The sequence below is a fragment of the Arthrobacter sp. FW305-BF8 genome, from assembly GCF_021789315.1.
Taxonomy (GTDB): domain Bacteria; phylum Actinomycetota; class Actinomycetes; order Actinomycetales; family Micrococcaceae; genus Arthrobacter.
The window spans coordinates 57,672-115,342 of the sequence record NZ_CP084561.1; the positions used below are offsets into that span (position 1 = coordinate 57,672).

Here is a 57,671-nt window from a genome sequence, read left to right on the forward strand (position 1 = left end):
CGGCTCGGACTTCCTGCAACGGGCGGATTGCCGCCGTTCGTGGGCTGGCCGGCACGGATTACCGAAGCGCTGCACGCCTTGCCCTATATGTGCCACGGCGGTCATGAGTTCGACGGACGGGAAATATCGCCGATCAATCACGACGAGATACGCAGGGCAGCCCAGGACGCCGTAACAAAGGGTGCACGCAGTTTCGCAATCTCGTCCGTGTTTTCCCCAGTCAACTCCGAGTTCGAACAAATGGCAGCGGAAATCATCAACGCCGAGTTTCCGGAACTTCCGGTCAGCCTTTCCAACGAAATCGGCAGGGTGGGGCTCCTCGAGAGGGAAAACGCAACAATCATCAACGCCGCCCTTCGTGAGCTTTCGGCAGATGTGTGTTCTTCACTCGATCAATCCCTGTTGGCTCTAAACATCCACGCACCGCTGTTCTTGAGCCAGAACGACGGCACATTAATGGACGTCGATTTCGCCCGAAAATACCCAGTGGCTACCTTTGCCTCAGGACCGACCAACTCAATGCGCGGCGCCGCCTACCTCTCGGGCCTCAAAGACTGCATAGTTGTCGACGTTGGCGGAACAACGACGGACGTCGGAGTTCTCCAGTCCGGCTTTCCCCGCGAAGCGGCAACAGAAATCGAGGTGGCGGGAATCCGAACCAACTTCCGTATGCCTGATGTGTTGTCCGTCGGCCTCGGTGGCGGCAGCCGCATCAGGTTCGACAGCGGTGTGACAGTCGGGCCGGACAGCGTGGGCTACAGAGTCACGGAGGATGCGCTCGTTTTCGGAGGCAAAACTCTGACAGCGACCGACATCATGGTCGCCGCGGGTGATGCGGAGATCGGTGACCCCGGCCGTGTCAGCCATCTGGATCCTTCAATGGTGAAGGCCGCCAAAGACGAAATCCACCGAAGGATCGCGGAGACGGTTGACCGGATGCGCACGAGTTCCGACCTCGTCCCGGTGGTCGCAGTCGGCGGCGGTGCGTTCCTGGTACCAGAACAGATGGCCTGTGCCAGTGACGTTGCCCGTCCGGGGCACTCCGGAGTGGCGAATGCCATCGGCGCCGCAATTGCCCAAGTCGGTGGCGAAGTCGACCGTATCTTTGCTATCCCGGCAGGAAAGCGCGAAGAAGTGCTCGATCAGGCCAGGGGGGAAGCAATCAGCAAAGCAATAGCTGCCGGAGCCAAAGCCAGCACTGTCCAAATCGTGGAGATCGATGAGCTGCCTCTGGCGTATCTGCCCGGAAACGCGTCCCGGGTACGCGTCAAAGCGGTCGGCGACCTGCCGGCGTCGAAGTAGCCACACACGAAACGCTGACTGCAAGAAGTAGAAGGAAGAACAACATGAGTTTCTATCTGTCACTAGACGACGTCCCTGACTTGGCGCGGGGCGCGGCAATACTGGGTACAGGCGGCGGCGGAGATCCGCTCATCGGCCGGCTCCTCGTCGAGGAATGCCTCAAGAACGGAAAGAAGATCGAAATCCTCGATCCGACCGAACTTGATGACGATGACTTTGTCATTTCCACGGCCATGATGGGCGCTCCGACTGTCGTAGTCGAGAAAGTCCCCGCCGGCACTGAGGCAGTCCTGTCGCTCCGTGCCTTGGAGAAACACCTCGGAAAAACAGCCGATGCGACAATCCCCATGGAGTGCGGTGGACTGAATTCCATGATTCCCCTGGTCGTCGCCGCCGAAGCAGGTATCCCGGTGGTGGACGGTGACGGAATGGGGCGAGCCTTCCCGGAGCTTCAAATGGAAACGTTCGGAGTCTATGGAGTGTCCGGATCACCGCTCGCTGTTTCGGACGAAAACGGGCACACGTGCATCGTCGATACCGGCCAGGACAACCAGAGGATGGAGACTTTCGCCCGCGCGGTCACCATCAAGATGGGGGGCGCCGCATACATCGCCGAGTATCCAATGAGCGGAGCAGACGTCAAGCGTACTGCGATCCGCAACACCGTCACGCTGGCCCTCAATATCGGTCGGACTTTGCGTAAGGCCAAGGACAAACATCTTGATCCGCTGGCAGAACTCAGTGCCTTCCTGAAGGACACAATATACGGTCATGGAACCGTGCTCATGCGGGGAAAAGTCGTTGACGTTGAGAGGTTCGTCAGGGACGGGTTCACTCAAGGGTTTGCCGCTGTGGAGTCATTTGATGGTGGCGACGAGATGCGGATCCAGTTCCGGAATGAGAACGTCATTGCACACAAGAATGGTGCGGTGGTCGCCATTGTTCCGGATCTTATTACGATAGTTGATGTTGACCTGGGCACACCCATCACTTCCGAGGCCCTGCGGTTCGGACAGCGGGTGGCCGTCTATGGAATCTCGACCCCTGCGATCATGCGGACCCCGGAAGCGCTGCAAGTCTTTGGCCCCCAGGCTTTCGGACTCCATGAGCCATGGGTTGCCCTAGAGCAATTGAGCGCCGCCCGATGACATCCTTTCGGACTCGTTCCGCGCTGGCCGACACCCTGGTATTTGACGGCCATAACGACTTGCCTTGGGCTTTGCGGCAGAAATTCGATTCCCGCGTCGAGGAGATCGACTTATCGCAGCACCAGCCCCGCCTGCACACAGACATTCCGCGGCTCCGGGAAGGCCGGGTCGGTGCGCAATTCTGGTCGGTCTTCGTCCCGTCCAACATGCCGCCGGCCGACGCCGTCGTGGCGACCCTCGAACAGATCGACTGCGTACACCGGATCATCTCCAAGAATCCCGAGACATTCAGCCTGGTGGACTCTGCCGCCGGCGTAAGAACCGCCGTCGCAGAGGGAAAAATTGCCTCGCTGATGGGCATAGAAGGAGGGCATTCCATCGACGCGTCGCTTGGCGTGCTTCGGATGATGAGACGTCTCGGCGTCCGCTACATGACTCTCACACATAACGACAACACGCCATGGGCGCGCTCGGCGACCGGCGAACAGGTCGACCATGGGCTCACCGACTTCGGCAGACGCGTGGTCGGCGAAATGAACCGTCTTGGTCTCATAGTTGATCTGTCTCACGTGGCCGAGCAGACGATGCATGACGCGCTGAACACGAGCGCTGCTCCTGTAATTTTCTCCCATTCATCTTGCCGCAGCGTCACCGACCACGCCAGAAACGTGCCGGATGGCGTGCTTGAGAGATTGCCTGGAAACAACGGCGTGCTCATGCTGACCTTCGTTCCCGCCTTCATCTCAGAGGCCTGCGCGGACTACGAACGACGTTCTGATGAAGTCCGGCAGAGACTCGGCCTTCGGACAGGGTTCCATGCAGGGCAGGTGGAAGAGGACACTGCGGCGGCCGCAGAATTCACCCGGTGGACGTCGCAGAACCAGGCTCCGCAGGCCGCCATCTCTGACATCGTCCGCCACATGGAACACGCACGGGAAGTAGTAGGACCCCGGCATGTCGGCATTGGAGGGGATTTCGATGGCATCCAACAACTGCCCCGCGGAATTTCCGGGGTGTCCGGCTACCCGACGGTCATTGAAGCGTTAGCCGAACGGGGCTGGTCGCCTGCTGATCTGCGCAGCCTCGCTTTCGGCAACGTCCTCCGGGTGCTGGAAGATACTGAGACGGCCGCGAACCAAGATCTGATCGCCATCCCTCAAGCGCTCCACGGCGCGCCCGTTCTGGCTGGAGGACCCGACTAGAACGACATTCGACAGCAAAAATACCCAATCGAAGAAGGGCAACACATGTTTGGTTATGCCTTGCGGGATCTGGAACTCACGCACGAGGAGACTGCCCGAATGCACGAGTTGTACCGCCATCTGCACGCTAACCCGGAACTGTCCACGCAGGAACATCGGACCGCAAGGCTCATTACCGAGCATCTCACTGCCACCGGAGCGGAGACCTTTAGCTGCGGCGGGACGGGCGTCGTGGGCGTACTCCGCAACGGCGAGGGGCCAGTCGTGGGTTTCCGGGCCGACATCGACGGTCTGCCGATCAAGGAGGAAACAGGACTTGATTACGCCAGCCAGGCCACCGGTGCCCTGGCTGACGGGACTCAGGTTCCGGTGATGCACGGCTGCGGCCATGACACGCACATCACCGCAGCGCTGACTGCGGCGGCCTTGCTCGCGGGTGCCACCGACGCCTGGACAGGGACAGTCGTCTTCCTCTTCCAGCCGGGGGAGGAGACGGCCGCCGGAGCGCAGGCGATGGTCGACGATGGTCTGTGGAACAGGGCTCCGAAACCCGAGATAATCTATGGCCAGCACGTCGTGCCGAGTCTGGCGGGCACAGTAAGCATCAGCCGCGGTACCGCTATGGCCATGGCCGCTTCCTGGAAGGTCACTGTCCACGGGCGTCAGGCGCATGGTTCCCAGCCCCAAGAAGCGATCGACCCGATCGTGCTCGGGGCCCACATGTTGGTCCGGCTGCAGACCATCGTTTCGCGTGAGCTGGACCCCGTGCAGTCCGCGGTCGTGACAATCGGAACCTTCCACGGGGGCCTGAAGGAAAACATCATTCCCGCGATGGCCGAGTTCACCATAAACGTACGGTCCTTCGACCAGAAAGTGCACGATGCCGTGCTGACATCAATCCGCCGCATCATCCGCGCAGAGGCAGAAGCCTCCTCCGCGCCGCCCCCTGAAATTGAGGAGCTGTATTCTTTTCCGCTGTGCTACAACGATCCCACGGCGACAGATCAACTTATCCAGGAGTTTCGGGCCACGATCGGAGAGGAAGAGGTCCGCGAGGTTCCGCCGATGATGGCCAGTGAAGACTTCGGGACCCTTGCAACAGCTATCTCTGCCCCCTCGGTTTACTGGACCTTCGGAGGCTATACCGCCGAGACGCTCAGGGCTGACGGGCACATCGCCGGCAACCACTCGCCACATTTCGCCCCCGCCCTGGAACCCACCCTGAGCACTGGCGTCCGGGCTGCTGTGACGGCGATCCTGTCCAAAGGTGGTCGCTGAAAGCCCCGTGCCTGTTGATAAGCAGGACCAGGGCCGGCGGTGCAGTTCCCGGCCGGTTCGCGGCCGCGACCGCTGCTTGGTCGGTGAAGGCCGTAGCCGCTGCACCAAAGCAAATTCGCGCCACATGCGATTTGTGCCGACCTCCGCAATCCCGACAGCCTGACTGGCTCGGACAAGCTCCCTTTGGTGCGGCTGTCCCGTCCACAGCTGGGGTCAATTCGGGTTATCCACCGCTGAAGTTGGGGGAGCCGTTGGGATAGCTCCCTAGCAACAGTAGCGATGGATAACCACCCAAGGATTGTCCTCAGGTGTGGGCGGTAGGGGCTAGCTTCTCCGCGGCTTGCAGATCCAGACTGGCGCCTTTCAGACCCAGCCATGCACCATCTGTCAGGTTGGGGTGTAGGTAGGTGGACAGGCGTATCCCGCTAGGCAGTCCACTGGTCGTGGTCGGTACACCGCAGTTCGAACTGTGGGCTAGACGCTGTGTTCCGCCATCGGCAGTAGTTCATCCATGAAGACTTCTCGGTTTTCTGCGGCTGAGCGGCCCACACCCAAGGTCGCGGCAAGTGTCATCAGACCATCCCGAGCTCCAATCAAGGGTTCGGCACCGGTTCTGATGATGTCAATGAAGTGCTGAAGCTGAGCGGCGTATGCGTGAGATTCTGCTATTTCATGCTTTTCGACAATCAGGGGGTCGTGCCAGTCTCCGCCGTCAGCGTGCTTATAGAGCTTCATGCTTGGGATGGCCAGCGAGCCTTCGGTGCCTCCGATGTGGTAGGCATCCGCAGGAGTATGGGGGAAATACGCGCCCTGTCCTGAGTTCAGGTCCCAGCACCATGGTGAGGCAACGGAGTCGCTCAGCAACAGAGTTCCGAGCGACCCGTTAGTGAACTTCAGGATCACGGCGGCGCTGTCTTCAACTGCAAATTTTCGGACATTGTTGGACGTCACCGCGTGGACGCTATGGATGTCTCCGATGAGATACCGCAACGTGTCAATGTCGTGAATGAGATTGATAAGTATGGGCCCGCCTCCAGGCTGCTGGCGCCATAGGTTATCGAAATACTGATTTTCCTTTTTGATCTGGCACATGCCGTTGACGGTGACAATCTGTCCGAGTTGTCCCCCTGAAATCAGCTGCTTGGCCCGGACAATGTCCGGGCTGTGGCGTCGCTGGTGACCGATGAGGACGGGAACGTCGGCCGCGCCAGCCGCCTCGATAATAGCCAGGGCCGCCTCTTCAGTGTCAGCGACGGGCTTTTCTATCAGCGTAGGTATGCCCGTGCGTATGCACGCTATGCCCGCCTCCCGGTGCATGCTGTTCGGGAGAGCGACAATGGCTCCGTCTAGGCTGACATGACTCAACAGGTCCTCGTAATCAGAGAAGTAGGGCACATCGAGTTCAGCCGCCAGCTGTTGGGCTGATGGTGCAGGATCTGCTATGCCAGCGAGTTCTGCTTCTTGGTTGGCCTTGAGGAATCGTGCGTGCTCGCGGCCGATGAGCCCGGCTCCCATGAGGGCAATTTTGACGGGTTTCATGTAGGTGCTCCGTTTTGATTGTGGATGTCACTTGGGTTGCGAATGCGACCTCGCCGTGGTCTTTCGTCCTGTTCAGGGACCTAGGGTTTCAGTCCTTTTGCTCATCAAGGTCTGATCGTCTGGGAAGAGTGCGGCGGGGTCGACCAGTCCAGGCCGCCCGGCGGACGAACATGCCGGAGTGGGCGGTAAGTGAGCATTTCGCCCACCTCTGATGGTGCGGCCAGGAGAATCTCATGTACTGCGCTGAGGTGAAGGTGCTAGGGCGTTGCAGGTTGCGAGGGGAAGCGCCTGGCTATGCGGTGTTCCGGCCGCCGCTGAGGTCCAGGGTCTGGCCGGTCATGTAACTGGATTCCTCGGAGAGGAGCCATGCGGCCAGGGACGCGAACTCTTCGGGTTTGCCTATCCGGCCCATGGGGACCCGGGCGAGGAGTTCCTTGTTTCTTTCCGGGCTGAGGGCGTTGATAAGTGGGGTCTCGAACATTGACGGCGCCACAGCGTTTACGGTCACGCCGTAGGGGGCCACTTCCTTGGCCGCTGTCTTGACGAGGGAGATCAGCGCCGCCTTCGACGCAGAGTAAGCTGCCTGATGCGGATTTCCTTCTCGCCCGGCAATGGAGGACAGTACTGCGATCCTTCCATGTCCCTGCTCGCGCAACACCGGAAGGAGGAGAGCCAGTCCATGGAAGCAACCGTTGAGGTTGACGTCGAAGGTCAGGTCCCAGCCCTCGACCGACATGTCGTCGACGGGCGATTCGGGACCTTGGATGCCGTGGCAGAACAGTGCTCCATCGAGCCTGCCGTGTTCCTCCAAGAGGTCAGCGAGCACCTGTTTCCATGCCTGCCGATCCCGTACATCGAGTTGCCTCATAAGGGGATCGTTCGCGGCCGGCGGCTGGGCGTCGGTGGCTACGACGATGGCTCCCTCCGCGGTCAGCCGTGACCGCGCTGCTGACCCCAGGCCGCCTGCAGCGCCGGTCAGGAGTATGACTTTGTGTTTGAAACGGTCGGGCCAGATGGTGTTCGGTGACAAGTCGGGCAAGATTGCTCCTAAATTGGCTGCTGGTAAGTGAGTAGTGGCGTCGGCCAGTTGCACTCCCGCAGCAGTTGACTGGCTGACAGAAAAGCCTCATGGACGACCCAGGGCAGTGGAAGCGCGTCGATGGCGTCCGAGAATGGTTCGACAGTGATGGGCGGGACGCCGGCAGGTCGTCCCTTGCACAGGGTGTGAAGCAGTCCGTGCAGGTCAAGATTTCCGTGCCCCGGGAAGGTCCGAAGGTGACGACTTTCGAAGCGGGTGTCCGTCCGGGCATCCGTAAGGTCTGACAGTTGGAGGACGGAAACCCGTTCCAGAACTTCAAGCGTGAGGTCAGTGAAGGAGGCTCCCGACCTGAAGAAATGTATTGCGTCCAGAACCATCGTGGCCTGTTCGCATCCGGGACCTGCGAGCAGATCCATTGTCGATTCGATGTCCGGGAGTTTGCTGTATGGCATGAACTCGACTGCCACGGTCGTCTCCGGCAGGAGGCGGCAGAGGTCGCGTAGTTCCTGTTGTATGACGGCTGGTTCCCCGTCGAAGGCGGCTACGTGTACCCGGTTTGGTTTGAGAATTGCAACCAGTTCGACGAGGGCGTCGTTCATGCGGCTCTGAAAGCTCGTGCCGCCCAGCCTGATGAGCTCGAGTTCGGACAGCTCCAGGTTTCTGGAGTCGAGCAGTCTGCGGATATCGGTCGGTTCCAGTCCTGCTTCCAGAGCGGCAAGGCATTCGCCGATGCTTATCCCGATGCCTGTGTAGCCGACGTTGTGCGCGTATTCAATTGATTGCCGAAGGTCTCGTTGCCGAAGGGCCATGGCGCCCAGGGTTAGATTTGCTGCCACTTTCCGCCTTCTTGCCTATTCGTTCTCTTTGGCATGGAAGTCCATCTTGAATGTCTCGGGGGTCGCCCTGATCATCAGCAGCGTCACCAGGTAGGCCGCAAGAAGGAGGCCGACGATGCTCCAGGTGCTTCCGGTGCTCTGGAGCAGAAGTGCTGCCACGAAGGGCGTCGGGGCGCCCCCAACCAAGTTGGTCAACGTGTACGAGGCCGCGTGTCCTGAATAGCGCACGTGTGTCGGGAACGGCTCCGCGAAGAGTGCTGCGAGGACGCCGAATGCGAAGTACTGGAAACCCAGCAGCAGGATGCTGCCCAACAGCATGAGCCCAAACACCTTGGTGTTGAGAAGCGGGAAGTACGCCACCGCGCCGATCATGCACATGGTCGCACCGGTGTAAAGGATCGGTTTCCTTCCGAACCGGTCTGACATGTAGCCGCCGAACGGGATCGCGAACACTCCAACAACGTTGGTGATCAGCACTAGGGAGAAGCCCACATCGGAGGTCATGCCCAGGACGCGCTTGATGTAATCCAGCGAGTAGGTTGTCACCACGTAGGAGCACGCCACGTTCGCTGCCCACAAGAATGTCAGTCGGAGAATGTGCTTGGGGTACTGCCTGAATACGGTGAAGAGCGGGGTCTTGACGACCTGGTTGTCTTCCCTGGCCTGCTTGAAGACCGGTGTCTCGTCGATCGTCCGGCGGATGATGTAGCCGAGAATGGCCATGATGAAGCCAATGAAGAACGGGATCCGCCACGCCCAGTCAATGAAGGCCTGCTCGCCGACCAGGCCCTGGAGGCTGATCAGTGTGAGCGCTACGAACACCTGGCCCAGGGGTGAGCCCATGTTGACGAGTCCCCCATAGAGGCCCCGTCTTCCGGAGGGGGCGTATTCCAGGGCCATGATCTGCGCGGCGCTGGATTCACCGCCGAGCGCAAAACCTTGTACTACACGGAAGAAGACAAGCAGGACTGTCGCGAACAGGCCCCAAGTGCTGTAGCCGGGCAGGAGGCCGATGGCGAGGGATGCGACGCCCATTGCAATGATGGCTGCAACCATTGTCCGCTGCCGGCCGATCTTGTCGCCCAGATTGGAGAAGAACGCTGCACCAAGGGGTCGGGCCGCCAGGCCGATGCCGAATGCCGCAAAGCTGGCAAGGATACCGGCGACCGGGTCGAGGGAGGGAAAGAAAAGCTTCGGGAAAACGATGGCAGACACGCTGCCGTAGAGGGCGAAATCAAACCATTCGAGGGCCGTGCCGGCAGAAGCGCCGATGAGAACCTTCCGGATTTGTTTCTGGCTGGTTGTTGCGGCTTCATTGCCGGTGGTGGTGGTCATTTGGATTTGCCTCCCATTGGGCAGGGGTAACGGACGGGGATGGCGCGATGCGGGCCGAGGGCATTCAGGCCGGGAGGCTTCTCAGTTCTCCTTGTCACGGATGAGCTCGACAAGGTGCTCAAGCGCGACCCCATATCCGTTGGACTTGAGCCCGGCGATGTAAATCGAGGCCAGGTCGGCGTACATATCGGGGTGGGCCTGCTTCTCGTACTGGAAGATCGCAGACATGTGCACTATCGCGATGGGAAGCTCGGCATCCTTCAGCGAGTCGTACAGGGACCGACCATATGGAGTGAGGCCGGCCGGGTTAATGAGGATGCCGTCAATCTCGTCCTGGACTTCATGCAGCCAGTCGATGAGACCGCCTTCGTGATTCGACTGGGTCTGAACGACCTCGACGCCGAGTTTGTCGGCCAGCACCTCCAGTTCCGCCGTGATGTCGGCGAGCGTCTTCCGGCCATACTTGTCCGGACGGCGCTTCCCCAACCGATTGAGGTTAGGGCCTTGCAATACTGCTATTTTCACAACTTCTCCATCGAAGATACGATCTAAAGAATCATGGGTACGTACCCAATGGGTACGTACCCATATTGTAGTGAGGGCCGCCACTCGTCAAGGGGAGGCCAGCTTTTCGGAAAACATGACGCGTTGGATGAACACGTCTGCGTCAGGTTGGGGTCGTTCTTTCCGGACCCCTGGACCCGCAGGATTGCCTTGCCCTCGCCTCCAAGACGCCACCGGCAGCGGAGAGCAGGCGGGCTGTCTTATGCGCTGAGGTGCTGCCTAAGTGATGACGGTGCCGGCGGCGCTGATGTGCCTCGGACGATGAGTTCCACCGGAAAGACTCTTCGTCCTGGCCGTTGTTCACGCCGCCCCTCCAGGTGGTCGACTAGCATGGCTACGGCCTCCCGCGCCATGTCATCTAGCGGTTGATGCACGGTGGAAAGATTGATCATCTTCCACGACGCGGGCTCGAGGTCGTCAAAGCCCACCACTGACAGCCTGTCCGGAACTTCGACGTCCAGCTCGGCGGCCGCGTCCAGGGCGCCTATGGCCAGCATGTCACTGCCGCAGAAAATGGCAGTGGGAGGGTTAGGCGCCGCGAGGAGCTTGCGGGTCAGGGCGGAGCCGGTGTCGTGGTCAAGGAACCCACGTTCCACCATGTCCTCGGGCAGGGAGAGCCCGTGTCCTTCCAGCGCCGCCCTGAAGAACTCTTCCCGTTGCCGGCCGCTGGTCGTCGACCAGGAGCCGGTGATGAGTCCGATTCGCGTGTGGCCCAAGCCGACCAGGTGATCAGCCACCTGCTGGCAACCCGATTTATCGTCAGGAAGGAGCACCTCGGCCTCAACACTGGGGTCGTCCCGGTTGAACAGGACGATGGGAAGGCTTCGTTCTTTGAACCTCTTGACTGTCGGGGAACCCTCAGTGGCTGAGGCGAAGATGGCACCGTCGACGGGAAGCTCCTGGAGGGTGGCGCCGGCGAGCGAGTCCGGGGCCTCCAGGCTTTCTCGAATCATCACCATCTGGTAATTGCGGGCCGCGAGCTCCCGGTGCATGAGATGGATGATCTGGGTGTAGAAGAGGTTTGCTGTATCGGCCACCACCAGACCCACCGTCCGCGTTCGACGGGTGACCAGGCTCCGGGCGCTGATGTTCACCACGTAGCCGAGCTCAGCCGCTGCAGCAAGAACCTTTTCACGCGTCGCCGGGCGGACGGCGGGGTCGTCGTTCAGAACGCGGGAGACGGTGGATTGCGAGACTCCCGCAAATTCTGCAACATCGACACTGGTAACCATTGTTTTTTCAATATAGCGTTTCCTGGCACGTCAAGAGCCGGCAGCCTCGTCCATCGAGCCAGCCGATCTTCAACAGACCGGGCTGTCCTGGGGCGGGAACCTCGGAGTGGGAACTGCACGTCTGAGGTCGACCGGCAAAAGTTTGGGCTATGCCACAGAGACTTTAGGTATGACCAGTCCTGCGAGGCCGGGAGCCACCGCTCTCTGTGTCCGTGCCGCTTCGTGGGCGGCTTCGACGGCGGCCAAAGATCGTCCGGCGTCGGCCACGCTGACGATTGGCTCGGCTTCTTCGCGGACGACTGCGCAGAAATGGGCCAGTTGGTTCTGGAGGGCGCCGCCCCCGGGCCTTTCCAGGAACTCAGTGGTCAGGGGCGTATGCCAGTCTCGTTGACTGGGGTAGGACCACAGCTTCAACTGCGGCACGGATAGTGATCCCTTGGTGCCGGCGATCAGGAGACTTGGTTCGTCCGGCTGCTGGGCGAACTGCGGGTCGTCGCCGGAGTTCTGGTCCCAGCCCCACGGTGCGGCTGCGGTGTCCGAGCCGGTCAGGGTGCCGATCGTGCCGCGCTCGAACTGGAAGAGCAACCCCGCGGTATCTTCGACTTCGAAGCCACGGATGCGGTTGCTCATGACTGCCTGGACACTGGATATCTCGCCGATGAGGTACCGCATGATGTCCAGATCGTGCACCAAGTTAATCAGCATCACTCCTGCACCCGGACCACGTCGCCAGGAGTCGAAGTATGACTCTGGTTTAGTGGTGAGCCACAAGCCGTTAACGGCGACGATGTCGCCGATTGCGCCGCTCTGGATTGCCTTCTTTGCCGCCGCGATCAGGGGGTGATGCCGGCGGTGGTGGCCCACCAGCACCGGCACTCCCGTGCTCTCGACTGTGCCGGCGAGACGGGCCACTTCGGTAAGGTTCACGCCGACGGGTTTCTCGAGGAGGCAGGGAATGCCAGCTTCGATGGCGAAGGATGCGGTTTCGACATGTGTGTCGTTCGGTGTCGCAATGATCACCGCGTCGACCTTGGCCCCAGCGATCAGGGCTTCGTAGTTGTCGAACTGTTCAGCGCCATAAGCGCTGGACAGTTCTGAGTTGATCGGATCGGCGACAGCGGTGAGTTCGGTATCGGGGTTAGCCGCGATGAATTGGGCGTGGCTGCGGCCCATGCGGCCTGCCCCGATCAGCCCGATGCGCAGTGGCGTTTTTGTCATGGTTATGTCCTGTTTTGGGTCTCGCATCCGAGTGCGGATGTTTTTAGTTCGCTTCGGCAATCTTGTAATAGATGGCTTCCAGGGCAAGGGAGTAGCCGCGCCACCCGGCTCCGGTGATGTATGTGGTGGCCGTTGAGGCGAAGATATCTGTGCGTTCCTTCCCGTCCATGGCATGCCATTGGGAGATATGCACGATGGCGAACGGCTGGAAGGTGTCCCGGACGGCATCGAGGAGCGAGTAGGAATAGGCGCTAAATCCTGCCGGATTGATGACGATCCCGCTGGTCTGTTCCTGCATCGCGTGGATCCACTCGATGAGTTCGGTTTCGCTGTTTGACTGGAAGTGCAGGACTTCGACACCGAGCCTCGCGGCCGTTTTATCAATGTCGCTCTGAATGTCCTGAAGGGTGGTGGTTCCATACTTCTCTGGTCGACGGACCCCGAGCCTGTTGAGGTTCGGGCCGTGGATTACTGCGATTTTCATGCTGACCTTCCGGTTTTGGTTGAGGCGCCGAGTTTCTCCGGCCGTCCAGTGCCGCCCAGTTCCCGCAACGGGGTACGGTACGTTTCCCGCATCCCCAGGGTTGCCAAGGCGGCGACGACGCAGCAGGTGAGGGTAAGGGCGGCGGCCGGAACCCAGCCATCGGGGGAAGCCGGCGAAATCCCGGCCGCCAGGGAGGGCATGAAGCCGGCGATAGCGAAACCGATCTGAGTGCCGATGGCTGTGCCGGAGAGGCGGACCTGTGTGGAGAACTGTTCGCCGTAGAGTGCTGGAAATACCCCGTTTTGGGCGTGGTAGACGATGCCGGACATCAGGATGCCGAACAGGAAGATCAGGGGTACTTGGCCACTGCTGACGGAGGCGAGATAGGGGAACATCAGAATGCCGCTGCCCAGGACGCCGAAGATGTAGACCTTTTTCCGCCCGATGCGGTCGGCAAGGGCAGCCCACGCCGTGATGGAAACCAAAGCCACCGCCGCGGCGGTCACGGACAGCCAGAGCATGGCGGATTTGTCGACGCCGACGGTGTTCGTGGCGAAAGACAGGGCGAACACGCCAAACACCGTGCTGACCGTCGAGACGAGTGAGCTGAGGGCGACCTTGAGCACATCTGCCCAGTTATGGCGGAAGAGTTCGGCCAGCGGCAGCTTGGCGACCGTGTTCTGCTCTTTTTCTTCGGTGAAGGCCGGGGTCTCATCAAGAGTACGGCGGATGAGGTAGCCGACGATCATGACGACGAGTCCAAGGTAGAAGGGGATACGCCATCCCCAAGAGAGGAGCTGGTCCTGTGGCAGGGAGCTGATGGGGATCCACACGGCACTGGCCAGAATGAGCCCGGCCTGGGTACCGCTGAGCGTGAAGCTGGTGAAAAACGACCGGCGGTGCTCGGGGGCGTGCTCAAGTGTCAGCGAATTCGCGCCGGCTTGTTCACCTGAGGCAGAGAAACCCTGCAGCAGGCGCAGGGCAACGAGAAGGATCGGGGCCCAAACACCGATCTGGCCGTAGGTGGGCAGGCATCCGACGAGGAACGTCGCCGCGCCCATGAGGGTCAGCGTGAAGATCAAGATTGTCTTGCGACCGTACTTGTCACCGATGTGACCCATGAAGAACGCACCGATCGGGCGGGCAACGTAGCCGACGCCGAACGTCGCCAATGCAAGCAGCGTTCCGGTCGCTGGATCCGCGGCTGTAAAGAAGATCTTGTTGAAGACCAGTGCGGCTGCAGTGCCGTAAATAAAGAAGTCGTAGTACTCCAGTGCGCTGCCGACAAAACTTGCCACGGCGGCGCGGCGCGGCCGGGCAGTAACATGGCCTGCCCCAGGCTCTGCGGACGTAGTCGTCACGTCATTCCTCCTTGAATGGTTGGACTTAGAACTGGGTTTTTCCCGTCGCATCGTGCGACACGAGTCACACTAGAGTAAGTGGAAGGCAATTCCAAACTGGAACGCTATTCCAGAAGTTTGCTAGGCTAATAGGTACCCGTACTCGGCGCGGGCATGGCCATGAAGGGACGCCCATGAAAACCGCAATAGATTCGTTCTGCTTTCACCGGTACTTCGGAGAGGTTTATCCGGAATTGGAGAGCTTTCCTGACCGCACGTGGTCCATTGACATGTTCGTTGACTTTGCCCGCGACCTCGGCGTGCAGGGAATTTCCATTGAGCACTTCATGGTGCCGGACCTATCCGCGAAGTCACTCGATACACTCCGCCTGTCGGTTGAGGAAGCAAATCTCGAACTGGTCTGGGCCTGGGGCCATCCCAACGGGCTCTCATCCGGCCAGGATCCCGAGGCGCTGCACGATCTTGAACGGCACATCGACGTCGCGGCAGCCCTTGGCTCCTCGGTCATGCGTATCTGCGCGGGCGGGCGTCGAACCCGGATTGAGGACTGGGCGGAGCATCGCCGACTCCTTGTTCCCCTGTTGGGCGCAGCAGCCGAACGGGCAGCAGCGCGAAACGTGACTCTCGCCCTGGAGAACCACGCGGATCTCTACGGTGAGGAAATCCTCGACCTCCTGCAGGCCGTCGATAACCCGTACCTGGGCATATGCCTGGACACCGGGAACAATCTCCGGATGCTCGAAGACGTCATGCCCGTCATCGAGGCCCTCGCCCCACACGCCAAGGCCGTTCATTTAAAGGACATCGCTGCCTACCGCGGAGATCCCAGGCATTTTGGATTCTGGCCAAGCGTTCCGCTCGGAGAAGGCCTGATCGACGTACCCCGAGCCTTGCGTGCCCTGCAGGGAGTTGGCTACGACGGCCTGCTCGCAGTCGAGATAGACTTCCTCAAACCCGGAAACGGAGACGAGACTGCGGCAGTCACGCAGAGCATCGACAGCCTGAAACTGTTCCTGGACCAACTCTAGGATGGCCACCAGCGACCCATGGAGGAAGACATGGACCCGTTCATGAACCGATCAGACCAAGGATACAAATGAGTTCTGCTCTCCTGCGGGGTTTGAAAATACTGGAACTGCTCGCCACCGAACCGGAAGGTCTGGCTCTGGGCGACATTGCGACCCGACTCCAGCTTCCCAACAGCGCAACCCACAGACTCGTCACAGAGCTCGTCGAGACCGGCTACGTCAGGCGAAGCACCAACGGCAGCGACTACGCCCTCAGCCTGAAGCAAATCTCACAGTCGCTGACATACCTGTCCAAAATTGACCTGGTGGACCAGGCGAAACCATCCATAGACCGTCTCGCCCGGCTTTCCAGAGGACTTGTCCGCCTTGCCATAGTCGACGACGGGCGCCTGATGTGGGTTCTGAAGTCCCAAGGTGCCACATCGAACATCAAATACGACCCGCCAATGCATCATGATGTCCGGCTCGCATGCGCATCCAGCGGATACGCCTGGCTCTCCCAACTCAGCGACGAAAAAGCCCTGGAAATCGTCCTTCGGCAGGGCATCCCAACTGAAGGCTTCGGACCCAACGCGCCCCGTACTGTCGAACAAGTCCTGGCACACATCCACCAGGCGCGCTCGGACGGCTACGCCACCGCCGTCGAGACGTACGAGGAAGGCATCCGCTCGCTGGCAATGCCCATAGTAAACGCTGACATTGGCCAGGTTACCGGCGTCGTCACCATCGCCGGTCTTCTTATGCATATGACGGACGAGCATGTAGAAAAGCTCATCCCGGCGTTGCGCGAAGAAACCGAGATCCTCAGCCACGCACGGCTTGACTACGTCCCATACCTGCTGCCAACCCAGCGGCCAAAACAGCTGGCATAGACACCTCCTCGCCGCGGAGCAGACTGCATGGAACTGCAACGGACCCTTGCAACAGCTATCTCTGCCCCTCGGTTTACTGGACCTTCGGAGGCTATACCGCCGAGACGCTCAGGGCTGACGGGCACATCGCCGGCAACCACTCGCCACATTTCGCCCCGCTTTGGAACCCACCCTGAGTACTGGCGTCCGGGCTGCGATGACGGCGATCCTGTCCAAAGGTGGTCGCTGAAAGCCCCGTGCCTGTTGATAAGCAGGACCAGGGCCGGCGGTGCAGTTCCCGGCCGGTTCGCGGCCGCGACCGCTGCTTGGTCGGTGAAGGCCGTAGCCGCTGCACCAAAGCAAATTCGCGCCACATGCGATTTGTGCCGGCCTCCGCAATCCCGTCAACCTGACTGGCTCGGACAAGCTCCCTTTGGTGCGGCTGTCCCGTCCACAGCTGGGGTCAATTCGGGTTATCCACCGCTGAAGTTGGGGGAGCCGTTGGGATAGCTCCCTAGCAACAGTAGCGATGGATAACCACCCAAGGATTGTCCTCAGGTGTGGGCGGTAGGGGCTAGCTTCTCCGCGGCTTGCAGATCCAGGCCGGCGCCTTTCAGACCCAGCCATGCACCATCTGTCAGGTTGGGGTGTAGGGGACGGAGGTTGAACATGTAAAGGCGTTTCCGTTGATCGCGGGCGGGTACTTTCCGCCTGTGGTCGACCAGGACGACGAGCGTCTCCGAGCCAGGACCGTTGATTGCGTGGAAGTCTGAGGCCAGCGGCCAGCCCTGATGTCGCCTGGCTCTGGCCCCCGGTCAAGGGGTCGATGTCTGTGGAACAACCGTTGTCTCAGAAGATCGGCAGGACTGCGCCGGTACAGGCGCGGTACGGGGACAGACCTGGCAACGACTTATCCATGCTTCTTCCCGCGGTCTTCGGGACCATCATCTGCCTGTTTATGGACTTGAGACCCGTCGCCGTCGTATACGAGGACTCTTCCTCTCCCTTCGTCCAGTTGGACCCAGAAAATATTGGCTTCGTCGTTGATCACGTCGATATATCCGGTTCTGCAACAGTCGCCAGTACGCCGGACTGAAACTCTGTCGCCTGTGTTCAAATAAACCCAGTCGCCGCTGCCGATGTGTGGAGAGGATTGGTTGGGTGGCACTCAGGGCTCCGGATAGGTGGGATGGTCGGGTGATCGGAGTCTTGCGGTCTTTCAGTGACCCCTCGAGGCGCCTGATATAGCTGCTGTCATCAGCGTGCGTGGGCCCGCAGCAGAGTAGTTCAGTGCCGCCGCACTGGCGGCACTGAACTACTGTCGGGAATTATCCATCACGGTTGGAACAACAGAGGCCTGGACCCATGAGGGTAGTTGTCCTCCGTCCTGCCGATGCTTCTTGTGCCACTAAGGTTTCTCCAGCCGGGCTGCCCGAAGCCGGCCTCTCAGCCAAGGCGTCTACTAGCCCTTTACGCCCGACTGGGTAAGGCTTTCTATGATCCACTTCTGCGCTATGACGTAGACGATCAGGGCTGGCAGGATGGCGAGAGCCGTGGCTGCCATGATGATGTTTACCTGGCCGGTGCTAAACGGGCCGCGCATAAGGACGAGGGCCAGGGGCAGGGTGGCCGAACCTTGGCTGCTGAGGAAGATAGAAGGCAGGAAGTACGCGTTCCAACTGGCGAGGAAGGTGATAACGCCTAGGGAGCTCAGTCCGTTCTTGACCAGAGGGAGCGCGACCAGCCGGTAGGTTTGCCAAGGCCCGGCGCCATCGATTTTGGCAGCTTCAATGAGCTCCTTGGGGATGGTGAGGAAGAACTGCCGCATCAGGAAGACGCCGAAGGCTCCTGTCACGTAGGGAAGGATCAGGCTCCAAGGTGAGTTGATAAGCCCTAGGTTTCTCATGATGAGAAACAGCGGAATCACCGTGACCTGGATGGGCACCATCATGGAGGCCAGCAGCATGACGAAGAGGCCGTTCTGACCAGGGAATTTCAGCCTGGCGAAGGCATAGCCTGCCAGCGGTGCTGTGATGAGGAGCCCGAGAGTTGTGACGATTGCGATGAGTGAGCTGTTGAGCATGTTGGTCAGCAGGGGCAAGGGCCCGTTGACCGCTTGGGCGTAGTTGTCCCACCTGAACTCAAGGGGTATCCAGCTTGGGGGTAGGTCATAGGCGTTTTCCGGCGACTTTAATGACGTGACAAACATCCAGAGGAACGGGGCGATCATGCCGATCCCGCCCAAAACCAGTACAGCCATGGCGAGGATGCGGCCCACGGGGATTGCGCGCGCAGTATCCCGTCGGGGCGCGGCTGGGACTTGCGGCTTTGTGGCGGTCACGAGTGTCCTACTCATAGTGAACCCACCTCTTTCGGAGTCGGAATTGAACAGCGTTACCAGGAGGATGATCACGAACAACGTCACGGAGATCGCGGAGGCGTACCCGATTTGGAAGTCACTGAAGGCGCGCTCGGCGATATACATGACGATGCTTCGGGTGGCGTCCCCCGGACCGCCGCCGGTCAGGACGATAATCGACTCGTAGATCTGGAACGCGCCGATGACGGTGATGGTGATATTGAAGAAGATCGCTTGGCTGATCATAGGGACGGTTACCTTGCGGAAGATTGTTATCGGCCCCGCACCGTCGATCTTTGCGGCTTCCTCGAGCTCGCGCGGCACTTCCTGCAGGGCGGCCGTGTAGATGAGCATCGCAAACCCGATGTTCCGCCAGACATCAACGATGATCACGCTCCACCGTGCCTGAGCGTCATCCGTGAGCCAGCTCAGGGGCTGTCCTCCGAGTGCCTGGATGTAGTAGTTAACAATGCCTGTGTCGCGCTGGAAGAGTGCCTGCCAGATGAGTGCGACGTAGACCAGGGAGACGAGGGACGGGAAGAAATACACCGACCGGAAAATGACGGTCATGGACCGTGGCATTCGCTGGTTGACGAGAACAGCGAATATCACTGCGAGTACGTTGATGAAGACCACTGCCGCGATCACGTAAATGATGGTGTTGAAGTACACCGTCCCTAGACGGGCATCGGAGAAGAGTCGTGCATAGTTCTGAAAGCCGACGAATCTCGGAGGGGATATCACGTCGTACTTGGTGAAGCTGAAGTACAAGACGGCAGCGAGTGGCCCGAGCACAAATATTGCAAATCCCAATACGGACGGTGCCACGAACCAATAGCCGGTGATGGCTTCCCTGCGGCTCGATGGGCTTCCCTTCCGGACGGTGGTCGCGGTCCGGAAGGGAAGCCGGGAGCTCTCGGTGGAGAGAAGGTCAGCCATTACCGACCGTTGCCTCTACCTCGGAATTTGCCTTCTCCAGCTCAGCTGCAGCGTCTCCGCCGGCCAGGATGCTGGCAATTGCCCTTTGGAAGGCGGGCTCAAGCGAGGTGAAGAATGTTGGCGCGGCGACAGGCTTGGCATACTTGATCGTGTCGTACAGGTACTTGGCGTTGCGATGACGGCCGAGGAACACTTTGGAAGTTGCCGCTGTGTGCGTGGTGGGATTCGACGTGCCGAGAGTCGCCCACGACTTCTGAACATCCTGGCTTGCAAGTTCCTTGAGGAGTTCCCATGCGAGGTCCCGGTTCTTGGTGTTTTTGTAGATCGAGAATCCTGCTGCTCCGAAAACAGTCGCCTTTTCGGATTTCTTGGGCATGGGGACAATGCCAAACTTCAAATCAGGGGAGCCCTTGATCAGGGTCGAGGAGAGATTTGCCGGCGCTGCCACCATGGCGACTTTTCCGGCGGTGAAAAGGTCGTTGGCCTCCGTCCCGGCCGGTTCCGGTGCTACGCCGTGTTCCTTAACCAGGCTTTGCAGGAACTTCATTGACTCGATGGTTTTCGGCGAGTTCAGTGTCGGCTTGGCCAGATCGTCGGAGGCGAGGGACGCCCCGTTGGAGTAGAGCCACGGGATGTAGGCAAAGGTGTAGTTTTGGAGGCCGAAGCCGTACTTCTTTTCGCCGCCTTGGCCGCTTGTCAGTTTCTTGGACGCGGCAAGGAACTCGTCCCATGTCCAGTCATCACTGGGCCGTTTGATGCCGGCCTTGGCGAACATGTCTTCGTTGTAGTACATGACCATGGCGTTCCAGTTATTGGGCACCAGGTAGGTGTCTTCACCCTTGGTGAAGCCTTTCAGCAGGTTCGGATCGATGTCGGCCATAAGGGCTTTTACGGATTCATCCTGCTTCACGTAATTCGTGAGCGGGAGGAAGAGATCCTTGCTGAGGCCGAACTCGACGCCCTCGGTGGCGATGTTGATGATGTCAGGTGCGTCGCCGGAGGCCACGGATGTCAGGATCTTGTTGATGTAGTCACTCCAGTTCACGACCTGGGTGAAGTTGTTGGTGACCTTGACGTTGGGGTACTTCTTGTTGAAGCGTTTAATGGCCGCGTCGTAGACGGCCTCGTCACCGGGATTTCCCCAGTTCGAGATGGTCAGATTTGCCTGAACGTTCGATTCCGGGGCCTTGTAATCCCCCGTCGGGCCCTCGCTTGTCCCGCCGGCGTCTCCGCCGGCGCAACCGGCCAAGAACAGGGAGGATGCGGCTGCCAGCGCCGCCATTCGAAGTATTGCAGTTTTCTTTATTCCCACATCGTGCTCCTTTGCATCGTGCATTGTCCGCGGTCAACGCGGATCAGTCACGTCATTGTCCGGGGATGGTGCTGGTTGTTCTGGGCATGCCTCGTGTTCCCGGCGAACTGCAGGCGAGGTGGCTCCAGACGTACATTCAGCCCGGCTGAGCCTGCTAAATGCATTTAGCGTCGGGAATGAGTGAAACAGCTCACGTCTCCGGTTGTCAATAGATTTCACTCGGCATCTCCATGTTCCGAATCAGTGCAGCGCGCGCGGAAGCGCTGCGGACCTTCTCCCCAGCCGGAGGCTGCCGTGAGGGGCCAAGGGAAGGCTGGGGCAGACGGGTTGGGGGTGACGATCCGGCCCTGGTGCCAGGGGGTGCCTGTCTGACGTGCAGGGTGGGGAATGGGGTTTGCGGCCGATTATGCGTTTTTCGGCAAGCCTCTTGACCGCGGTTCGGGGAGCTGCTTATAGTCAGCTAAATCCATTTAGCAAGGCGATGGATCGAGCACCGCGAGCGAGAAGGCGCTCCAGGGCGCACGTGATCTGAAGCCATTAATGCCTGTTCTCCAGAGGTCACGGACCTGCGCCTTTTCCGTTTCACCCCCCACTTACCACTTGCCCTGAGGAGGGTTCATTGAGTGTTTTGGAAGTTGCCCAACTGTCGATCAAGGACGGTTCAGAGGCCGCATTTGAGTCCGCGTTTTCGGAGGCGAAGCTCCTTATTGAAGCTGCTCCCGGCCACATTGAGTCCTCGCTGACCAGCTCGGCTTCGGCAGACGAATATGTGTTGCTCGTCTGGTGGCGGACTCTCGAGGATCATGTCGAGAAATTCGTAGGATCCCCGGAGTTTTCGAAGTTCCAGGGCCTCATCGGTGAGTACCTCGCGGGAGAGCCGGCCGTAAAGCATTTTCAAGAACTGTGAAAGGAACAACGACGTGAGCACTATTGCGATCATGGGCACAGGACTCATGGCAAGCGCCCTCGGTAAGGGCTGGACCAAGGCGGGACACCAGGTCCAGATCGGGTCCCGCTCCCCTGAAGCGGTTCAGAGCGCAGACCTGGGCTATGAGCCAGCGGTGGTAGGCGATTACCGCACCGCACTGGCGGGCAGCGACACGGTCGTCCTGGCCATTCCCTTCACAGCTGTCGTCCCCTTTGTTGAGGAACACCAGGAAGCCCTGGCAGGAAAGACCATCATCGACATTTCCAACCCCTTCGACGCACTGCCGGGCAATGAACTGGCCGGCGCGGAGTACACGGCGAAGGCGCTGGGAACCACCGACGGTCTCGTTGCAGCCTTCAAAGACAACTTCGCGGCAACCGTCAATGCACCCGGCGCAGCGGACGGTAACCGCCCGGATGTGAAAATCGCTGGCGACGATGACGAAGCCAAAGCTGTAGTTGCAGCACTCGCGGCGGATTTGAACCATCGAGTGCTCGATTGCGGGCCGCTCCACAATGCACGGCTCATCGACAGCATGGTCTCACTCATGCTGATCCTGGACCGCACGTACACCGGTTTCACGATGAAGACCGGGTGGCGTTTCACCGGTCTGACCGAGAACTGACCTCTAGCAGACACGAGATAAAGCATGAATAGTTCCAACAGCGCAAACACCGTAGAGTCCGTCGTCCTGCCGTGGGGCGTTGCGAAGTGGCTGATCACGGCAGACCAAGGGGCACAGATGTCTCTTGGCGAGGTGATCGTCCTCCCGGGCCAGTCGCACGAGTGGCACAATCACGAGGACAGCGACGAAGTGGTCTATGTCATTTCCGGACACGGCGCTTTCACTGTAGGCGAAGGTAACCGGATTCCCATCGGCCCGGGAGACGCGATCCATATTCCCGTCGGCGTCTTCCATGACTCCCATAACACTGGCTGGGCACCTCTGCATCTGCTGGTGATGTACAGCCCCGGCGGGCCCGAAGGCACGACTCCGGAAAACGCCCACGAGCTGGTACCTGCAGGAGCACCCCTGACCATGCGCACATCAGTGGAAGAAGCATGACGGCGGCCCAGGCCCGCGGCGCTGAATCAGCAGGAATCATGATGCGCCGAAGCATCGATGTCCACGCACACATCGGCAAGACCGTGGCGAACAACATCGGCCAGACGGTGGAACAGATGATCCGAAGCATGGACGCTGCCGGCGTAACAGAATCCTTGTTGTCCCCGGCAGCAGCGGACCGTCAGGCCGAAGGCATCGTTAACACGCGGCGCATGAACGACATTGTCGCCGAGGCGGTCAGGGATCACCCGGAACGTTTCCCTGCCGGGCTCGGCCTGGTTGAACCCAGGCACGAGGAACTGGCCGTCACGGAGCTCCTCCGATTGCTCGATGACCTGGGTTTGGCCGGCATCTCTGTCCATCCAATGCTGGAAGGCTACTACCTGGACGTCCCCCTGCGGGTGGATCCACTATTTGAGGTCCTGGACGACCGGCGGGCCCTGTGCCTCATGCATTGCTCTCCCGATCCCGGCTCGGGGGAGTCACCACGGGCCGTGCGCGTGGCTGCCAGCAAGTTCCCGAACGTAACGATCTTTCTCGGCCATGCGTTCCTCACCCCGCAGCAGCAGGCGGAGGCGGTCGAAATAGTCAAGGATCTGCCCAACGTATTTTTCGACGTGGCCTACCAGTCGGACCCGCGGATGACCGAGTCCCTTGTCTCGGCGGTGGGCAGCGAACGCGTCGTTTTCGGGAGCGACGCACCTTTCTACGACCTTGGCAAGGTACTGCAGTCCGTCCTTAACGCCAACATCACGGACACGGAAAAAGACAACATCCTCTTCCGCAACGTCCAAAAAGTCCTCGACGCGCGTGCACAGCTGCACCGCGGGTCGCTGATCAAGTAAGAGAGACAACCATGTCAGAAAAAAACCCAGTCCGGCTCGGCGTGATCGGAGCCGGCTACATTGCCGGCGTCCACGGCGTCGCAGCAGCAGGCATCCAAGACGAACTGCAGATCGTAGCGGCCGCCGATGAAAACCTTCAGGCCGCCGAAGCGATAGTTGCCAAGTACGGGTGGGGCAAGGCCTACGGCAACGTTGCAGCGATGCTCGCTTCCGAACAGCTGGACGGCGTCATTATCGCCACCTGGCCCAGCACGCACCTGGAACTGATCCGCCAGTGCGTTGCAGCAGGTATCCGGTATGTCCTCTGCGAAAAGCCCTTCGTCCTCACCGGGGCCGAAGCACTCGAAGTATGGACCCTGGCCAAAGAAACCGGTGCCATCATCACCGAAGCCTTCATGTACCGCCACCACCCTGCCATCACACGGATTGACCGGCTACTGGCCGCCGGCGAGCTGGGCAAGCTTGACCACGTGCGCGCCAGCTTCACCTACGTGAACCTGGCATCCGAACTGGGCATCGATCCGAACGACCCGAACCGTCCGTGGCGGTTCCGCGCGGACCAGGGCGGCGGCGCGCTCTACGACATCGGCGCATATGCCATCAATGCCTGCACACACGTAGCAGGTGCCGTGCCGACACGCGTCGCCGCCTTCGGCCGCGCGAAGAACGTTTTCGGCACCAGCGACAAGATCATTGGCCTCATCGATTACGCAAACGACACCGTCGGAATGATCGAGGCCAGCGAAATTTCCGATTCCACCCAGGAACTGCAGATTTCAGGGGACAAGGGGACGCTTTATCTGCCCTTCACCTGGACGATCTATGACGAGACAGAAATCTCAATCCGCCGGGCCATCCCGACCAGCCATAGGGACCCAGAACGGATCTTCAGGACCCTGGAGGACCGGTATGCCATTGCTAAGTCAAACGCCTTCCAGGATCAGTTGCTCAACGTTGCCGACGTCGTCCGAAATGATGCGAAGCCGCGCGTAGGCCTGGCTGAGACCGTCATCAACACGGTCACGATGGAAGCGCTGGCCCGCAGCCTGAACGAGCGGGAAGAAATTGACGTAGTGGTCCCCGACGATGTGACTGAGGCCTTCCTGAAGGCCAAAGCCGGGCAGCCGGGCATCTGACGATGGGGGATAAGGAAGTGTTGCCCTTCTGGCTGGGCACTTCTTGGAAGATGAACAAGACCCTGGGCGAGTCAGCGCGATACGCGGCACATCTCAGGGAGTACGTGAGCAGTTCCGCCAAGAACGGAAGGGAATACTTCCTTATCCCACCGCACACCGCCCTAGCGACAGTGGCCGCCGAGCTGAACGGCAGCAACATCCACGTCGGTGCCCAAAACATTCACCACGAAGACAACGGAGCACACACCGGCGACATATCTGCAGAAATGGTCGCAGACGCCGGTGCTGTGATCATCGAAATCGGCCACCAGGAACGCCGCCGGGATCACCAAGAAACCGACGCCCTCATCAACAAAAAAGTACTGCGCTCCCTCGCCTGGTGTCTGCGGCCCCTGGTGTGCATCGGCGACACAGCGGAGGACCGCCACTACGGAACTCACCTGGAGGCCGTGCGCCGCCAGGTAAAAATCGCACTCAACGGCCTGACCGCAGATGACCTGGAAAGCGTGCTCCTGGCCTACGAGCCCGCGTGGTCGATAGGGATCAATGGAATTCCTGCCACACCGGAGCAGATAGCCGAAATGCACTCCACCGTGCAGGCGACGCTGATCGAACTCTACGGCCCTGCACCCGGGCTGTGTGTTCCCGTGCTGTACGGCGGAAGCGTCACCGCCGACAACGCAGCCAACCTCGCCCTGGTGCCTGGCGTCCACGGTCTTTTCGTTGGCCGGGCAGCACTTCACGTCGAAAACTTCATCAGCATCAGCGACGCACTCAACACCACAACCGCTTCTCAGAGATAGGCAGATAAACAATATGGCCGCCATGACAAGACAGCAGATCCGCGACAGGTTTACCGCCAAGGTCGCCCAGCGCAGCCCTCTCATCCTCGGTGGTGCCGGAATCGGGCTGGTCGCCAAAGCAGCCGACCGGGCAGGGATTGACGCCCTGATGGCCTATAACACCGGACCGTTCAGGATGGACGGGCACGGCTCCCTTTCCGGATACCTCGCATACGGCGACTCAAACGGCATGACGCTGCAGCTCGCCCAGCACATCCTTCCCGTGGTGAAGACAGCCCCCGTCATTGCGGGAATCGGCGCCGCAGACCCCTACCGCAACACGGATCAACTCATCACCGCCCTCATGGACGCCGGATACTCCGGCATCACGAACGTCCCGACCGCCGGCATCTACGACGGGACCTTCCGGCAGCACATTGACGCCACGGGTCTTGGCTACTCCAAGGAAATCGAGCTGATCGCCGAATGTGACCGCCGCGATATCTTCACGGTTGCGTACGCCTTCACGCCGGAGGAGGCCGCCGCCATGGCGACCGCAGGCGCAGATGTCATTGGCGCTCATGTGGGTCTGACCATGGGCGGGTTCATCGGCGCCAGTGACGTACCGGACCTGATGGAGGCCAGCGAACGTGTCGCTGCGATGACCGCAGCAGCCAAGGCGGCCCGCCCGGATGTATGGGTGGTGGCACACGGCGGGCCCTTCGATGAACCCGAGAACGTTCAGGCTGTTTACGACCGAGTCGACGTCGACGGGTTCCTGGGAGCATCGAGCATTGAGCGTTTGCCGGTAGAAAAGGCCATCACGGAGACAGTTGAGGCTTTTCGGTCCCTGAAGCTTCGAGAGCGGTAAACGGTGCCAACGGCCGTACTTATAGGCACGCTCGACACCAAGGGCCGCGAATACGCTTTCGTGCAAGAACGGCTCCATGAGGCGGGAATCGACGTAGTCGTCATTGATGTCAGCGTCTTGGGAACAAGCTCGGGCATTACGCCCGACGTCACCGCCGAGGAGGTCTGCGAAGCCGGGGGCGCCAGACTGGAGGACTTGAGGCTCGGCCGGGAGGGCACGGACGCGCGGGCTGTTGCCATCGAGACTATGACCCGCGGGGCCGCCTGCCTGCTGCGCAAGCTCGCCGACGAAGGACGCTGTGACGGGGTGCTCGGTCTTGGGGGCTCGGGCGGCAGTGCTCTGATCAGCGGTGCCATGCGGGCGCTTCCCTTGGGAGTACCCAAAATTCTCGTTTCGACAATGGCTTCGGGCGATGTCGGCGCTTACGTCGGGTCGAGCGATCTTTGCATCATGCACTCGGTCACCGACATTGCGGGCCTGAACCGTATCTCGAAACCCATACTGGCCAACGCTGCCGGCGCCCTTGCTGGAATGCTCACTTCTCGTAAGCGCCCGGTCCTGGCCGCACCCGAAAAACCGGCCGTTGGTGTGACGATGCTCGGTGTTACCACACCAGGGGTCCTACGCGTCATTGAGCGCCTTGATGCCGCCGGTTTCGAGCCGATCGTTTTCCATGCAGTGGGCTCCGGCGGAAAAGCACTCGAAAATCTCCTGGAACAGGGGGTCATTACTGGAGTCGTTGATTACACGGTGAAGGAACTGACAGACGAGACATACGGAGGGATTTTCCGCGCCGGCCCGGACCGCCTTCGAACAGCAGGACGAAAAGGATTCCCCCAGGTTGTCGTACCCGGCGCCGTGGAGGTGCTGAACTTCGGAGCCCTTGCGACGGTACCTCAGGAGTATAGAGATGGAAGCCGGCCGCTCCTCCAACACAACGCGGAGGTTACGGCCGTGCGAATCAATGCCGGGGAACTGATGGATGTTGCAGGAATACTGGCGGAGCACCTCAACCAGGCCACAGGCCCTGCGTGCGTGGTCATTCCGGCTAAGGGCTTCGACAGCTACGCCGTGGAGGGAGGCCCCTTCGAAGACCCCGCTGCGGACGCGTCCTTCGTCCTCGAACTCGAGAGACGGCTTCGTCCCGGCATCGAAGTCGTTACCGCTGCCACGCACGCGAACGATCCGGTTTTCGCCGATCTGGTAGCAGATGCTTTCATACGCATCGCACGGCCGGTGTCATCGGCTGCAACCGCTCCTGCGGTGAGAAAGGAAGAGCAATGGATAAACAAACTGGCTGGCGAATAATCGTCGGAGCAGATGAGGCCGGGCTTCAGTACAAAGACAGGATCCTCAAGGACCTGCAAAGCGATCCACGAGTGGCTTCCGTCTCTGACCTCAGTATCCACGACGGCCCAGGAACCCCTTACCCCCAGGTAGGGATAAAAGCCGCGACCGCCATCCTGGAAGGACGGGCAGACAGGGCAGTGCTTATTTGCGGAACGGGCATCGGCATGGCCATCAGCGCCAACAAGGTTCGGGGCGTACGTGCGACCACGGTCGCGGACAGCTTCAGCTGCGAAAGATCCGTCCTGTCCAACGACTGCCAGGTAATCGCACTGGGCCAGCGCGTCATAGGACTGGAACTTGCCCGCCGGCTCGTATCGGAATGGCTTGATTACAAGTTTGACAGCTCCAGCCCCTCCCGACAGAAAGTCGCCCTTATCGAGGACTTCGAAGCATGTGGCGGACCAGCAAATCAGTAGCACAACTGCGGGCCATCCGGCAGTTCATCGTCGGTGAGACGGCGGGCCGCACCAGGAGAGCCGCGCCCACCGGCAGAACAACGACGACGGGGCGCGCGGAGTAGAGACCGCCTAGCAATATGGTCCCCGCCGCTGCCCGTGGGTGCGGAGCCGGCGTTGCTAGTTCATTCAGCGGCCGCCAAAGTAAGTGCCGCCGGACCCGGCTCTCCGACGCGACCAGCAGCACGACACGGCGAAACGAAACCCTGCAGTGATGGCGAGAGGATGCGGTTCGCGGCGCCTCGGCCCGGGAAGGAGTGGCCCACGGCCGAGGCGCCGCATCTTAAGCTTCCTTTCCACAGGCATGGGCGCGCTAACTGTGGTAAATGGGTTTAGCTTACACTGGTGTTAGCCGGGCGTTGGGTACGAGGTGTAACGTCACCGCTGCATCTACAGGATAAATTCGACGCCGCACAGGAGATTGTGAAATGAAGGTACGCCGGCGGCCCAGCATCCGGGACATCGCGGACGCGGCGGGCGTTTCACCCGCGACCGTGTCACTCGCGCTGAACAACGTTCGCGGTGCGAGGATCGCTGACGCGACCCGTCTCAAGGTGGAGAAAATCGCTGCGGAGCTAGGTTACGCCCCCAACGGGCTGGCTCAGGCATTGCGTACGAACCGCTCCCACACTCTGGCTCTTATCAGCGAGGAAATCGCTACAGTTCCATATGCCGGCCGTCTCATCCGTGGCGCCCAGGAAGCAGCTTCCAAACACGGTTGGATAATGCTGATCATGAGTACGGGGGGAGCAAAGGACGTAGAAGAGAGAGAAATCGAGGCAGTCTGGCGGCACCAGGTGGACGGCGTAATCTACGCCGATACAGCACACCGCTTTCTCGAGATACCTGAGGCTTTGAATGGAAAGCCCGTATTCCTAGCGAACGCAGAGGCCACACAGGGTGACTTCTGGTCCGTGTTTCCTGACGAGATCCAGGGCGGGTATATAGCAACCCGTGAACTTATCGATGCAGGTCACAGGGGGATCGGATTCGTCAGCACAGCAATGGACATACCGGCGCGCTCCGGCAGGCTCCAAGGGTACCGAACGGCGCTGGAGGAGTCCGGCATTCGTTTTGACCCAAACCTGGTCATCGAAGAGGCGTCCTCGTTCGCGGAGGACGGCTACCGGGGGACTCTCAGCCTCTTCTCGAGAAAGAAAAGGCCAACGGCCATCTTCTGCTTCAATGACCGCATGGCTATGGGAGCTTACCGCGCCGCCGCGGAACTGGGCCTACTGATTCCGAGGGACTTATCCGTAGTGGGCTTCGATAATCAGGAAATTGTAGCTGAGGCCCTGTCGCCGCAGCTGACTACGGTGGCCCTTCCCTACTACGAGATGGGGGCAATGGCAGTGGAAGCAGCGATCGCGGAACTTCAGGACGGCCCCACGGGCAAGAACCCCGGAGCTATCCCAAACACTCTCATCAAACGTGATTCCGTGGCGTTGGTCCGATAAGCATGCATTCCCGTGCCCCCGTCATCGAGGATCCTGACGGTCGGCACGGGTGCCCGTATCCGCCATCCCCGGGTGCAGGTCCTAAATCCCTCAGACCCGGGCAAGAAACCACCATCGACGAACTCGCCCCACTCGCAGAGGACGTCAAGCTCAGCGACGAGGACGCACCCTGGCTGTTGTCCATGGCTAAGCCTGGACGACATCTCACAACGCATTCTTCGGACTGCTGCAGGACCCGTCCGCGCCACCAAGGGGAGCGGAGGGAAGCTTTGCTCACCATGCCAGCTGCACGGGTCGTAGTTCCCGCGGCCAGGTTTGCCGGGTGGTCACCCGCGCAATTCATCCATGTGCCCTTATGTGCGGACTCCCCAGTGCGCTTGCCCTGACTGCCCACGATGGCTAAAAGGCACAGCTGCACTGGCAGGCTTACAAGAGGGGACCGCTCCGGATCCGGTCCCCTCTTGCGGACCGGATACTAAGGAGTCGGGCGGATGGCGGTATCCGGGCTGTAGGACGCGACCGTGGACTCGGCCCCGCTGTCGAGCACCTTGGATCGCGTGGCCGACGCGTCGATGACGACGTGCTGGGAAGCCTCCGCAGCCTTCTTTTGGCGTTGACTTCACCTCCTGAAACAACCCACTAACGGCACGCACACGACTGTCCGCCCCGCCCCCTCTGGATACGGCCGTTCGCCTTCCCAACATTTGAAGCACCGGCAGGCAGGGCCGGAGCGAAGGGTCAAAGCGTTGACAGTGACCCTGAGCACGTCTTACACTCGATGCCAAGTCGTTTTACCAAAACGATTTGTCAAGCTTTCGAAATTGATTCCCACGACTCCTCACAGAAAGTGAGTAGACAGAGATGTCCACTCGTACATTCACCAGCAGGCTCGCCCTCGGCGGCATCTGCACCGCCGTCGCACTGGCCGCTTCCGCGTGCGGTGCAGGGGGCCCCGCCAACACGTCGGGTGGCGCTGGCCCCAGCACCGTCAATGTTCTCGTCGAGGCCGGTGGCCACGCCGAACTGACAGGCGTCGCCGAACAGTGCAAGAAAGAAACAGGCGTCAGCGCCAATTTCGTCGAGCTGCCTTACGACGGCATGTTTAACAGGCTCTCCAGCGAGTTCTCCTCCGGCAACGTCTCCTTCGACGTGGCCGCCCTGGACTCCGTCTGGCTGCCCAGCTTCAAGAATGCCGTTCAGCCGATCGACGAGATCTTCACCGACGAGGCGAAGAAAGACATCTTCCCGGCCCTGGTCAAGGAAGCAAACGTGGACGGGCACTTCATCGGCCTGCCCGCCTGGACCAACGCCGAGATCATCCTGTACCGCAAAGACCTGTTTGAGGATGCCAAGAACAAGGCGGACTTCAAGGCCAAGTACGGCTACGACCTGGCCGCCCCCACCACGTGGAAGCAGTACCAGGACATCTCCGCGTTCTTCACCAGGGACGGCATGTACGGCACCGACGTCAAGGGCGGTGTGGAAACCGAATGGCTGGCCCACGTCCTGCAGGCCGGCTCGCCCATGGTTCTGGACGCCAACAACAACGTGGTAATCGACAATGCCGCGCACAAGGAAGCACTCGACTTCTATGTCGGCCTTGCCAAGGCTGCTCCCTCCGGCGCCGCACAGGTGGACTGGGCCGCCGCACAAAACCTGTTCAACCAGGGCAAGACCGCGATGACCCGCTTCTGGGCCCACGCTTACCGGCAGATCCCCAAGGACTCACCGGTGGCCGGCAAGGTCGGCACGGCTCCCATGATCGCCGGACCCGCCGGGGTCGGGGCCGTTCCCGGACCCTGGTACCTCAGCGTGCCCAAGGCCACCAAGAACACCGAAGCGGCCAAGAAGTTCGTCAAGTGCGCCTACGACTACAACGACAAGGGCATCGAATCCAGCCTGGGCCTGGCGTCCCGTATCTCCGCCTTCGAGAAGTACCAGGACAAGGCAGGCTACGAGAGCTTCAAACCGTTGATCGAAACCCTCACGGGCAAGGCGACCGCCACCCGCCCGGCCACCGAGAAGTGGCAGCAGATCGTGGACACGGTGCTGGTGCCCATGCTGCAGAAGGCCGTCGCCGGCGGTGACACCGCCACCCTCCTCGCCGACGCCAAAAAGCAGATCGAGGATCTCCTCAAGTAAGACCCCCGCGGCCGGCACCTGACTGACCGGTGCCGGCCGCGGCCCCAACCAGCGGAAGAGAAAACCGTGCGCATCTCCGATCGCCGCTTCGCCTTGTTCCTGATGACCCCGGCGGCGCTGTTCCTAGCCGTCTTCGTGGCCTTCCCGCTGTTCCGCCTGGTGGCGGACAGCTTCTTCAAAATCTCGCCCATCGCCGGCGGATCCCGGGACTTCGTGGGCCTGGACAACTACTTTCGGGCCTTCGCCTCCGAAGCGTTCACCGGTGCCGGATGGCGGACCCTGGCCTACACCCTGGTGGTGGTCACCCTCGAATTCGCCCTCGGGCTGGGCATGGCGCTGCTGTTCACCATGCTGGGCCGCAGTTCCCAAATCTGGCGGACTGTCTTTATGTATCCGCTGATGATCGCCCCGATCGTGGCAGGCCTGCTGTGGAAGTTCCTGATGATCGATAACTTCGGCCTCATCGGAACCCTCCTGCACCAGGCCGGCATCCTGTCCAACCCCAACCAGATCGGCTGGCTGTCCGACCCCGGCATCGTGCTCTACTCGGTGGCCATCCCGGACATCTGGCTCACCACCTCCTTCATGTGCCTGATCCTCTTCGCCGGACTGCAGAACATCCCCGGCGACCTGATCGAAGCAGCACGCCTTGACGGCGCCCGGGCACCGGCCCTGCTGTTCAGGATCATCCTGCCCCTGCTCCGCCCGGTCATCGCCGTCGCCCTGGTCGTCCGCGGAATCGACGCAGCCCGGGCCTTCGACACCATCCTCATCCAAACCAACGGCGGCCCCCAGTCCGCCTCCGAAACCATGAGCCTGCTCATCTACCGCACCATGATCCGCTTCGGCGATCCCGGACTGGCAAGCGCCATGGGCACCATCTACCTGCTGGGAATGCTCGCCGTCGCATTCGTCGCGGTGGCCACCATCTGGCGGCCAGGAAAGGACAACTGATGCGCGTCGCCGAAACAAGTAAGCACGACGGCGGGACCCCGGCCACGGCGGCCACTGCACCATCCGTTCCGGCAGCCGTGATCCCTGCCCGGAAGCGCCGCGGTGCGAACCGGGAAGGCCTGGAAGCCGGCCGCCGCAGCACCCGGACCCTGCTGTGGACCCTCCTCGCAGCGGCGATGGTGCTTTACGGTTTCCCGTTCCTCTACCTGCTCTTCACGTCCTTCAAAACCCCGATCGATACCATCGCGGTACCGCCGACGATCCTCCCCAGGGAATGGACGCTGGAGAACTACGCCAACGCGCTGGGCCGCAACGGAGTCCTCGCCTCCTTCATCAACAGCATCCAGACGGCCATCATCAGCACCGTGCTGTCGCTGCTGTTGGCGGTTCCCGCCGCCTACGGGATCACCAGGTACAAGACGCTTAGCGGCAGGATCTTCATCATGGCCGCCCTGGTCACCCGCATGGTGCCTCCGGTGGCAATCGGCATTCCGCTGGCGTCCATGATGGCAGCCGTGGGCCTCGCCGACACCCCCATCGCGCTGTCCATCGCCCACACCACCATCTCGCTGCCGCTCTCGATCTGGCTGATGTCCAGCTTCTTCGAAGCCGTTCCCAATGACCTGGAGGAGGCGGCCACCGTGGACGGCTGCAGCAGGCTCGGCGCGCTGTGGCGGGTAGTGATCCCGGTGGTCTCGGGCGGCATCGCCGTCACCGCGATCTTCGCCTTCCTGGCCTCCTGGAACGAGTTCCTCTTCGCACTCCTGATGACAGCAATCCGCTCCCAGACCACCCCCGTGGTGATCGCAAACTTCCAGACCCAGTTCGGCCTGGACTGGGGATCCATGACGGCGCTGGCCGCCGTCTACTCCATCCCGGTCATCCTCCTCACCCTTCTCTTGCAGCGCAAGATCGTCGCCGGCATGACACTCGGCGCCGTCAAGGGCTAGCGCCGTCAAGGGCTGGCACAGCCAACGAGTAGCCTACTGATAGCCCCCGAGGGGCATCACCAACCATTAGGACGTGGAAGACAGATGAGCAATAAGAACATCGGCATCAAGGACGTGGCCGTCGCCGCCGGCGTGTCCGTGACCACTGTCTCCCACGTCCTCAACGAGGTCTCCTACGCGCGGGTCAGGCCTGAAACCAGGGACAAAGTCAGGACCGCTGCCGAGCAACTGGGCTACGGGCCCAACCGCCTGGCCCAGGCCCTTCGTACCCAAAGGACCGGCATGCTGGGGTTTGTCAGCGAGGAGATCGCCACCACGCCCCACGCCGGCCGGATCATCCTCGGCGCTGACGAGGCCGCCAAAGCCCGAGGGTACAACCTCATGATCATCAACACCTCCGGCTCGGCCAGCCTGGAGTCCCGTCAGGCCGATGTTCAGGCCCTCCTGGACCGGCGGGTCGACGGCATCCTCTACGCCACCATGTACCACCGCGACGTGGAACTGCCGGCCAACCTCGGCAGCGTGCCCTCCGTCCTGGTCGACTCGGTGGCCAGTGGCGGAAGCATCACATCCGTGATCCCGGACGAAGAAGGTGGCGCACGCGCCGCCGTGAGCGCGCTCCTCGAAGCGGGCCACACCCGGTTGGGGTTCATCAACAACACCCATGATGTCCCCGCAACCCGACAGCGGCTCCAGGCCTTCCGGGCCACGCTGACCGAAGCAGGGCTCAACGGCGACGCGGCACCTGTCGAGTCCGAGGTTTCGGAGGTGCAGGGCGGCTACGAAGCGGCCCTACGGATCCTGGGACGCAAGGACCGCCCCACCGGCCTCTTCTGCTACAACGACCGGATGGCGATGGGCGCCTACCGTGCCGCTGCCGAACTGGGACTGGCCATCCCCGCGGACCTTTCCGTGGTGGGCTTCGATGACCAGGAACTGATCGCCGCCAACCTCCACCCGGGCCTCACCACCGTGGCCCTGCCGCATTACGAGATGGGCGCCTGGGCCACCGAGCACCTGATCGACGCCGTCGAGGGGAAAACCGACCTTTCCCTGATGGCACTTCACCCGACCATTCTGGGTTGCCCCCTCGTGCGCCGCGATTCCATTGCCGCTCCGCCGCAATAACACCCAGACCCTTCAACTCCCAAGAGGAATGTCAGATATGTCCAGTCGCCTTGATGCCGCACGCCCGGAAACAGCCCCGGCAGAAACCTCCAGGTTCCGGCCTGCCATCCATTTCACGGCAAAGGACACCTGGCTGAACGACCCCAACGGCCTGGTCTTCCATAACGGCCTGTACCACCTCTTCTTCCAGAACAACCCGTACGGCAACGTCTGGGGCAACATGTCCTGGGGCCACGCCACCTCCCGCGATTTGCTGCACTGGACCGAACACCCCGTTGCCATTGCCTGCGACGAAACAGAGGACATCTTCTCCGGGAGCGTCGTCGTCGACCACGGCAACACGTCCGGCTTCGGCGCACCGGACTCACCCGCACTGGTGGCAATCTACACCAGTGCCTACAAAGCCGCCTCCGAACACCACGGCACGCAAGCCCAATCCCTGGCCTACAGCGCAGACGCAGGAATGACGTGGCAGAAATACGCAGGAAACCCCGTCCTCACCAGAAACTCAGCGCACTTCCGCGATCCCAAAGTCTTCCGCTACCAAGGGGACCAGGGTGCCTACTGGGTCATGGTCGCCGTCGAAGCGCAACACCAAAAAGTTGTTCTCTACCGTTCCGAAGACCTCAAATCCTGGGACTTCCTGAGTGACTTCGGCCCGGCCAACGCCGACGCAGGCGAATGGGAGTGCCCCGATCTGTTTCCCCTGGCCGTAGACGGGGACCCGGACAATGTTAAATGGGTGCTGATCGTCAACATCAACCCTGGTGCAGTGGCAGGAGGCTCCGGCGGCCAGTACTTCGTAGGGCATTTCGACGGCGCCCGGTTCGTTGCGGATGCCTGCTCGGTCGCGGTGCCGGGCGGGGTCAGCGCCTTGGGTGATTCCGCGGCGGCCGCGGAGGCGCTGCAGCAGTGCCTGTGGCTGGACTGGGGACGCGACTGCTACGCCTCGGTGTCTTTCAGCAACGTCCCGGACGGCCGTCGCATCATCATGGGCTGGATGAACAACTGGGACTACGCCAACCAACTGCCCACCACCCCCTGGCGGTCCTCGATGACCCTCGCCCGCGAAGTGCGCCTCACCGCGGTTACCGGCTCCACCCGGCTGATCCAGCAACCAGTCCTGGCCGGCCCCGGGGGAGAAGACCTGGATGCGGTCCGAAGCCCGGTGCATTCAGGTTCCTTTGAACTGCAGGACTCCGCCTTCCGGCTGCCGGAAGCCGTACCCGGCAGGGCCCAGATAATCGCGGCGGAGATCCTGCCCGCGGGTGCTGAACGGGTGACCTTCCATCTGTTCGGAAATGATGACGGAAGCGCCGGAACCGTACTGAGCTACAACGCGGCCACCGCCGAACTCATCCTGGACCGCCAGCGCTCAGGTGACATCAGTTTTCACGGAAAGTTCGCCTCCGTGGAGTCAGCCCCGCTGGTCCTGGAGGACGGGGCGCTGAAGCTGCAGATCATCATCGACCATTGCTCGATCGAGGTATTCGCGCAGGACGGCAAGGTGGTCCTGACGGACCTTGTTTTCCCTGAACAGGGAAGCGTTGCGAACCACCTGGCGGTTACCGGCGGTCCCTCAACCATCCAGACCCTCACTGTCACCGCGCTCAGCTAACACGTCCCCAACGCATACATAGGAAAGGGTCCCAAAAATGCCAACTGTTGAGCACTCCGATGAGCAGCGAACACCGCGCTTTGACGTGGTTGTTGTGGGTGAAGCACTCGTGGACATCGTTGTCTCTCCCCGTGGCACAGTGCAGCACCCCGGTGGATCACCGGCCAATGTCGCCTACGGGCTCGGACGGCTCGGAGTTGCCACCGGCTTACTGACCTCCCTCGGCGAGGACCAGCATGCTGCTTCCATCGAAAAGCACCTCCACAGCGCTGGAGTTCGTCTCCTGCCGGGCTCCCAGGTCCCAGGCGGAACCGCCACAGCGACAGCGATCCTGGCCTCCGATGGTTCAGCACAGTATGACTTCGACATTCGCTGGGATCTCCCGCGCATACCGCCCGCAACGCTGCCCAAAATCCTGCACACCGGCTCCATCGCAACTTTCCTGGCACCCGGAGCGGCAGTGGTCAGGGAACTGATTGAGCAGTCACATCAACGTTGCGTTGTCACCTACGATCCCAACATCCGCCCTGCACTGCTCGGCAGCCACTTTGAGGCACAAACCATCTTCGAGGAACTCGTCCCTTTCACAGAGGTAGTCAAACTCAGCGACGAGGACGCACGATGGCTCTACCCACGGCTTACCTTGGAAGACATTGCAGAACGTATCCTCGGACTCGGGCCTGCACTTGTCGCCGTCACCAGGGGAGCAGAGGGGGCCCTCCTCGCAACCCGGGACGCACGGATAACCGTTCCCTCGGTCACGTCCGCGGTGGTGGACACCATCGGGGCCGGCGACTCGTACATGTCCGCCCTCATCTACGGACTCCTCATGCGCGGAGCAGACGGGCTGGCACCATCGGTGCTGGAGTCACTGGGCCGCATGGCAGCCAAAGCAGCTGCCATTACCGTCCGCCGGGCAGGCGCCCAGCCGCCAACGCTGGAAGAACTGCAAAGGCACCTCCCGGAGCATCAACCGGTGGCCCCGTAGATTCCCAGGCTGGCCCTTCAACATCAAGGAAGAAACAATGACGAACAACAACTGCTACGACGTAACCACGTGGCCGGTCGGCAATCCGGCCAAGGACGTCGGTGAAGTCATCAACAGCATCATCACCGACATCAAGAACCGGCAGTCCGCTACCGACGTGGACAACGGCGGCAGGCCCGGCGCCGTAATCTACATTCCGCCGGGGGACTACCACCTCCGCACCCAGGTGCTGATCGACGTCAGCTTCCTTCGGATCGAAGGCTCGGGACACGGCTTTACGTCATCGAGCATCCGGTTCAACGTTCCCGAAGACGAATGGCCGGACCTGCACGAGCTGTGGCCCGGCGGAAGCCGCATCATCGTCGACCTTCCCTCTGCAGAGGAAGGCGGCGACAAATCCGACGGGGCCGCCTTTTACGTTAAGCGCAGCGGCAGCCCCCGCATCAGCTCAGTGGAGTTCTCCAACTTCTGCATCGACGGGCTGCACTTCACTGCCGACGGCTCCGACATGCACCCGGAGAACACTTACGTCAACGGCAAAACTGGCATCTACGTGGCCAGCGCCAACGACTCGTTCCGCGTCACCGACATGGGGTTTGTCTACCTGGAGAACGCCCTCACCATCCACAACGCGGACGCGCTGTCCATCCACCACAACTTCCTCGCCGAATGCGGCAGCTGCATTGAACTGCGGGGTTGGGGACAGGCATCAAAAGTCACCGATAACTTGGTAGGAGCAGGACCTAAAGGCCACTCCATCTACGCCGAAAATCACGGAGGTCTCCTGGTCACCGCGAACAACGTCTTTCCCCGCGGTGCGAGCAGCGTACGGTTCAACGGCGTCACGCGTTCCAGCGTCACAAACAACCGCCTGCACTCGTTCTACCCCGGGATGGTGATGCTGGAGGAGAACAGTTCGGAAAACCTCGTAGCCACGAACCACTTTCTGCGTGACCATGAGCCGTGGACGCCCTTCCTGGGAGTCGACAACGGACTGGACGACCTCACCGGGCTTCTCAGCATCAGCGGCAGCAGCAATTCTGTCATCGGCAACCACTTCTCCGAGGTCATCGACTCCCAGACCGTCCGGCCGGAGGGCGCCAAGCCCGCCATCATCCGGCTGAAGGCAGGGACCGGGAACTTCGTCTCCAACAACCACATAGTGGCGATGGACGTTGATTCCAAGTCAAGCGACTCCTGCTTCGAGGCCCAGGTGGACGCCTTGCTGGCAACCGACACTGCCAGCGGACTCGCCGTGACGGCCGTAATAGTGGATCCCGAATCAGCCCGGAACACCATCCTTGATTCCGGAACTGACGACCAAGTTATCGCCGACAGGGCTGTCAACGCATTCAGGGCCACCCCCATGATCGGCTCTTAATCTGTCGGAATCTGATCCAACACACCAATTCAGGCTGGTGAGGCTCCGACGAATTACCGTGCAAGTCCAAAGCGCTGTCGACGGCACGGCCTCACCCTAGTGATGACCCTCCCTTTGACCCGTCCATCAGTTGTCAGCGCACCGTTCGCGACTACGCACTGCAGGTCCCGCAAATTCCGGTGGGACCTGCAGTTGTTAATTAGGCCGGCTGCACACGCCTAAGCGTGAGCTGAAGTCAGCAAGAAGGCATTCCCCCAACCCACGTTGAGGGCCGGCCTGCAGCGGACGCTAGTGGTTTCATTGTGCGGCTGTGCCGCGGAACACCACCTTAGAAGATGTGCCCGCCTTGGCGCCGCCGCCAGCCCGGGCCACTTTCACGGCCATGGAGTCACCCAACTGCCGGGGCGCAAATTGTCACAGGCCGTGGGGCGGTCTTCGTGTTGAAGCGGAAGCCCCAGGGCTCGACTGGCAATTGGCGGTACTAGGCAAACCGCTTGGCTGGACAACTCATGGGCATCCCCGCTGCTGACTGCTAACGGAGGTTCTGTCGCCCTCCGCATTTGCACCATTCCGCCTATGGCTGCCGGGCCGGTCGGAGGCGAGGGCTTTACGAACGTTTGGCCTGGAGGGCGGCGGAACTTCCCCTGACCCTCGGAGGATCAGTTCACAGGGGATGGTGTATGTTCGCGGCTCCTGCGAGTCTCCGCTGATACGTGCCAGAATCCGTTCTGCGGCTGACCGGCCGATGTGCTCGGGGTACTGGGCGACCACAGTTATACCTGGGTTCATCATGTCCGAGAGGGTGAAGTCGCCGAATCCGACCAAGGCCACAGTCCGGTTCAGCCCCAGCTCCTGTAACGCTCGCATTACTCCAAAGGTCACCAGGATTTGTGCAGAGAAGATGGCCGTCGGCGGTTCAGCGCCCGTGAATAGTTCTCTCGCCGCCGTCCGCGCCGATTCCTCGGTGCGCAGTCCTTCCAAGAATTGCACGGTGTCGGTCGAAATACCTGCGCGGTCCAACTCATTAATGAAACCGCGGCGCCGCTCCCGGGCGGTCTGAATGTCTGTGCGGCCTCCTAGGTAGGCGAGTTTGGTGTGGCCCTGGGAAATCAGGTGCACGGTGGCTTTGGCCGCGCCAGCGGCATTGTCACTGACCACTGCATCAGCACCGATGCCTACCGGTTCTCTGTCGATGAAGACCATCGGAAGGTCCTTGGAATGTTCCGGCAGGTACCCCTGGCTGTTGGCGACCGGAGTCAGAACCAGTCCATCGACGCGCCTCCGGAGAAATGCTTTGACCAGCTCCTCTTCACGTGTGGCGTTATCGTCCAAGCTTGCGGAGAGGACCGCTATGTCGTGGCTCGCCAGGACATCACTGAGGGCCCGATGGATTTGACCGTGAAATGGGTTGGCGACGCTGGGAAGCAGTAGCCCGACAGACCGTGTTTGTCGGCCGGCCCGGCGTAGGCTTTGTGCCGTCAGGTCCAGCTGGTAGTTCAGCAGTTTTGCCGCCTCTAACACTCTCTGGCGGGTGCCTTCGGAAACACCGGGCTCGTCATTGACGACGCGGGAAACTGTTTTGATGCCTACTCCGGCTAAAGCAGCCACATCACGCATCCTCGGCCTCGCTACTCGCACCACATCCGAAGACGCGCTGAAGCCGTTCTCTACGATGTCATTTGTCTCGGCCATAGTTCTGCCCTCTGGTTCACCTCAATTCATATGCTTGTCGGGGCGCAGAATGCGTCCTTGTCTTGCTCCCGAGTCCATGGGCGAATGGGCCTCTGGCCAGACCAGGAGACGGCCAGAGGTCCGATTGAATAGTCGTGGTTGCCTAGCCGAACAGGTTCGGGAGTTCCTGGAGCAGGTCCGTCAACCCGGGCGTCCGGGGCCGGGAATCACAGCACGAGGCTCCAGAGCGATGGGCGGCGGCATCTGTGGCCGGGGCGCTGAGTTCCAGCGGCCCATCGGCCAGCTTTTAGGCCTGGTGAACTGTGGGTGCGGTCTCCAGTTGGTCGGCTACGTGCTGCCAGCCGTCGCTGAACATGCCGTATGCGGTTTTGATCTGGACGCCGACGGGAAGTTCGGGGCATTCGTTTTCGCCGTTGGTTCCCCAGTTGACCCAGCCGGATTGGCGGCGCTGGACGATCTGGAAGGCGCCGGAGGGTTCGGAGGTCCACCAGACCATGGTTCTGTCGAGTTCTGAATGGAATTCGGCCGTTTTGGAGGCCGGCCCGGGGAAGATGGTTTCGTGCGGCACTGCCGAGAGGTCGACGGGGGCATCGGTTATCGTCCAGTGCCGCTCGGGCAGGTCAGCGAGCACGTGCGAGGTTGCCCTGACCCGGGCGAGGCGTGTGCGGATTTCCTCTTCGTCCAAAGCGCCTTCCCAGCTGCAGAACAGGCGCCAGTACAGATCCCAGTGCGCGGCTTCGATGTCTCCGGTGAGTTGGCGGCGGAATTCCTGGAACTTTGCAGTGCTGGACGTTGAGTTCGCGATGGTTTCTTCGACCATTTGTGCGAGTTCAGCGGCGTAGGGGTCCCCGTCGCGGTACCGTGTGCCGCCATATGCTTCGAAGCGGTCGAAGACCACGTCGCCCTGGCCAGCCTCAAATTCGTCGCCGACGGTGATCTTGTTAGTTATTGAGCGGCCGTTGATGACTGTCTGGAAGTCATCTACCCGGTAGCTGCGGGTGAAATAGGGGGTGCCGTGGGTGAATTGCCAGTCGATGGAAAATGTCTTGCCTTTGAGCTCCTCGAGCAGGCCGTCGGGGATGGTCCCGTTCATCCGGTAGTGGTGCAGGACAGGGCCATGTTCAAGGGTTTCGATCTCGACGATGGTGTGTTCGGGCGGGTTGATAAGGCCGTTTTCGGGGGTGAAGAAGGGACCGTAGAAGCCGCCGATGGCGTTGTTGCCCGAGGGGAGCAGGTCGATGCCTTCTTTGAGTGTTGCGAAGTGACGCAGCCCCCATTTTGAGGAGCCGGTGCCCTGAGCGGTGCCCACGCACATTTCGAGGTCGAAGTACCCTGTGTCCAGGCGGACGAAGGCGTCAGTTTCGAGGGGTTCGCGTTCGCTAATCCCGTCAACGCGCCGGGCGATCGGTGCGCCGAGAGTGAGCTCCAGGTTTCCCTCGAAGGTCACGACGGTGATGAAGGTGGTTTTACCTGGTTCGGGTTGGGCGTTCAGGCGTTGGCAGATAAGCGTCTCTCCGGCGCTGGTGGTTGCGGTCCAGAGGTTTTCCGTGAATTCTCCCTCGACGGTGAAGGTTACGGGTTCGTTGATCCGGCGGCCGGGAAGGCTGTCCGTGATGGCGATGGTGGGCAATGCCACGGGTTTGTCCTCTCAAGTAAATGGGCGTGGGGCTGCAATTCGGCCACTTCTGGGTAGTGGCCGGGTTGCGTTGCGCGGCAGGCAGCACGTGGCTGCCGGTTATGTCGGACGGGCTCTTATGCCGGTGCCTGGGCCGCGATGGCCCTCGACCATGGCAGGCGAAGTGTGCGTTGTTTCAGGCTGTCGATGGCCACTGCGAGGATGATGACGAGTCCCTTGATCAGCAGTTGGGTGAAGAACTGGACATTCATCAGGATCAGTCCGGTGCTGAGGACACCGAGAATGATGGAGCCGATCAGGGTGCCGTAGATCCGTCCGCGTCCGCCGACAAGACTCGTGCCGCCCAGGACAACTGCGGCGATCGCGTCGAGTTCGTAGCCGGTGCCGGCTGTTGGCTGGGCGGAGACGACTCGGGCGGAGAAGATGACACCGGCGAGCCCTGCGCAGACGCCGGCGATGATGTAAACGGAAGTGATGACGCGCTTGACGTTGATGCCTGCCAACCGTGCGGCTTCGGCGTTGCCTCCCACTGCGTAGACGTGCCGGCCATAGCGGGTGCGCTCAAGGATGAACCACGCCGCTACGTAGACGATGATCATGATCACCACGGGCACCGGGATGCCCGCCAAGTACCCGTTGCCGATGTCTCGGAAACTGAGCGTGTTGGAGACAATGGGTTGCCCGTCGGTCATGGTGTAGGCCAGGCCGCGAAGGAAGGTCATGGTGCCAAGGGTGACGATGAAGGCGGCCAGTGCCAGGTAGGCGCTGAGCATACCGTTGATCCAACCCGCGACAGCGCCGGTAGCAACTCCCACCAGGATCGCGACGGGCGCGGGGAGTCCGGCAATGCCTGTCATGACCGATGCGACACCGGAGACGGCCAGAATGGAACCGACCGAAAGGTCGATTCCGGCAGCGAGAATGACGAATGTCATTCCGGCCGCCAGGATCGCGTTGATCGAGATCGACCGCGCAATGTTGAGGAGGTTGTTGACGCTCGCGAAATTCGGGGCGATGACGACCATTAGCGCAACGAGCGCGATCAGGACCACGAGTATGCCGACGCGGTCCCACCAATAGGCAAAGTCAAAGCTGCGGGCGGTGGCAGGTGCGTCCTCTGGCCGGACGTCGGCGCCCTGCGGGTTGTTCAGAGCCTGGTTAGTCATGGAATTCTCCGTTTGTTTGTGCTGCTGTTCCGGTCGCGTGGGACATGACGTCCTCTTCGCTGGCGGTGCGTGAGTTGAGTTCCTGGACGATCCGTCCGGAGCGCATCACGAGGAGCCGGTCGCTGATACCGATCGCTTCGGGCAGGTCCGAGGAGATGACCAGGATGGCCTTACCGGCCTTGGCGAGGTCATTGATGACCTCATAGATTTCGCTTTTCGCGCCGATGTCCACGCCCCTCGTGGGTTCATCCAGGATCAACACGTCGGATTCGCGCATCAGCCACCGGGCCAGCACGGCCTTTTGCTGGTTGCCGCCCGAAAGCGCGCTGACCGGCAGGCGCAGGGCGTTCTGCCGCAGGTGCAGGCGTTCCATCTGCTTTTTCACGGCGCTCCGGATCCTGGCCCGCTGGAGCACGCCGGCGGTCACGTGGCCGCCCAGGGAACTGACAGCGATGTTGTCCTCGACAGTGTGGGAGACGAACAAAGCCTGGTCTTTGCGGTCCTCGGGGACCATGGCGATTCCGTGTGCGATCGCCTGGGCCGGGCTGGAGGCCAGTGCCGCTTTGCCTCGAACGGTGACGGTGCCGGCACGGGGCCGGTCGGCGCCAAAGATCATCCGGGCCGTTTCCGTGCGGCCGGCCCCGATCAGCCCGGACAGGGCGACGACCTCGCCCGACCGTACTTGGAAGCTGACCGGCCCGATGCCGGCTCCGTCGGTGAGTTCCTTGACTTCGAGCAGGACCTCTCCTGGGCTGTGCCGGTCGTGATGGTAGAGGTCCTCGAGGTTGCGGCCCACCATCATCCGTACGACGTCCGGAGGGCTGATCTCGGTCTTTCCCCGGGTCCCTACGTATGTTCCGTCACGGAAGACGGTCACACGGTCCGCAAGCTCCCAGACCTCTTCCATGCGGTGGGAGATGTATACGAGCCCGACGCCTGCGTCGCGCAGTTCGTTGATGATCTGGAAGAGGTGGAGGGTTTCGCTGCGTGAGAGGGCCGCTGTTGGTTCATCCAGGACCAGGATCCTGGCGTTCTCGCTGACGGCCCGGGCAATCTCAACCATCTGTTGCATGCCGACACTGAGCTGGCCCAGTTCCGTGCGGGGATCGATCCGTGCCCCGACCCGGGCGAGTTTCTCACGGGCCTGGGTGATCATGGCGCGGCGGTCCAAGGCCCCGAACTTGGTCGAAGGCTCTCGTCCGAGGGCCAGGTTCTCGGCCACTGTCATCGCCGGCACCGTGTTCAGCTCCTGATGGATGATGGCGATGCCGTGGGCGACGGCCTCATGCGGGGAGCGGATGTCGATTTCGGTGCCGTTCATCAGGATCCGTCCGGAATCGCGGGTCACGTTTCCCGCCAGGATCTTCATCAGCGTGGATTTTCCGGCTCCGTTCTCGCCCATCAAAGCATGTACTTCACCGGCACGCAGTTCGAAGTGGACGTTATTGAGGGCGAGCGTGGCGCCGAAGCGCTTTGTGATGCCTTCCAGCTGCAGCAGCGGCTGGCGGGAAGTTGTTGTAGTCATGGCGGCCTATTCTCAGTCCGGTTGTGTGGGGCCGCTGCGGGAGCCGAGCGGCCCCACACGGCAGCGGGAGCCTTACCAGCCCTTGTACTGGCTGACGTTCTCGCGGGTCACGAGCTCGCTGGGGATCAGGACGGTGCTCTCCGCCGGGGGCTTGTTGTCGATGATGTTCTGCGCGATTTCGACGGCCTTGCGGACCATTTCGGCAGGATTCTGGGTTGCGGTGCCAATGAACGGTGAGCCGGGCTGCTTCAGTTCCGCCACCGCTTCTGGGCTGCCGTCCACACCGGTGACTTTCACGGTCCCCGCCTTGTGTGCCTGCTGGACCGCCAGAACCGCACCGAGGGCGGACGGGTCGTTCATGCCGAAGATCCCCTGAACGTCAGGGGTAGCCGTGAGCATATCCGTGGTCACGGCGAGGCCGGAAGCCCGGTCGTTCTTGGACGCCTGCTGCCCGACAACCTTGATGTTAGGGAACTTCTTCACGACGTTCTTGCAGCCGGTGATGCGGTCACGGATCGTCTGAAGCGGGGTTCCGTCCACCAGGAGGACACTGCCCTTTCCTCCCATCTGCTCAAACAGGTACTGGCAAGATTTTTCACCGGCCTGGACGGCGTTGGTCATCACCACGGCGTCCGCGCTCTTGGCCGGGGTGTCCACGGCGATGACAATGATGCCTGCCTGCTTGGCTCGCTCAATCGCGGGCTGGATGCCGTTTTCGTCCACGGCGCTGATGACAATCAGGTTCACGCCCTGCTGGATGAACGTGTCGATCTGGGTGTTCTGATTCGCCAGGTCAAGCTGGGCGTCCTGGGTGTTGGTGGTGGCTCCGATCTTCGCGGCGGCCTCCTTCGCTCCCTTGTCCATAGCGGAAAAGAACGGGTTGGACATGTCCTGGACCATGAGGCCGATCTTTTCGATCTTTGTCGGCTTGTTGGTGCTTGCCTGGCTGTCACCGGAACTGCAGGAGGTCAGGCTGAGTGCGGCGAGTGTTGCGGCGGCAGTGAAGACTGCAGACTTCTTGACGAGCTGATTCATTTTCGGATCTCCTTTGAACCGGAACCGGCGAGCCCTTGGGGGCCGGCCAGGTCCGTGAAAAACGCGGTCGATGGAATTGGTAGTGGTGCTGCACCGGCCCGCTTCGATGCGGCGGCCGGGCTGTCGGGTCAGTTCCTTAGGCGTGCCGGACCCCTGAGGGTCGTCTCGGCCGGAACCAAACCTTGCCGGTACCCTGTCCGAGTACCAAGGCAAGGGGCTTATGTGGGGGCGGGTACGACCCCGGTGGGTAATCAGACCCAGCACAGTGGAAAACATGGCGGGCCTTCCGCGGAGCCACGTGTCGCCCAGGTCAGTTGCTCTTGGTCATGAGGAGCGGTAGCTCAGCATCCGCATGACTGACGCACGATTAAGTCCGCGTTCACCTCCCGGCGGTCCTCGGGACGGTAGTCAGGCACGGGTGACTCGCCCCGCCGTTCGGCCTCCAGCTGTCCGTCCAGGATTCGGGTCAGCGTCTGTGCGGCCATAACGCCGATCGATTCGCTGTCCTCATCCACCACTGTCAGCGGGGGATCCAGTAAGGGCGCCCAGGCAAACTCGTCAAACGCTATGAGAGCCACCTGGGTGGGGACAGCAACTCCGCGTTGTCGAAGCACGGTGAGGACGCCGTGGAGCAGCGGGTTGTTTCCAGCGATGACCGCCCTCGGCAGAGCCTGGCCGGGTGTATCCAGATAGGCGGACAGCGTCCGGCACGCCGAGTCGGCGTCGTTCTCCGTCTCCAGCACCTGCAGCACAGCCCCATGCTTGTCCGCCGCCTCGCGGAGCCCCCGCTCCCGCTCGGCCCGCGTGGACCAGCGGCCCGGATAGGCCAGGAAGAGCCAATCCGTATACCCGTGCTGGGCCAAATGGGCCCCCGCCTTCATGCTCGCCGCAAAATTGTCTGTGAGGATACTGGGGACTTGTGCCGCGTCCTTCGGCGGCGCCGAGTCCACGAAAACCACGGGGATGTCCCAGCTTTCCAGGAGCCTTACGTTCTCCAGGCTCAGCGTCAGGGTAGTGATAATGCCGGCCGTCCGTGACTGGATCAGATCCTGAACAATGGCATCTTCCACCTCGGGCGTGTACACACCTTCTGCCGCGATGTCGGCCACAACCGCATTTCGGTTGGATCCGCGCAGAACACGCTGAATGCCCTTCATCAAGTCCAGATAGTAGTAGTTCGACGTGCTCGCGGTGATGACCGCGATCGAACTGCGCGATTTCTTGCGGAGCTCCTGCGCAGCACGATTCGGGACGTAACCCAGCTCCCGGGCAGCCTTCAGCACCACCTTCCGGCTCGCATCGGAGACATCCGCGCCGTTACTCAGGGCGCGCGAAACCGTATAGGAAGAAAGGCCTGTGGCTTCGCTCAAGTCCCGCAGCGTTGGCTTCTTCGCCATCTCGCAACTGCTTTCTAATCGTTTAGGGAAAGGCTTCGCGAAGTTCCCATCGCGTTACCTAAAGGATTAGGTAAACCATAGATGTGATAACCCGCACACGTCAAGAGCCAATCGCAGCAAACGTTTTGGCCCGTAAAGAGAGGCCGCTAGGGCTCTCCACGTCGAATCGCCCGTTACGCGCTGCCTCTGGGCAGGGGAGAGGCCCCCGACGTCCTTGGAGCCCGGCGGGCAGCGAGTGAAATAATGGTGCGCGCTGTCAGCTGGCTGCCGGGATCGGGGCCAGGTAGGAGTCAGCCCTCCGATGCAGCTTTTGACTCCACCTTCCTGGACATCCCACCGTGAACCGGGATGTCCGCTGAGCGGTTCGACTTCTGGAGTCTGGGAGAAAACGCCGGGGAATGAAGGCAGGAACAGCTCCTTTTGCAGGCGCAGAACCGGCCATTTAGACGGCCAATAGTTGTGTTCCGTCAGGCTGGCGGTTCAGCTTTCGGCCGGCAGGCTAGTGGTTCCGGCCAGACGGGCCTGACGCAGGTACTGGTACACGGGTTCCCTGCTGATGCCGTAATCGATGGCGAGAACTGATTTAGGAATCCCACTGGCCGCCCGCTGAACCAGCTCTGCCGCACGCTCCGCAGTAAGCGTTTTTTCCGCCCTTGATAAGCGCCGCGCTGCTTGGCCAACGCGATACCTTCCCGTTGCCGCTCCTTGATCAGAGCCCGTTCGAATTCGGCGAAGGCGCCCATGACGGGCAGCATGAGGTTGGCCATGGGGGAGTCCTCCCCGGTGAAAACCAGGCTCTCCTTGACGAACTCCACCCGCACCCCTTTGCGCGTTAGGCGTTGGACCAGGGCGCGAAGGTCATCCAGGTTCCTGGCCAGCCGGTCCATACTGTGCACCACGACTGTATCCCCGTCGCGGCGAAGCCCAGCAGTTCGGCCAGTTGTGGCCTGGCCGTGTCCCTGCCGGACGCCTTGTCCGTGAATACCCGGTCCAGGCTCAAGCCGTCGAGCTGACGTTTCTCGTTCTGGTCCAGTGTGCTGACCCGTACGTACCCGATTCGTTGAGCAGCCACCGTTGCCTCCAAAAACCTCGTACATGTGGGATTGAGTTCTAGGACCTTCCCAGACGAAGGCCAAGAGGTGCGGGTTTTGCATCAGGTTGGGGTGTGCTTCAAGTCGGCAGGCCAAAAATGCTTTGGGGTGGCATTGCTTTTCTTCGCGTGACCGCGGCGGCGCGGCCATCTCAAGGGAAGGCTAATCTGCCGGGTGATGCCGTCGAGGGCTTGTAGCTGGCTTGCATGGACGTGACTCTGGTCGCACAACTTCAAACTGATTCGTGCACAAATTGTTTGCCTAAGAACTGTTTGGTACATTGTTTCAGTTCCGCCCGGAGTGGCGCCCCCAATCCACCCCGGGCGGAGCGTACGTGCGGCGGGCGGCGGCTTACATCGCCACCATCAATTCCGCGTTCCCCCAAGTGACAAGTCGCGAACGACAGTCCTTGTGGAGTGGCTGACACCTCCGGTCTAACCGATCGGTGGGAGGAAGGGCATGCCGTTGGCAGAACGAGAAGAATTCCCTGGGCTTCCTGCGAGTTCTCAGGGTAAGACTGAAGCCGCCCTCGATGCCGGTGAAACCTTTCATGGGTGCGATGCGTGGATTGCAGGACCGGACACTGTTCCAGCCGGAAGTCGCATCCGCCTCCAAAGCTACGGGCGACCCGCGCTTGACGGCGTCCTAGACGAATGGATGCCCGACGGGTCCGCTTTTTGGATCTGGTTGGATGCTGGAGCGGGGCGGCGTCTTATCCATGAGGGCGACGGCGTCCAGGTGGTTACGGAGTCCCTGCCTCACATTTAGGGTCCTTGATAGCCGCGATCCAGCTAGCTGATGCTACCCATCGCGCCCCAAGGTCTCGCGGTCAGCGGTCGGGCCTCACTGCGCGTGATGCAGTAGGCCGGCCTCCCAGCCGGGGTGGCTCAACGTGATTCCGTCCTCCAGCGCAGGGGACCACCGCGGGGCCGCTGATCAAGGACTCCCGGCTGCGGAAGATCCTTCACCGGTTCCACCGAGGTTGGCCGGCGCTTGCTGTCCGACGCCTCCGAGACGGTCCTGCGGACCTCCATGGAACTGGGTGGCAACGCCACATTCGTGGTCTTCGAGGACGCCGACGTCGATGCCGCCGTTTCGCCGGCGCCATGCTCCATGTGCTTCAAGTGAGGCCTGATGGATCCTCATGCAAGCGTGATATAAGAAGGATGGGTGAGCTGTGTATCGTTCCGAAGCGGCAAGATTGCATGCGCTGCTAGCGGTGCTTGGCAAATTGGTCTCGTTGGAAGATTGCGTAGAGCCACCACAGTGAGGGAATCACCAAAATCCCGGCGACCACGACTGCGATTGAGTTGGCTACCAGGACGTTTTCGGTGGCTGCGGCCTCGGCCAGCGCCAGGCCTGGAAGGACATAGGGATACTGTCCGATGCCCCAGCTCCACAGGAGCGCTGTAACGGCAAGGGCAGCGGAGACTCGGACGGTGAGGAAGCGGCGCCGCCACATCAGGGCCAGCGAGGCCGCCCCAGCTGCAATTGACAATGCGGCCGGGGGCGCGGCGGGCATGGACAGAAGCTGACGGAACAGCCCGGGCGCGTCCATCGCGAGCACCAGCAGCTCGACGCCGGCCACCAGGCCTGTGGCCACCCCGGAGCCCAGAGCCTTGCGTCGGAATGCTTCGGCCAAGGCCGGATCACCCTCCCTGCGCGCATCGTGGGTCAGGTACACGGCGGCAAGGTAGGCCGTTGTGGTCACGGCGAGCAGTCCACTGGTCAGCGACGTTGGATTGACCCAGCTTGTGATCGGGTCACCTGCCGCTATCCCTGGCGGGACGCGCCCGGAGGCAAGAGAGCCTCCCACGGTCCCGAGGAAGAAGGGCGTAAGTACGGACGACAGGGCGAATGCCCCTCCGAACAGCCGTTGCTGCCACAGCTGCTGGCTCACCTTTCTGAACGCGAAGGCGGAGCCTCTCGCGATAATGCCCACCGCAACGAGGGTCAGTGGGATGTAGAGGGTCGAGGAAACCGCTGCGAATGCCGGGGGGACCACAGTCCAGGTAAGAATGATGACGAAGATCAGCCAGACGTGGTTGGCTTCCCAGATGGGTCCGATCGAGTGCTCAATCAGGTTCCGCTGCGATCTTCCCTTCTCGGCCCGGCCGGCGATGAGATCCCAGAAGCCCCCGCCAAAGTCAGCGCCTCCGAACAATGCATACGCCGTGAGACAGACCCACATTGCTGCCATCAGCAGCTCGGCAAGCGGCACCGCAGACCTCCTAAATGATTTTGTACCCGGTTACGTCCGACTCCTGAGGGGCCAGGGGGACGGGCTTGTCTTTGGCCAGCCGCCGCAGCACATAGACGGTGGCAACGGTGAGGAAGAGGTAGACGACCGACACGAGAATGAACCCGTAGAACAGGCCTGGTGCGGGGTTGACGGCGTCCGACGTTCTTAGGACTCCGAAGACGATCCAGGGCTGCCGGCCGACTTCAGTGACCACCCAGCCTGCTTCCAGACAGACCACCGCGATCAGTCCCGAGACCGAGGCGGCCCGCAGGAACCATTTGGTTCGCGGCAACTCCCTTCGGCGTTTCCAGGCGACCGCCATCCAGAGCGACAGCGCCAGCAGGGCAAAGCCTCCTCCGACCATCGCCTGGAAGGCGAGATGCACGACGTTTACCGGGGGCCGTGCGTCTTCCGGGACTTCATTCAATCCCATGACCTCCGCGTTGGGGTCGAAGTGCGCCAGGAGGGACAGGCCGCCGGGAATTTCGATGGCGTACTGCATGTCCCCATCAATGGCGACGCCGCCGATGTGCAGCGGGGCTGAGCGTTGGGTTTCGAAGATTCCCTCCATGGCGGCGAGTTTCACTGGCTGGTAGTCCGCGACGAAGTGGGCTGCCCAGTCGCCTACCCCAATCTGGATGGGCGTGATGGCGGCAGCGATGGTGAAGGGCAGCACGAAACCGAGCCGGTGGTATCTGTCGCGCCGCCCGCGCAGCATGGCGAAAGCGTAGACCGAGGCCATTCCAAAACCGGCCACCATGAATGCGGCGAGGATCATGTGGACGGTCTGAGGCGGGGTGGCAGGGCTGAACATAGCCGCCACCGGGTCCACCGAGATGATTCGGCCGTTCTCCTCATCGAATCCCGTCGGCTGCTGCATCCAGGCGTTCGCGGTGACCACAAAGAAGGCGCTGGCAACCCCGGCCAAAATCACGGGAATGCCTGTCAGCATGTGAACCCGCGCAGGCAGCCGGTCCCAGGCATAGAGGTAGATGCCAAGGAAGATGGCTTCGATGAAGAAGGCAATGCCCTCCAACGTGAAAGGCAGGCCGATCACCTCGCCATACACTCCCATCAGGCCCGGCCACAGCAAGCCCATCTCGAACGAGAGAATGGTCCCCGACACAGCCCCGACAGCGAACAAGACGCCCATCACCCGCGCCCAGCGCCGGGCCAGCAACCGGTAATTCAGGTCGCCCGTCTTATGGCCGCGCCACTCCGCCAACAATGTGATGGCCGGCATGCCGACGCCGAAACACGCCACAATAATGTGCCAGCCCAGCGAAAGGGCCATCTGCAGACGGGCAGCCATAAGATCGACCGGCTGGACCTGGAAAACAGCATCGACGAGCACGAGCCACTCCTTACCGCCACGCAGAGGTCAGGAAAAAACGATAACGCCAGTAGCCCCGTACCCCCTACAGAACGGAATCATGCAGGACAATGGCGCCTTCTCAGTTCTCCGCGCGCCGAAGGCTCGGACGAGCCCGGCTCAGAGGAAGCACTGACCGCTCCTTCAAGCCACGATCTGAGAGATCACCAGAAGGTTGTGGCGGAGGTCCGGTTTCCTCATGGCACTGCTGACGGCAACGCCGCAGCATATTACCCCCATTGTGATTCCCCCGGTGCAGGATGTCGCCGCTGCTCGGCGTACCGTCCTGCTTCCATTGTCAATGGCGCCTTTCATGAAGCTTGGCCGTCTGGTGCCACGAACATTGCATGGTCTGTATGGATGTCAGCAGGGACCCGCTACCGCTTAACGTCTTCGGGCAGCCCGGCGACGACCCGCCCAGGCCGTTCATGTTGTATGCGGGGAAGGATAAGCACGGTGAAGGCGCCTCGTTCCGGCGGGCGGAACGACCCAATCCGCCCGCCGGAAAATGTGCGTTCTAGTTCCGGCTGGCGCTGAATCTGCGGCCTTGATCGAAGAGTGATCCGACGAGTACAAGGAGCCCGGCGATCACGAGGACTATTCCGACTCCGGCCGTGGAATGCGTGGGAGAGGCTACCACCATCGACAGTGCACCCAAGGGGGCAAGACCGCCCGCGACCGCGGTGCCGATCTCGCGACTGGTGCCAACTCCTGTGCTGCGGGACTCAGTGGGGAACTGGCGGCTTAGGAACGCCCCTTGGGCAGAAAACATCATGGGCGCAAGGACTCCCGTGCCGATTCCGATGGCAACGTATGCTGCCCAGGCTTGCCCGGTTTGCAGAAGGGTGAGGAAGGGGAACGCGAAGGCAGCGGCTAGAACGCCGCCGCTGAGGATGATCGTCCTGCTGCTGAAACGGTCGCACAGGTGGCCGAAGATGGGCACTGTGATGATTGCTATGATGCCGGCTACGAGGATCGCGGAGGAATTCACGCTCGAGTTGATCTTTTGAAATTCGCCGAGGTAGGCAACGGAGAAAGTCTTGAAAATGTAGCTGAGTGCGTTGTATCCGATCGCGACAATGAAGACCACGAGCAACCCTCGCCATTGGTGGCGGAAGACGGATCGCAGCTTTGCCCTGGGCTTTTCGGCAGCAGCTTTTTCGTACTCTGGGGACTCCGGCATTGCCTTTCGAACCCACAGTCCGATCATGACCAGAACCAGGCTGGCGACGAAGGGAATACGCCACCCGCCGTTGATGAGGAACTGGTCGCCGTTGAGGCTTAGGACGAAGATTGTCAGGGAGGACAGGACGAGGCCGAGGTTGAGGCCCAAGGCCGGCCAGGCGCCCTGGGAACCGCGTTTCCCGTCTCGAGCGTGTTCGTAGGATACGACTGCTGCTCCCGCATATTCGGCCCCTGCGCCCATTCCCTGGAAGATCCGTAGGATTACGAGCATCGCCGGAGCCCAGTATCCGATCTGCTCGTAAGTGGGCAGGAAACCAATGAACGCTGTGGTGATTCCCATGAGGCAGAAGGTGATGACCAGCGTTTTCTTGCGGCCGAGACGGTCCCCCATCTGTCCGAAGACGATACCTCCGATTGGTCGTGCAATGAAGCCGATGGCGAAGGTGGCGAACGCCTGCAGGGTGGCGGTCTGGCTGTCCCCGGCGGGGAAGAATACTTTGCCGAAGACAAGAGAGGCCATGGTTGCGTAGAGGTAGAAGTCGTACCATTCGACGGTAGTTCCGACGATAGTGGCAGTCGCAACCCGTCGGAGGCGGGTTTTCTCCTCGAGGGGGGTTTCGTTTAGTAGTTGTGTGTTCACAGGGCTTTCCTGTTTCTCTGATGCGAGGCGCAGCCGCTTCGCGGGGTTAACGGGATGGGTGCTTAGAGTTGCTTCGGCGCTGAAGGGAGTGAGTTCGCGGTAATGGCGGCTTCGACAATGTGTTCGGCGATGGCCAAGGAAGAGGTGGCTCCGGGGGAGGGCGCATTGCGGATGTGCGTGACCCTGCCAAGTTGCTGAATGACGAAGTCGTCCACCAGTGACCCGTCACTTCTGAGGGCCTGGGCTCGAATGCCCCTGGTGGCGCGCGAGGCGTCCGCGTCCTTCAAGGAGGGCACGTATTGCTGGGCCTGCTGGAGGAAAATTTTCTTCGAGATGACGGATCGGATTTCCCTGGCTGCTGTGGGAAGGTTTTGCGACGCGAATTTCCAGAATCCCGGGTAGGCGAGGACTTCGGCGGTGTCCCGCGGGTGGAGGCCCAACCCGTGGTAGATCTCGCGTGAGAGCGACAGGAAGGCGTTGGGACCGACCATCATCTCTCCGTCAATGCGCTTGGTTAAGTGCACTCCCAAGAAGGGATACTTCGGGTCCGGGACAGGATAGATGAGGCCCTTTACATGGTCTCGATAGTCTGGTTCCAGTACGAAGTACTGGCCGAAGAATGGTACGACTCGCGGGTCATTCTCGCCGCCGGACTTCTTGGAGAGCCTGTCTGACTGCAGCCCAGCGCAAACGACAACGAGGTCGAAGATTTGGGTTGCGCTGTCTGTCCTGACGATCACGCCTGAAGGCCCATCGGTGATCTGCTTGACTTCGGTGTTGAGGGAGAGGGTGCCGCCGGCGGCGAGCACGTCATCGATGAGGGCGCCGGTGACTTTCGCGTAGTCTACGATGGCCGTTCCTGGGGAATGCAGCGCCGCGCGTCCGGTGGCGTTCGGTTCAACTTCTTTAATTTCCGCGGCATCCAGCATTTTCACCCCTGGAACCCCGTTGGCGAGGGCGCGCTCGTAAATTTTCTGCAGCCGATCTTCTTCCACTTGATTCAGAGCGACGACTATTTTTCCGCACTCGTCATACGGAAGGCCCCGCTCGATGCAGAAGTCCTTGAGGAGTGATACACCTCGACGGCACAGTCGCGCCTTCAAGCCCCCCGGCTCGTAGTAGAGGCCGGCGTGGACCACCCCTGAGTTATGCCCGGTCTGGTGGGCGGCGACATGAGGCTCTTTTTCGAAGATGGTCACCGACGAGCCAGGGAAACGCAGGGTGAGCTCACGCGCCACCGCCGCTCCGATGATCCCGGCACCCACGACGGCGAAGGACTGTTCTTTTTGCATTTGTTCCTACCTCAACAATCAAAATGAGATGACATACTCGTCATGTGGAAAACGTTCGCCGCGCCGGCAACTTGGCCGAGCAAGCAACCCAGCTGCTTCGTCAGGCGATCCTGGCTGGAGACCTGCAGCCGGGAGAGCTGTACACCGCCGGTCAACTGGGGGAGCAGATTGGCGGTATCTCCAGAACTCCAGTGCGTGAAGCTTTGCTCGAACTGTCCCGATTGGGACTGGTTGAGATCGAGAAAAACCGCGGCGTCCGAGTCATCACCGCCAGCGTTGAAAGCCTTCTTCAAGGTTTCGAAGTTCGCCTGATGCTCGAAGTTCCGCTAGCCCGGCGGGCGACGGCGCTGCAAGATGAAACGACAACGACGGCTGTGAAGACTGTTTTTGAGCACTTTAGGCATGTCGCCGAAAGCGGCGATTCTGAGGCCACCTTGCGAGCTGACCGGGATTTTCACCGGAGCTTGTTGCAGGGCAGCGGCAACACGAAGGCTGTCATCCTGCTTCAGGACCAGCGCAACCTTGTGCTGATGAGCGGCGTTGGAACAGTTCCTACTTCGCGCAGTGCTATGGAATGTTTCGAGGATCATCTCGACATCTTTGACGCATTCATGACCGGAGACGTTCAGGGCGTCGGTCAGGCATTGAACAGGCACATAGTGAACACAGCCCAGATGCTGATTGCACAAGAGACACGGTCGCGGCCTGAATTCGGCACGGTAGACGCCGCTAAGCGGCTTGCCTGGTTGATGCACTAGCCTTCTCCCTGCTATTGGCAAACACTACGTTGTGTCGTGATGCAATCAAGAGTTTTACATGTGTTGCATGCAACATGCAACCACTGGACGTTTCGCTTTTAGGACCTACCTGTTCCCATCCCAAACATGAGGACGTTTCACAATGGGTAGCCGCGTGATGCTTCGCAGGTTCCCGAGCCTGGTGGCTGCGGCTCCGCCGACCGCGCCAGTGCCCACCGGGGCACCGACTGTGGCAGGGTTGATCCACTGATGTCTCAGTACTCTTGCGCCGCATCAGTACTCCGACGCTAGGGTGGACGACGTACAACACCTCCTCGGTAACCCTGGCACCTGCCCTTGCGCCCCTGCTCGCGTGGTGCACCGCTGGCGTCATCGCTCTGGCATGGGTGTGGCGGATCTGCTGGCGGCAGGACCCCGCAGGGACTGAACGGGTTGCCGTGAGGAGTCCGTCTCCCATGTGACCGACAACGCGATCATCACCGCCTGTATCGCGAGCATCGCCGCCGTGGTCGTTGCATTGGTGCAGTCCAGCAGCCAGGGCGGAGACCCCGGCAGGAGGTGCGGAGGTCCCAAAAACGGGGGTGAGGAAGGCGTGCTCGACGGACCGTTCCCGGGGCCATCTCTCCGGTTGGCGTTCGGGGAAGTCCCAGTGCGCACCCGTCTCGATGCCGGGTTGCTCGCGGGGGTAGGAGGGGCGGTCCGACACGATCACCTACCTTTACTTTGCTTACCGCCGGCCCGGTCTCGACGACTTCGCCTAGGTTCTCATGCCCAAAGGAGCGTCCGGGTTCAAAGCTGGTGCGGCCCTCATACATGTGCAAATCCGAGCCACAAATATTAGGCGAGGTGATCCGCACCAGCACGTCGGCAGGGTGCTCGATTTTGGCGTCCGGTACGTCCTCAACGCTGATGTCGTTCAGTCCTTTGTAAACTACTGCCTTCACTTTTCCGCTCTCTTCCTGTGTCCACCCTGCGGGCCGCGGAAGTATGTCGTCCAGGGCGCACGTCACCCGGGTACGCGTACATGAGCCGCAAGGGAGTGGGATACGTATAGGACCTCTGAGTCCACCCCAAAGGGGCGGGAGGCCCGAGGATTTAAGGCGGCTGGCCTCCCCGGAAACCGGGCAGACCAGCCCCCTTTGCGAAATAGGTACCTAAGGAGACTCGATACTTAGCACCCTTAGTAAGGATGTCGAGGGGTAGTCGACGGTGCGTGCCAATGGCCAGGCCGAGTACGCCCGCATTCGCTGGGCTTCGAATACGCTGACCCCTCTTCCCGACAACCGAAGGACGGATGTCCGCGCCTTCCACGCCGGATTCACCTTCCTGTGCTTTGATCAGGTTCATGGATGAAAGCTTCGACGACTACATCGACGACGCCGAGAACATGGCTGCCCGCCACGCAGCACAGTGGCAGAACCTGTGCGAGGGAGAGCAGGTCCAGGTGCGCGAGGGTGGAAGGCTGCCAGAACAAGGGATAGTCGACGCACTGATGCCCGACGGCGGCATTGTCTGGATCCGGCTCAACGGCCAGGCCGAGCGCAGGATGTACCTGGCCGGTG

47 protein-coding genes and 3 pseudogenes (2 of these 50 cut by a window edge) are annotated in these 57,671 nt (G+C 61.2%); 26 read left to right on the forward strand and 24 right to left on the reverse strand.

From position 1 onward, the window contains the following. The 4 genes from LFT45_RS00255 to LFT45_RS00270 all read left to right on the forward strand — a co-directional run. On the forward strand, positions 1-1,302 hold the 3' portion of the coding sequence (locus LFT45_RS00255; RefSeq protein WP_236805974.1) for a hydantoinase/oxoprolinase family protein. Its footprint begins 246 nt before the window's first position; 1,302 of the gene's 1,548 nt are visible here — the last part of the coding sequence; its start codon lies beyond the left edge, outside the window; the stop codon is at positions 1,300-1,302. Positions 1,303-1,346: 44 nt separating this feature from the next. Next, positions 1,347-2,450: a DUF917 domain-containing protein gene (locus tag LFT45_RS00260; RefSeq protein WP_236805975.1), complete on the forward strand. Its 1,104-nt coding sequence runs from the start codon at positions 1,347-1,349 to the stop codon at positions 2,448-2,450. Beyond that, positions 2,447-3,652 (forward strand): dipeptidase, encoded by a 1,206-nt coding sequence (locus LFT45_RS00265; protein ID WP_236805976.1) that lies wholly within the window; start codon positions 2,447-2,449, stop codon positions 3,650-3,652. Before LFT45_RS00260 ends, LFT45_RS00265 begins: the two co-directional genes overlap by 4 nt. A 99-nt stretch (positions 3,653-3,751) precedes the next feature. Next, positions 3,752-4,930, forward strand: coding sequence for an amidohydrolase (locus LFT45_RS00270; protein WP_236805977.1), 1,179 nt, complete (start codon positions 3,752-3,754; stop codon positions 4,928-4,930). Between the two features lie 474 nt (positions 4,931-5,404). On the opposite strand, the gene LFT45_RS00275 is transcribed toward LFT45_RS00270, so the two are convergent. From LFT45_RS00275 to LFT45_RS00315, 9 genes are all read right to left on the reverse strand, one after another. Next, complete coding sequence (locus LFT45_RS00275) at positions 5,405-6,469, reverse strand: Gfo/Idh/MocA family protein (protein ID WP_236805978.1); 1,065 nt, start codon at positions 6,467-6,469, stop codon at positions 5,405-5,407. A 292-nt stretch (positions 6,470-6,761) separates the two neighbouring features. Then, positions 6,762-7,508, reverse strand: a complete 747-nt coding sequence (locus tag LFT45_RS00280) for an SDR family NAD(P)-dependent oxidoreductase (RefSeq protein WP_236805979.1) — start codon at positions 7,506-7,508, stop codon at positions 6,762-6,764. An 8-nt stretch (positions 7,509-7,516) separates the two neighbouring features. Further along, entirely contained in the window at positions 7,517-8,317 is an 801-nt protein-coding gene (locus LFT45_RS00285; protein ID WP_236805980.1) for a sugar phosphate isomerase/epimerase family protein, read from the reverse strand. Between the two features lie 42 nt (positions 8,318-8,359). Beyond that, positions 8,360-9,679: an MFS transporter gene (locus tag LFT45_RS00290; protein ID WP_236805981.1), complete on the reverse strand. Its 1,320-nt coding sequence runs from the start codon at positions 9,677-9,679 to the stop codon at positions 8,360-8,362. 81 nt (positions 9,680-9,760) lie between these two features. After that, positions 9,761-10,204, reverse strand: coding sequence for a type II 3-dehydroquinate dehydratase (locus LFT45_RS00295; RefSeq protein ID WP_236805982.1), 444 nt, complete (start codon positions 10,202-10,204; stop codon positions 9,761-9,763). A gap of 239 nt (positions 10,205-10,443) precedes the next feature. Continuing rightward, entirely contained in the window at positions 10,444-11,475 is a 1,032-nt protein-coding gene (locus LFT45_RS00300; RefSeq protein ID WP_236805983.1) for a LacI family DNA-binding transcriptional regulator, read from the reverse strand. 147 nt (positions 11,476-11,622) lie between these two features. Further along, on the reverse strand, positions 11,623-12,693 hold the full coding sequence (locus LFT45_RS00305) for a Gfo/Idh/MocA family protein (RefSeq protein ID WP_236805984.1): 1,071 nt from the start codon (positions 12,691-12,693) through the stop codon (positions 11,623-11,625). 43 nt (positions 12,694-12,736) lie between these two features. After that, positions 12,737-13,177 carry a type II 3-dehydroquinate dehydratase gene (locus LFT45_RS00310; protein WP_236805985.1) on the reverse strand — a complete coding sequence of 147 codons (441 nt, stop codon included), beginning with the start codon at positions 13,175-13,177 and terminating at the stop codon, positions 12,737-12,739. After that, positions 13,174-14,538, reverse strand: a complete 1,365-nt coding sequence (locus tag LFT45_RS00315; protein ID WP_236805986.1) for an MFS transporter — start codon at positions 14,536-14,538, stop codon at positions 13,174-13,176. The genes LFT45_RS00310 and LFT45_RS00315 overlap by 4 nt, the downstream gene beginning before the upstream one ends. 173 nt (positions 14,539-14,711) lie before the next feature. Here LFT45_RS00315 and LFT45_RS00320 point away from each other — a divergent pair, with 173 nt between their 5' ends. Next, positions 14,712-15,566: a sugar phosphate isomerase/epimerase family protein gene (locus tag LFT45_RS00320; protein WP_236805987.1), complete on the forward strand. Its 855-nt coding sequence runs from the start codon at positions 14,712-14,714 to the stop codon at positions 15,564-15,566. A gap of 68 nt (positions 15,567-15,634) precedes the next feature. Further along, the gene (locus tag LFT45_RS00325; protein ID WP_236805988.1) at positions 15,635-16,438 is read left to right on the forward strand and encodes an IclR family transcriptional regulator; all 804 of its coding nucleotides are present in this window, start codon (positions 15,635-15,637) and stop codon (positions 16,436-16,438) included. A gap of 1,441 nt (positions 16,439-17,879) precedes the next feature. Here the strand turns inward: LFT45_RS00325 and LFT45_RS00330 are convergent. Beyond that, complete coding sequence (locus LFT45_RS00330) at positions 17,880-19,715, reverse strand: ABC transporter permease (protein ID WP_236805989.1); 1,836 nt, start codon at positions 19,713-19,715, stop codon at positions 17,880-17,882. Beyond that, entirely contained in the window at positions 19,708-21,027 is a 1,320-nt protein-coding gene (locus LFT45_RS00335; protein ID WP_236805990.1) for an ABC transporter substrate-binding protein, read from the reverse strand. The genes LFT45_RS00330 and LFT45_RS00335 overlap by 8 nt, the downstream gene beginning before the upstream one ends. A gap of 619 nt (positions 21,028-21,646) precedes the next feature. Between LFT45_RS00335 and LFT45_RS00340 the strand changes: the two genes are divergently transcribed. The 10 genes from LFT45_RS00340 (at position 21,647) to LFT45_RS00385 (ending at position 29,917) form a co-directional block, all read left to right on the forward strand. Continuing rightward, positions 21,647-21,934, forward strand: coding sequence for an antibiotic biosynthesis monooxygenase family protein (locus LFT45_RS00340; protein ID WP_236805991.1), 288 nt, complete (start codon positions 21,647-21,649; stop codon positions 21,932-21,934). 13 nt (positions 21,935-21,947) lie between these two features. Then, positions 21,948-22,580 carry an NADPH-dependent F420 reductase gene (locus LFT45_RS00345; protein WP_236805992.1) on the forward strand — a complete coding sequence of 211 codons (633 nt, stop codon included), beginning with the start codon at positions 21,948-21,950 and terminating at the stop codon, positions 22,578-22,580. 24 nt (positions 22,581-22,604) lie between these two features. Further along, positions 22,605-23,021 (forward strand): cupin domain-containing protein, encoded by a 417-nt coding sequence (locus tag LFT45_RS00350; RefSeq protein ID WP_236805993.1) that lies wholly within the window; start codon positions 22,605-22,607, stop codon positions 23,019-23,021. Further along, complete coding sequence (locus LFT45_RS00355; protein WP_236805994.1) at positions 23,018-23,866, forward strand: amidohydrolase family protein; 849 nt, start codon at positions 23,018-23,020, stop codon at positions 23,864-23,866. Before LFT45_RS00350 ends, LFT45_RS00355 begins: the two co-directional genes overlap by 4 nt. Positions 23,867-23,877: 11 nt before the next feature. Next, positions 23,878-25,002 (forward strand): Gfo/Idh/MocA family protein, encoded by a 1,125-nt coding sequence (locus tag LFT45_RS00360; RefSeq protein ID WP_236805995.1) that lies wholly within the window; start codon positions 23,878-23,880, stop codon positions 25,000-25,002. A 50-nt stretch (positions 25,003-25,052) separates the two neighbouring features. Then, positions 25,053-25,805, forward strand: a complete 753-nt coding sequence (gene tpiA, locus LFT45_RS00365) for a triose-phosphate isomerase (protein ID WP_236805996.1) — start codon at positions 25,053-25,055, stop codon at positions 25,803-25,805. Between the two features lie 22 nt (positions 25,806-25,827). Continuing rightward, positions 25,828-26,655, forward strand: coding sequence for a phosphoenolpyruvate hydrolase family protein (locus tag LFT45_RS00370; RefSeq protein WP_236805997.1), 828 nt, complete (start codon positions 25,828-25,830; stop codon positions 26,653-26,655). 3 nt (positions 26,656-26,658) lie between these two features. Beyond that, entirely contained in the window at positions 26,659-27,963 is a 1,305-nt protein-coding gene (locus LFT45_RS00375) for a Tm-1-like ATP-binding domain-containing protein (RefSeq protein WP_236805998.1), read from the forward strand. Next, positions 27,936-28,421 (forward strand): RpiB/LacA/LacB family sugar-phosphate isomerase, encoded by a 486-nt coding sequence (locus LFT45_RS00380; protein WP_236805999.1) that lies wholly within the window; start codon positions 27,936-27,938, stop codon positions 28,419-28,421. The genes LFT45_RS00375 and LFT45_RS00380 overlap by 28 nt, the downstream gene beginning before the upstream one ends. Before the next feature lie 467 nt (positions 28,422-28,888). Beyond that, a complete protein-coding gene (locus tag LFT45_RS00385) occupies positions 28,889-29,917 on the forward strand; it encodes a LacI family DNA-binding transcriptional regulator (RefSeq protein WP_236806000.1) in 1,029 nt (342 codons plus the stop codon). A gap of 475 nt (positions 29,918-30,392) precedes the next feature. Here the strand turns inward: LFT45_RS00385 and LFT45_RS00390 are convergent, their stop codons facing one another. Beyond that, on the reverse strand, positions 30,393-30,464 hold the full coding sequence (locus LFT45_RS00390) for a hypothetical protein (RefSeq protein WP_236809480.1): 72 nt from the start codon (positions 30,462-30,464) through the stop codon (positions 30,393-30,395). 314 nt (positions 30,465-30,778) lie between these two features. On the opposite strand from LFT45_RS00390, the gene LFT45_RS00395 reads away from it, so the two are divergent. The 7 genes from LFT45_RS00395 to LFT45_RS00425 all read left to right on the forward strand — a co-directional run bounded on the left by LFT45_RS00395 (position 30,779) and on the right by LFT45_RS00425 (position 39,078). Next, a complete protein-coding gene (locus tag LFT45_RS00395; RefSeq protein WP_236806001.1) occupies positions 30,779-32,059 on the forward strand; it encodes an ABC transporter substrate-binding protein in 1,281 nt (426 codons plus the stop codon). A 66-nt stretch (positions 32,060-32,125) separates the two neighbouring features. Beyond that, entirely contained in the window at positions 32,126-33,013 is an 888-nt protein-coding gene (locus tag LFT45_RS00400) for a carbohydrate ABC transporter permease (RefSeq protein ID WP_236806002.1), read from the forward strand. Next, positions 33,013-33,963, forward strand: coding sequence for a carbohydrate ABC transporter permease (locus LFT45_RS00405; protein ID WP_236806003.1), 951 nt, complete (start codon positions 33,013-33,015; stop codon positions 33,961-33,963). The genes LFT45_RS00400 and LFT45_RS00405 overlap by 1 nt, the downstream gene beginning before the upstream one ends. Positions 33,964-34,047: 84 nt before the next feature. Next, positions 34,048-35,091: a LacI family DNA-binding transcriptional regulator gene (locus tag LFT45_RS00410; protein WP_236806004.1), complete on the forward strand. Its 1,044-nt coding sequence runs from the start codon at positions 34,048-34,050 to the stop codon at positions 35,089-35,091. Between the two features lie 37 nt (positions 35,092-35,128). Further along, the gene (locus LFT45_RS00415) at positions 35,129-36,709 is read left to right on the forward strand and encodes a glycoside hydrolase family 32 protein (RefSeq protein WP_236806005.1); all 1,581 of its coding nucleotides are present in this window, start codon (positions 35,129-35,131) and stop codon (positions 36,707-36,709) included. 37 nt (positions 36,710-36,746) lie between these two features. After that, entirely contained in the window at positions 36,747-37,697 is a 951-nt protein-coding gene (locus LFT45_RS00420) for a carbohydrate kinase family protein (RefSeq protein WP_236806006.1), read from the forward strand. 37 nt (positions 37,698-37,734) lie between these two features. Next, positions 37,735-39,078, forward strand: a complete 1,344-nt coding sequence (locus tag LFT45_RS00425; RefSeq protein ID WP_236806007.1) for a NosD domain-containing protein — start codon at positions 37,735-37,737, stop codon at positions 39,076-39,078. Positions 39,079-39,585: 507 nt separating this feature from the next. Here LFT45_RS00425 and LFT45_RS00430 read toward each other — a convergent pair. The 7 genes and pseudogenes from LFT45_RS00430 to LFT45_RS00460 all read right to left on the reverse strand — a co-directional run bounded on the left by LFT45_RS00430 (position 39,586) and on the right by LFT45_RS00460 (position 48,601). Continuing rightward, positions 39,586-40,695 carry a LacI family DNA-binding transcriptional regulator gene (locus tag LFT45_RS00430; protein ID WP_236809482.1) on the reverse strand — a complete coding sequence of 370 codons (1,110 nt, stop codon included), beginning with the start codon at positions 40,693-40,695 and terminating at the stop codon, positions 39,586-39,588. A 361-nt stretch (positions 40,696-41,056) separates the two neighbouring features. Beyond that, positions 41,057-42,406 (reverse strand): hypothetical protein, encoded by a 1,350-nt coding sequence (locus tag LFT45_RS00435; RefSeq protein ID WP_236806008.1) that lies wholly within the window; start codon positions 42,404-42,406, stop codon positions 41,057-41,059. A gap of 116 nt (positions 42,407-42,522) precedes the next feature. Beyond that, positions 42,523-43,572: an ABC transporter permease subunit gene (locus LFT45_RS00440; protein WP_236806009.1), complete on the reverse strand. Its 1,050-nt coding sequence runs from the start codon at positions 43,570-43,572 to the stop codon at positions 42,523-42,525. Further along, positions 43,565-45,097, reverse strand: a complete 1,533-nt coding sequence (locus LFT45_RS00445) for a sugar ABC transporter ATP-binding protein (protein WP_236806010.1) — start codon at positions 45,095-45,097, stop codon at positions 43,565-43,567. The genes LFT45_RS00440 and LFT45_RS00445 overlap by 8 nt, the downstream gene beginning before the upstream one ends. Positions 45,098-45,169: 72 nt before the next feature. Then, on the reverse strand, positions 45,170-46,132 hold the full coding sequence (locus LFT45_RS00450; RefSeq protein WP_236806011.1) for an ABC transporter substrate-binding protein: 963 nt from the start codon (positions 46,130-46,132) through the stop codon (positions 45,170-45,172). Positions 46,133-46,473: 341 nt separating this feature from the next. Continuing rightward, positions 46,474-47,529 carry a LacI family DNA-binding transcriptional regulator gene (locus LFT45_RS00455; protein WP_236806012.1) on the reverse strand — a complete coding sequence of 352 codons (1,056 nt, stop codon included), beginning with the start codon at positions 47,527-47,529 and terminating at the stop codon, positions 46,474-46,476. A gap of 480 nt (positions 47,530-48,009) precedes the next feature. Beyond that, positions 48,010-48,601 (reverse strand): annotated as a pseudogene (locus tag LFT45_RS00460) (recombinase family protein). An 883-nt stretch (positions 48,602-49,484) separates the two neighbouring features. Between LFT45_RS00460 and LFT45_RS00465 the strand changes: the two are divergent. After that, positions 49,485-49,816, forward strand: a pseudogene (locus LFT45_RS00465) (aldehyde dehydrogenase family protein); the annotation flags it as partial. Positions 49,817-49,833: 17 nt separating this feature from the next. Here LFT45_RS00465 and LFT45_RS00470 read toward each other — a convergent pair. The 4 genes from LFT45_RS00470 to lhgO all read right to left on the reverse strand — a co-directional run bounded on the left by LFT45_RS00470 (position 49,834) and on the right by lhgO (position 55,351). Next, a complete protein-coding gene (locus tag LFT45_RS00470; RefSeq protein WP_236806013.1) occupies positions 49,834-50,841 on the reverse strand; it encodes a cytochrome d ubiquinol oxidase subunit II in 1,008 nt (335 codons plus the stop codon). Between the two features lie 10 nt (positions 50,842-50,851). After that, a complete protein-coding gene (locus tag LFT45_RS00475) occupies positions 50,852-52,216 on the reverse strand; it encodes a cytochrome ubiquinol oxidase subunit I (RefSeq protein WP_236806014.1) in 1,365 nt (454 codons plus the stop codon). 535 nt (positions 52,217-52,751) lie between these two features. After that, positions 52,752-54,059, reverse strand: a complete 1,308-nt coding sequence (locus LFT45_RS00480; protein WP_236806015.1) for an MFS transporter — start codon at positions 54,057-54,059, stop codon at positions 52,752-52,754. 62 nt (positions 54,060-54,121) lie between these two features. Beyond that, positions 54,122-55,351 (reverse strand): L-2-hydroxyglutarate oxidase, encoded by a 1,230-nt coding sequence (lhgO, locus tag LFT45_RS00485; protein ID WP_236806016.1) that lies wholly within the window; start codon positions 55,349-55,351, stop codon positions 54,122-54,124. Between the two features lie 44 nt (positions 55,352-55,395). Here lhgO and LFT45_RS00490 point away from each other — a divergent pair, with 44 nt between their 5' ends. Beyond that, positions 55,396-56,109 carry a GntR family transcriptional regulator gene (locus tag LFT45_RS00490; RefSeq protein WP_236806017.1) on the forward strand — a complete coding sequence of 238 codons (714 nt, stop codon included), beginning with the start codon at positions 55,396-55,398 and terminating at the stop codon, positions 56,107-56,109. 749 nt (positions 56,110-56,858) lie between these two features. Here the strand turns inward: LFT45_RS00490 and LFT45_RS23315 are convergent. Continuing rightward, a pseudogene (locus LFT45_RS23315) lies at positions 56,859-56,924 on the reverse strand (hypothetical protein); the annotation flags it as partial. A gap of 530 nt (positions 56,925-57,454) precedes the next feature. On the opposite strand from LFT45_RS23315, the gene LFT45_RS00500 reads away from it, so the two are divergent. Next, on the forward strand, positions 57,455-57,671 hold the 5' portion of the coding sequence (locus LFT45_RS00500) for a hypothetical protein (RefSeq protein WP_236806018.1). Its footprint extends 47 nt past the window's final position; only the first 217 of its 264 coding nucleotides appear in the window; its start codon is at positions 57,455-57,457; the stop codon falls past the right edge of the window.

Coding starts and splice junctions, on each gene's coding strand:
- LFT45_RS00260 (WP_236805975.1), top strand. CDS start 1,347: ATGAGTTTCTATCTGTCACTAGACGACGTCCCTGACTTGGCGCGGGGC.
- LFT45_RS00440 (WP_236806009.1), bottom strand. CDS start 43,572: ATGACTAACCAGGCTCTGAACAACCCGCAGGGCGCCGACGTCCGGCCA.
- LFT45_RS00410 (WP_236806004.1), top strand. CDS start 34,048: ATGAGCAATAAGAACATCGGCATCAAGGACGTGGCCGTCGCCGCCGGC.
- LFT45_RS00310 (WP_236805985.1), bottom strand. CDS start 13,177: ATGAAAATCGCAGTAATCCACGGCCCGAACCTCAACAGGCTCGGGGTC.
- LFT45_RS00265 (WP_236805976.1), top strand. CDS start 2,447: ATGACATCCTTTCGGACTCGTTCCGCGCTGGCCGACACCCTGGTATTT.
- LFT45_RS00360 (WP_236805995.1), top strand. CDS start 23,878: ATGTCAGAAAAAAACCCAGTCCGGCTCGGCGTGATCGGAGCCGGCTAC.
- LFT45_RS00385 (WP_236806000.1), top strand. CDS start 28,889: ATGAAGGTACGCCGGCGGCCCAGCATCCGGGACATCGCGGACGCGGCG.
- LFT45_RS00330 (WP_236805989.1), bottom strand. CDS start 19,715: ATGGCTGACCTTCTCTCCACCGAGAGCTCCCGGCTTCCCTTCCGGACC.
- LFT45_RS00455 (WP_236806012.1), bottom strand. CDS start 47,529: ATGGCGAAGAAGCCAACGCTGCGGGACTTGAGCGAAGCCACAGGCCTT.
- LFT45_RS00430 (WP_236809482.1), bottom strand. CDS start 40,695: ATGCGTGATGTGGCTGCTTTAGCCGGAGTAGGCATCAAAACAGTTTCC.
- LFT45_RS00380 (WP_236805999.1), top strand. CDS start 27,936: ATGGATAAACAAACTGGCTGGCGAATAATCGTCGGAGCAGATGAGGCC.
- LFT45_RS00370 (WP_236805997.1), top strand. CDS start 25,828: ATGACAAGACAGCAGATCCGCGACAGGTTTACCGCCAAGGTCGCCCAG.
- LFT45_RS00350 (WP_236805993.1), top strand. CDS start 22,605: ATGAATAGTTCCAACAGCGCAAACACCGTAGAGTCCGTCGTCCTGCCG.
- LFT45_RS00285 (WP_236805980.1), bottom strand. CDS start 8,317: ATGGCCCTTCGGCAACGAGACCTTCGGCAATCAATTGAATACGCGCAC.
- tpiA (WP_236805996.1), top strand. CDS start 25,053: ATGAACAAGACCCTGGGCGAGTCAGCGCGATACGCGGCACATCTCAGG.
- LFT45_RS00395 (WP_236806001.1), top strand. CDS start 30,779: ATGTCCACTCGTACATTCACCAGCAGGCTCGCCCTCGGCGGCATCTGC.
- LFT45_RS00320 (WP_236805987.1), top strand. CDS start 14,712: ATGAAAACCGCAATAGATTCGTTCTGCTTTCACCGGTACTTCGGAGAG.
- LFT45_RS00445 (WP_236806010.1), bottom strand. CDS start 45,097: ATGACTACAACAACTTCCCGCCAGCCGCTGCTGCAGCTGGAAGGCATC.
- LFT45_RS00305 (WP_236805984.1), bottom strand. CDS start 12,693: ATGACAAAAACGCCACTGCGCATCGGGCTGATCGGGGCAGGCCGCATG.
- LFT45_RS00420 (WP_236806006.1), top strand. CDS start 36,747: ATGCCAACTGTTGAGCACTCCGATGAGCAGCGAACACCGCGCTTTGAC.
- LFT45_RS00275 (WP_236805978.1), bottom strand. CDS start 6,469: ATGAAACCCGTCAAAATTGCCCTCATGGGAGCCGGGCTCATCGGCCGC.
- LFT45_RS00415 (WP_236806005.1), top strand. CDS start 35,129: ATGTCCAGTCGCCTTGATGCCGCACGCCCGGAAACAGCCCCGGCAGAA.
- LFT45_RS00270 (WP_236805977.1), top strand. CDS start 3,752: ATGCACGAGTTGTACCGCCATCTGCACGCTAACCCGGAACTGTCCACG.
- LFT45_RS00405 (WP_236806003.1), top strand. CDS start 33,013: ATGCGCGTCGCCGAAACAAGTAAGCACGACGGCGGGACCCCGGCCACG.
- lhgO (WP_236806016.1), bottom strand. CDS start 55,351: ATGCAAAAAGAACAGTCCTTCGCCGTCGTGGGTGCCGGGATCATCGGA.
- LFT45_RS00300 (WP_236805983.1), bottom strand. CDS start 11,475: ATGGTTACCAGTGTCGATGTTGCAGAATTTGCGGGAGTCTCGCAATCC.
- LFT45_RS00355 (WP_236805994.1), top strand. CDS start 23,018: ATGACGGCGGCCCAGGCCCGCGGCGCTGAATCAGCAGGAATCATGATG.
- LFT45_RS00290 (WP_236805981.1), bottom strand. CDS start 9,679: ATGACCACCACCACCGGCAATGAAGCCGCAACAACCAGCCAGAAACAA.
- LFT45_RS00325 (WP_236805988.1), top strand. CDS start 15,635: ATGAGTTCTGCTCTCCTGCGGGGTTTGAAAATACTGGAACTGCTCGCC.
- LFT45_RS00425 (WP_236806007.1), top strand. CDS start 37,735: ATGACGAACAACAACTGCTACGACGTAACCACGTGGCCGGTCGGCAAT.
- LFT45_RS00450 (WP_236806011.1), bottom strand. CDS start 46,132: ATGAATCAGCTCGTCAAGAAGTCTGCAGTCTTCACTGCCGCCGCAACA.